Below are 48,605 nucleotides of genomic sequence, written 5' to 3' on the forward strand. Positions count from 1 at the left end.
ATATGGAGGGGCCACCCGTAGAGGGTGGCCCTTCTGTGTTTACGGGGTCGTGTCATCACCACGCCGTAACCGGCATCGACGGGGAACGAAAGCTCCGGTCGAGGCTCGGGCGGTGGTGATGGCGCGCTAGGCTGGCAGTGCCGGGCCACCCCACGGGTGGCCTTCGTCGCATCGGACGAGAAGCGAAGGCCGCGGTGGACGCGATTGCAGCGGACCTGCGGCGCAAACAACATGTCTTCCCTGGAACTCATCGGGCAGGGGCAGATCCCCAACAGTCAGGACAGCGGGAAGACGGAGCCCTGCGGCCGGCGAACCGGACGCGGTGAGCAAGCAACAGAGGACAGAAGTGAACAGAGAAGACGGGCGCGACGGCGCGGGCCGTGGCGGAGACAACCGCGACGAGAGCAGAAACCGGGGCGAACGCTCCGGGGGATACCGCGGTAATGGAGGAAGCGGCGGCTTCGGCGGTCGTTATGGAGAGCGGCGAGAAGGCTTCCGGAGCGACCGCGGCGAGCGCGGCGAGCGCCCGTTCCAGTCCGACAGGCGCGGCTACCGCGATCAGGGCGGAGCGTCCGGGGGACGCTTCGGTTCGCGTGATCGTGACGACAGGCCGGGCGGCTCCTACGGGGATCGTGACAGGCGCGGCGGCTATGGCGGCAGGGATGACCGCGGTCGCCGTCCCTTCGGCACCGGGGACCGTGCCGGTGGCCGCACCGACGATCGCGGCGGATACCGTGACCGCGACGGGGGACGAAGCTTCGACCGCGGTGGTGACCGGCCGCGCGGCTCCGACGGGCGCAGGGACGCCGGAGGCGGCGAAGGACGCGGGGATCGCGTCTACCAGGACCGTGACTCCTTCCGCACCGATCGGCCGCGCCGCCCCTACGGTGACCGCGACGGCTTCCGGGGCGGACAGGGCCCCCGGGATCGCGACGACCGCGGCGGACGCCCGTTCCGCTCCGACGACCGCGGCAGCCGGCCGTACGGCGAGCGCCGCCCGGAGCGGCGGGAAGGCGGCGGCGGGTACGGAGACCGCCCGCAGCGTCAGGGCGGCGGTTTCGGCGGGCGCTACGGCTTCCGGGAACGCGACGCCCGCGATGGTCGCGAGGGCCGGGAGAACCGGGAGGGCCGGGACAGCCGCTCGTACACGCCCCGGAACGACCGTGACGACCGCGGTGGCTTCGGCAGCCGTCCGCCGCGGCGTACGGACCAGGAGCGCGGCTACGGCCGTGACGACAGAGGCGGCAGTGGGTTCGGGCAGCAGGATCGTCCCCGGCGTCCGTACGGCGATCGAGGCGGCGATCGGGGCTTTGGCGGCCAGGACCGGCCGCGGCGTCCGTTCGGTGACCGCGACAGCAGAGGCGGCGAGGACAGGCCCAGGCGCCCCTACGGCGACCGGCAGGACACCGGCGGCGACCGCTACCGCGATCGGGACTCGTTCCGGGACGGGCCGCGCCGTACGCCGGGGGACCGGCCTGGCGGGTCCTTCCGCGACCGCGACGACAGGCGTCCGGGCCGCGACCGTGAGGAAGGGCCTCGGACGTTCCGTGGGCGTGAGTCGGGCTCCGGCGACCGGCCGCGGCGGCAGTTCGGCGGCGATCGCGGTGCCCGCCCGTTCGGCAGGGACCGTGACGAGTCCAGGCCGTTCAGCGGCGACCGAGGTGCGGCGCGTCCCTTCAGCCGCGACGAGCGGGGCGGCAGCCGCACCCGGTACGGCAGGCCGGACGAGCAGAGCAGGCCGAGGGTTCGCGAGGAGATGCCTCCGCTCGACCCCGACATCACGCCGGACGAGCTGGACCGGGAGGCGCGTGCGGAGCTTCGCTCGCTGCCGAACGACCTGGCGGACCTCGTGGCCAGCCACCTCGTGGCGGCCGCCCGTGCGCTGAGTGCCGAGGATCCGGAGAAGGCGTATGAGCACGCCAAGGTGGCGCGCCGCTTCGCGGGCAGGATCGGCGTAGTGCGCGAGGCCACCGGGATCGCCGCCTATCACGCGGGGCAGTACGCCGAGGCGCTGGGCGACCTGCGGGCGGCCAGGCGGATCACCGGCTCCGACGAGTACCTGCCGATCATGGCGGACTGCGAGCGTGGGCTCGGGCGGCCCGAGCGGGCGCTCGACCTCGTCCGGTCGCGTGAGGCCGAGCGGCTGGACCGCGCGGGCCGGATCGAGCTGGCGATCGTGGAGTCCGGGGCCCGTCGTGACCTCGGGCAGCACGACGCTGCTGTGATCACGCTGCAGAAGGTGCCGGAGCTGCGCGATCCCCAGCCGAAGCCGTGGTCCGCACGCCTCGCCTTCGCGTACGCGGACGCCTTGGCCGACGCGGGACACGAAGAGGCGGCGACCGACTGGTTCGCCCGTGCCATGGGGTTCGACGAGGACGGCGAGACCGATGCGGCCGAACGCTATGCCGAGCTGACCGGCGGCCTGATCGAGGACCTGGAAGAGGATTACGACGAGTCCGGCGAAGAGCCCGGTGACCTCCCGGACGACATCCCGGACGACCTCGCCGACGACGAAGACGAGGTCGGCGACGAGGAAATCCAGGAAGCGGTCAAGGACGAGGACGAAGACGAGGAGGACCTCCCCGTCGGTTCCCGTGACGACGACCAGTCCGACGAGGACGAGCCGACCGGCGAACAGGCGGACGACGGCTCCTCGGGCGAGGTCGTCGCCGAGGTGGCCGCGGCCGACGAGGCACCGGCACCGGTGGCGTCGGTGGCTCCTGTTGCTCCCGCGGCGATGCCGGCACCGGTCGGCGAGGAGACGCGCGACGCTGACGAGGCGGCCGAGCGGCCTTCCGCCACGAGCGCGCCGTCCTACGGCCCCGCGTTCATAGAGCCGAACTTCGGCGACGTGCTCGACGACTCCGAGGACGCCGAGGACCCCGAGGATCGGACGAAGCGCCAGCCTTGATGTTCCGAACGGGCGCCGCCTTGGCGGCGCCCGTTCGTCTTTCCGGGGAAGCTCGCTCCGGGAGAGCCGGGCCGTGACTACGGGCTGACGGTCAGCGCGGGGTGCGATCCAGCCAGTGCATGATCCCCGCGACGTTCGACGGCGCGCCGCTCAACAGCTCGAACTGCTCGGCGGTGGCCTCGTCGGCGCGCAGCGCGGCGTACCGCTCCCGCGTGCGGTCGCGGACCATGGCGACGGCGTGATCGAGATCGAGCCCCTCGGCCCTGGCCCGTCTGGTGAGGTCCACCCAGATCCGGAGCTCCTCGGCCGAGCGTTCGAGGGTCGAGGGCACGTCCTCCACCGGTCCGTAATGACTGAACAGCAGCCGCTGCGGCTTCAGGGCCGTGAACAGCGCGATCGAGCCGAGGGCGACGTCGAGGTCGAAATCCGGCGGCGGTGTGGCGGGCCGCAGGTCCCCGGTCTCGGGCAGATACACACCGGCGGCGTCCCCCACGTACAGGTCACCGGTGAGCGAGTCGAGCAGGCCCACGTGGTGTTTGGCGTGGCCGGGGGAGTAGTGACTCGCCAGGGTGCGGCCGTTGCCCAGATCGATCGTCCCGGTGTCGCCCAGGGCCCTGATGCGGGCCGCGTCGGTCGGCGCCAGAGTGCCGAACAGTACGTCGAGCTTGTCGCCCCAGACCATCTTGGCGCTCGCCATGAGCCGGGAGGGATCGGCGAGATGGCGGGCGCCCTTCTCGTGTACGACGATCTCGGCGGACGGGTAGTAGTTCGCGATGTCGCCCACGCCGCCGGCGTGATCCAGATGGATGTGGGTGACAACGACGGTCGCGAGGTCGTCCGGTCCCACGCCGAGGGAGGACAGGGCGTCCCTGACCACGGGAGCCGAGGTCGAGGTGCCCGTCTCGACGAGGCAGGGGCGGTCGCCGAGGATCAGATAGCCCGCGGTGATGCCGGAGTAACCCGCCATCCGCGTGTCGATCTCGTAGACGTCGCCGCCGAGCGGAGTCACGTTGTCCACAGGCCACTCCCGAAACTAGAACCGGTATTCACAGAATGGCATTCAGGACCGCACCGGCCCAACCTGGTCACGCATAGTGATCTCCACGGTAGAGAGGAGTTCACATGCACCGCAACGAGGTGGTGCTGGCCGGGCGGCTGTCCATGGAGCCGGCACACAGGGAACTGCCGGGCGGAGCCCTGCTGACGCAGTGGCGCCTCGCGGTCCGCAGACCGGGAAGCCGCTCGGGGCGTCAGCGGTCGGACGCGATCGAGTGCGCGACGATCGACGACGGCGTGCGGGCCATGCTGGCCGGCTGGCAACGCGATGATCTGGTCGAGGTGGAGGGCGCGCTGCGCCGCCGCTGGTGGCGCGGCGGCAGTCGCTACGAGATCGAGGTCCGTACGGCACGCCGCGTCGAGACGGCCGCGCCCCGCATCAGGCCATGCAGAAGAACGCCCCAGGCCGACGACGAGAGGGCGGCCACCCGGAACGGGCGGGCCGCCGAGGTAGCCGAGGCGCCCGATCTTGTCATGCCTGAAGCGGCATCCTGCGGTGATGATGCCGGGGCCGGGATCGGGAGGGCCGGTGCCGCCCCAGACGCGCCCGATACGGTCACGCCCGAGGCGGGGCCCTGGGGCGACGGCCCTGCAGCGCGGGTTGGGCAGGCCGGTGATGGCCATGGTGTGCCCGATGCCGCCATGTCCCAGGCGGCACCCAGTGGCGATGTCTCCGGCGCCTCTCCGGCGGCGTCATCCTGCCATCACCAGGACGACGCCGTCTCGGCGGAGTTCGCCGGCGAGGTGGTCAGTCAGTCGCGAAGGTCCGCATGACCAGGCCCGTGCGGGGCTTGGGTCCGAACGAAGTCGACTTGCGCGGCACCCGCTCGCCCTGCGCCGCGACCGTGAGGACGTCCTCCGTGGACAGCGGATTCAGCAGCACCGCCGTCCCGCCGAGCCGGCGCGCCCTCTCCACCGCGTCGAGCGGGTCGTGGTGCACGACCATCACCGACTGTTCGCTGTCGGTGATCCCCCACACCTTCGGCAGGAGGAACGTCGTGAGGACCGAGGTGTCGAGCATCCGCCACCGCGGAGACTGCCCGGCCGGCATGGCGTGCTCGACCTGCAGCGGGTCAGGGTCTGTCAGCAGATGGGCGGGTCCGTCACCGGCGAGCACGAAGGCGGGGCCGGTCGCGGTGGCGAGCCCCGCGAGGGCGTCCTCGACCAGGGGGAACTCCTGCACCTGCCACGCGCCCTTGGCCCGGGCGGCGGCCTCCTGCAGGGGCAGTCCCGGAATGACCCGGTGGATGGCCCGGAGCTCGGGCGGGTATGCCGTGGAATCGACCAGGTAGGCCAGGCCGTAGTCCCAGGGCCCGGGCCCGATGTGGTCCTTCTGCAGCGCCTGATATGTGGCGTAGCGGTGGTGACCGTCGGCGATCAGCGCCTGGCGATCGTGCAGGTCCTCCGCGACGGCTTCGATCTCGTGGGGGTCGGTCACCGCCCAGAGCCGGTGGTGCACGCCCTCGCGCGTCCGGACGTCCATGAGGGGGAAACGCTGGGCGGCCACGTCGTCGACGAGCCGGGAGGCGGTGCCGCCGCCTTCGTACAGCAGGAAGATCGGCTCGAAGTTGGCCTGTGTCGCCCGCATCAGGGCGAGCCGGTCGGCGACGGGCTCCGGCAGGACGTTCTCATGCGGAAGGATCGCGGTCGACCCGACGCCGACGCCTCCGATCAGGCCCCGCTGCAGGAAACCGACCCCGCTCTGCTCGTACACGTAGAGGCCGGGCAGGGAGTCGACCGTCAGCACTCCAGTGGCGAGCCACTCGCTCAACGCCTCGCTCGCCTCACCGTAGTGGCTGATTCCGGGAAGGATCAGGCGCACTACGTTGTTCGGATGACGACTGAGCAAATCTCGCAGCTCTTCAGGGGAGATGAGATCGTACGGCGGTGAGGTGACAGCGGCCAGATCGTCCACCGCGTAACGCACGCCGCGGAACGGACGTAGCACCAGTCCCGCCCGTTCAGAACTCTCCATACCGGGCATGTTGCCATAAGTGCCCGGACTCCCCGACGCTGCGGTGCCCGGTTGCTTGTGAAATCGGAGTGCAGGAGGGCTTACCCCATGTTCGAAGGACGAAACGAGGCCTCTGCTTCTTCCAATGATCCGGGCGGTACGCCTTCCGGCGGTGTCTACGAGTGGTTCAAGCGTGGCATGAAGCTGCTCGAAGAGGGCAGCCCGGCCGCCGCGGCGGCGATCCTGGAGCACGCCGTGCGGGCCGAGCCCGATTCGCGCAGCATCCGCGAGGCCCTCGCCCGGGCCCAGTTCAACTCGAAGCGGTACGACGAGGCCGCCGGCAGTTTCCGGTGGATCGTCGACGCCAACCCCGCCGAGGATTACGCCTACTTCGGTCTCGGCTTGTCACTGTGGCGCAGCGGAGACATCGAGGCGGCTCAGGAGCCCCTCGCGGTGGCGGTGGCGATGCGCCCCGATCTTCGTCACTACGTGTCCGCGCTGAAGCAGGTCAGGGCCACGCTGCGGGCGAGGCAGGCGTGACCGTAGGCCATACTTCCGCCATGCAAGAAACCACCGGCGTGCTCGTGGACGCCTACGACACGTTGCTGCTCGACCTCGACGGCGTCGTCTACCTCGGCAGACAGGCGGTCCCCGGCGCGCCGGAGGCGCTGGTCAAGGCCCAGGACCGGGGCGTGCGGCTCGCGTTCGTGACGAACAACGCGTCCCGCACGCCGGGGGCGATCGCCCAGCACCTCACCAACCTGGGCATTCCGGCGGCCCCGCAGGACGTGGTGACCTCCGCGCAGGCGGCGGCCCGGCTGATCGCCGAGCACGTCCCGGCCGGCTCCGCCGTCCTGGTGGTGGGCGGCATGGGACTGCGGATGGCCCTGCGCGAGCACGGCCTGCGCCCGGTGACCACCGCCCTGGACGCGCCCGCCGCCGTCGTGCAGGGCATCGCCGACAACCTGTCCTACGGGCTGCTCTCCGAAGGGGCGCTCGCCGTACGTCAGGGAGCGTGGTTCGTCGCGGCCAACGGTGACACGACCATGCCGACGGGCCGGGGCAAGCAGCCCGGCAACGGTGCGATGAGCCGCGTGATCGCCACCGCGGCCGGCGTCGAGCCCGTGGTCGCGGGCAAGCCCGAGCCGCCGTTGCACCGCGAGTCGATGATCCGCACTCGCGCCGAGAGGCCGCTGATCGTCGGCGACCGGCTCGACACCGACATCGAGGGCGCGACCCGGGCCGGGGTCGACAGCCTGCTCGTGCTGACCGGTGTCGCCACTCCTCTGGATGTGCTCACCGCCGCGCCCCATCACCGTCCCACCCACATCGCCGCCGACCTGTCCGGTCTGCACACGCCCGTGGTCCCCGTACGGCATGGCTCGGGCGGCTGGACCTGCGGCGGGTGGACGGCCGTGTGGCAGGACGGCGAGCTCGCGCTCACGGGGGACGGCGACCCCGTCGAGGGGCTGCGTGCGGCGTGCGCCGCCACCTGGGAGGCGGTGGGGGACGGCCAGGCGGACGAGGGCGCGGTGAAGGCCGCCCTGACTGCACTCGGCCGCTGACCACGCGTCGGCGGCGTCGCCTCCCGCATCCCGCCGCCTCAGGCAGCCCGTCCCACGCCCCCTGAGTTCCTAGGCCTCATGCCCGCCGGTCTCAGGCACCCCGCCTCAGGCAGCACGTCTCATGCCATGCGCCTCGGTCGAGGGCCCGGCGTCGCGCGGGGCCAGGGCCCTTACCCGGCATGCGGCGTGAGGGTCCTGGTGGGTGTGTTGCGAGATCCGTGCGTGAGGCCCCCGCGTGGCTCGTGGTGAGACCGATGGGTCGCGTGTGGCGATGGCCCAGCCCGGCGCGTGGCACGGGTCCGCGCCGGGGTGCGTTGCCAGTGTGGCGGAAGCGGCCAGCCGGGAGCGGCCGGAATGGAGGAGCGGCCGACTGGACGGGTCAGAGGAGTTTGCGAAGGCGCAGCAGGTCGCCGAGGCTCGCGTCGATCTTGACCCGGCCGCCCAGCAGCGCGCGGCCCATGTCCAGCTCGCCGTTGACCATCGAGACCAGGTCCTCGCTCTTGAGCGTCAGCTTGACCTCGGCGGGCCGACCATCCTCCGGGGGCACTTCCTTGAAGGCGTCGAGCCCGCCCCGGTGAATGCGGCCGTAGAAGGTCACGCCGAGATCGGAGATCCGGCAGGCCAGCCGGCGTTCGACCACGTGCTTGGCACGGTCCTCCTCGCTTATGTCGTCGAACTGCTCGACGAGCTTGTCCAGCGCCGCCCGGCATTCCTCGACGGTCGCCATGCGCCTGCCTTTCTTCTCACGGACCGTGTCGTCTCGCGGACCGGGTCTCCTCGTGAACCGCGCACGGATCATCGGTCGGCGATGTGATTCCCCTCTACCTACCGACAGTAGCTTTCCACGGACCGCCTGCGCGAAATCCGCGTCGGGTCATGGAAACGCAACGGTGCGAGTGCGGTGGTCCGCGCGCCGTAGATTGCACGATCAAGGGGGGCTGAGCGCGCCGTTCGCAGGCCGCGTGCGGCGAGATCATGTGGTGGGAAGGCCCGCGCCCCTCCCGCGGCACCCTGTGGCCCCCTGCGGAACGGCCGGACGGCGCACGACCGTCGGTGGCGTCCGATAGCGTCGAGGCGACCAGTGCCGCAGGGGCTCATACGGGTGGAGCCGCGCGGCGTGGCCGCGTGCGCCCTCCTGCGACGTCCGGGGTTTGGTCCGGTGCGAGCCGGGCCGACGCCCGGACGCGGGCCGGGGGTGCACGGGAAAGCGTGACAGGAAAGCCTGACGGGGCAGCTGATCGGAGCGGGAAGGGACCATGACGGACAGCGGGATCGCGGCCGGGGAGCATCACGCCTCGGGCGCCGACGGCGTGCAGGCCGCGTTGTCGCCTCTCGGACGGTTGGCTCACGCGCCGGTGTCCGAGCACGTGGGCGTCTTCGAACAGGTCCTCGGCGGCCTCGAGGCGGTGCTCGCGTCCGTGGAGGACACCGGCGAGCGGCAGGCCGAAGCACACGGCGACCGGGGGAGCGATCAGTGAGCCCCACGGCGGTAGCGGTGGCCGCCGCGCGCCGGGCGCGGATCCGTAGCGCACAGGACGGCGTGGGCCGGACGTGGGTCCGTACGACAGGAGACGACGCCGCCGGGCGGGCCCGGTGAAGCGCGTCCGGCTGGACAGCGAGCTCGTACGCCGCGGGCTCGCCCGGTCCAGGGAGCAGGCGGTCCAGCTCATCGAGGCGGGCCGGGTCAGCGTCGGAGGCCGGGTGGCGGGCAAGGCGGCCACCCAGGTGGACACCGCCGCCCCCATCGTGGTCGCCGAGACCGCCGAGGGCCCCGATTACGTGTCCAGGGGCGCCCACAAGCTGCTCGGCGCGCTGAGCGCGTTCGAAGGGCTGCGCGTCGAGGGACGCCGGTGCCTCGACGCGGGCGCCTCGACCGGCGGCTTCACCGACGTCCTGCTCAGGCACGGCGCCGCCCATGTGCTCGCGGTCGACGTGGGGTATGGCCAGCTCGCCTGGTCGCTGCGTACGGACGAGCGGGTCACGGTGATGGAGCGGGTCAACGTCCGCGACCTGACCCCGGAGATGGTGGGCGAGCCGCCGACGCTGATCGTCGGGGACCTGTCGTTCATCTCCCTCCGGCTCGTCCTCCCGGCCCTGGTGCGCTGTGCGGCCGAGGTGGCGGAGTTCGCGATGCTGGTCAAACCGCAGTTCGAGGTGGGCAAGGAGCGCGTGGGCTCGGGAGGCGTCGTACGCGACCCGGCTCTGCGGGCGCAGGCGGTGCGGGACGTCGCGGCGGCGGCGGGATCGCTCGGCCTGACGGTGAAGGGCGTGACGGCGAGTCCGTTGCCGGGGCCGTCGGGAAACGTGGAATACGTTCTGTGGCTCGGGAAGGGGCCGGGGCACGATCCCGTTCCCGATGTGGACGCCGCCATCGACACGGCGGTGGCGGAGGGACCGCAGTGAGAGCGGGCGGCGAGGCGTGGAGACGATGAGCACGATGAGCACGGGCGGCGCGGCGGACCGGGCGGATGCCAAGAGGACCGTCCTGGTGACGGCGCACACGGGCCGGGAGGCGGCCGTGCGCAGCGCTCGCCTCGTCATGGAACGGCTGATCGAGGCGGGCATCAACGTGCGGGTGCTCGACGAGGAGGCCGAGGAGCTGGGCTGCGCCCACGTCGAGGTGGTCCCGGAGAACGACGCGGCCCTGGAAGGGGCCGAGCTGATCATCGTCCTGGGCGGTGACGGCACGCTGCTGCGCGCCGCCGAGCTGGCCCGCCCGGCCGCGGTGCCGCTGCTCGGCGTGAACCTGGGGCACGTGGGCTTCCTCGCCGAGGCCGAGGTGGAGGACCTGGCGTCCGTGGTGGACCTGGTGGTCGAGGGCCGCTACGAGGTCGAGGAGCGCATGACGATCGACGTCGTCGTGCGCCTGAACGGGTCGGTTCTCGCGCGGACCTGGGCGCTCAACGAGGCGTCGGTCGAGAAGAAGGACCGCATGCTGGAGGTCGTCGCCGAGATAGACGGCCGCCCGCTGTCGCGCTGGGGGTGCGACGGCGTGATCTGCGCGACCCCCACCGGGTCGACCGCGTACGCCTTCTCGGCCGGTGGGCCCGTCGTCTGGCCCGAGGTGGAGGCGCTGCTCCTGGTGCCCAACAGCGCCCACGCCCTGTTCGCCCGGCCGATGGTGGTGTCGCCGAAGTCCACGCTCGCGCTGGAGATCCTCCCCGACACCAGTGCCGGTGTGCTGTGGTGCGACGGCCGCCGCCGCTTCGACATCCCGCCCGGCGCCCGCGTGGAGGTACGCAGGGGCGAGGTGCCCGTGAGGCTGGCCCGCCTGCTCGGTGTGGAGACCACCGGGGCGCCGTTCACCGACCGCCTGGTCGCGAAGTTCGGCCTGCCGGTGCAGGGCTGGCGAGGCCGCGTACGCTCCGGCTGACCCCCGAGATCCCCCGAGACCCCGCGAGAAGCCGCGATCCACAGCGGGTTGTGGCAGTTGGTGGTGATATGCCGGATGAGCAGGACTTTCGTATCCACAGATTCTCGTTCGGGTCGCGGCCGGGTCACGCTGTCCTCGAAAATCTTGACGAGTTACGCGTAGGATCTCTGGCGAGTTCGGTCGGCAAAACGGGAGGGACCAGTGCGGCCACGGGTCGAGGAGGTCCGCATCCAGGGGCTCGGCGTGATCGACGAAGCCGTTCTGGAGCTGTCACCGGGATTCACCGTCGTCACGGGTGAGACCGGGGCCGGCAAGACGATGGTCGTCACCGGTCTCGGCCTGCTGTTCGGAGGGCGGGCCGACCCCGCCCGGGTCAGGCCGGGCGCCGACAAGGCGCTGATCGAGGGCACGCTCGTGATCGAGCCCGGGGGCCGCGTGGCGCAGCAGGTCGCCGACGTCGGCGGCGAGGTCGAAGACGGGCAGCTCATCATCGCCCGGTCGGTCTCCGCGGAGGGCCGCTCCCGCGCCTGGCTGGGTGGCCGTGCCGTGCCGGTGGGCACGTTGACGTACATCGCCGACGACCTCGTCGCCGTGCACGGGCAGATGGACCAGCAGCGGCTGCTCCAGCCCGGCAGGCAGCGCGCGGCGCTCGACCGCTACGCCGGCGACGAGCTGGTCAAACCCCTTCGGGCCTACGAGCAGGCATACAAGCGGCACAAGCAGGTGGGGGAGCTGCTCCACGAGCTGACCGTCAAGGCCAGGGAGCGGGCGCAGGAGGCCGACGTGCTGCGGTTCGGCCTGGAGGAGATCGAGAAGGTCGAGCCCAGGGCGGGGGAGGACGCCGAGCTGAAGGAGGAGGCCGAGCGGCTCTCCCACGCCGACGCGCTGCGCACCGCCGCCACGACCGCGCACACGGCGCTGCTCGGCGATCCGATGTCGGGCGCGCAGGACGTGCAGGACGCCGTGTCGCTGCTCGGTCACGCGAAGGCGGCCGTGGAGTCCGTACGCGACTTCGATCCCGCGCTCGCCGGGCTCGCCGACCGCCTGGCCGAGGCCGGTTATCTGGTCTCCGACGTGGCGACCGAGCTGGCCGCGTACGCCGAGTCGGTCGAGGCCGACCCGGCCCGGCTCGCCGCGGTGCAGGAGCGCAGGGCGGCGCTGAACGGGCTCATGCGCAAGTACGGCGAGGACGTCTCGGCCGTGCTCGCGTGGGCCCAGCGGGCCGCCGAGAGGCTGACGGAGCTCGATGGCGACGACGAGCGCATCGAGGAGCTGACGCGGGAGCACGGCGAGCTCACCGAGCGGCTGGGCGAGCTGGCCGCCGAGCTGACGGCCATCCGCACCGCCGCCGCCGAGCGGTTCGGCCAGGCGGTGACCGAGGAGCTGACCGCGCTCGCCATGCCGCACGCCCGGGTGAGCGTGGCGATCACCGCCACCGAGGGCTTCGGCCCGCACGGCGTGGACGAGGTGGAGCTCCGGCTGGCCTCCCATCCCGGCGCGCCGCCGCTGCCGCTGACCAAGGGCGCCTCCGGCGGTGAGCTGAGCCGGGTGATGCTCGCCATCGAAGTGGTCTTCGCCGGCGCCGACCCCGTTCCGACGTTCGTGTTCGACGAGGTCGACGCGGGCGTGGGCGGCAAGGCGGCCGTGGAGATCGGCAGGCGGCTGGCCAAGCTCGCCAGGACGGCGCAGGTCATCGTGGTCACCCACCTGCCGCAGGTCGCGGCCTTCGCCGACCAGCACCTCGTGGTCGAGAAGGCGAGCGACGGCCGGGTCGTCCGCAGCGGCGTCGTGACGCTCGACCAGGAGGGACGCGAGCGGGAGCTGTCGCGCATGCTCGCCGGGCTGGAGGACTCCGAGCTCGGCCGGGCGCACGCCGCGGAGCTGCTGTCCATCGCCGCCGCCGACAAGGCCGCCTGGGAGAAGGCGTCGTCGGGAACGGCCAAGCCCTCGGGCCGCCGCGCCGGCTGAGAGCTTCGGGTCCGCCGCGTCTCGGGCCCGCTCGGCCTTGTCCCGGGCGGGGATGCGGCTCTGCGGCGGGCTGAGGGGCTCGGGTCCGCCGCGTCTCGGTCCCGCTCGGCCCTGTCCCGGGCGGGGATGCGGCTCTGCGGCGGGCTGGGGGGCTCGGGCCCGCCCGTGCCGGTTCACGGCCGCGCACTGCGGCTGCAGACGCCGGGTGCCGGTCTTCTCTCGTGCCGCCGGCCGAGGGTTCCGCCGGCCGAGGGTTCCGCCGGCCGAGGGTTCCGCCGGCCGAGGGTTCCGCCGGCCGAGGTTCCGATGGCGGAGGGTTCCGCCATCGGGCCGGGGTTGCTGACTTTCGCGGTGTTCGCCTGGTCAGCGCGTACACTCGGCGGGGCGCGCACGGGGGTGACGTTTGGAGCGGGGCGCGCCGGGAAGCAGTCAAGCCCCGGAAACGAGGGGGCGGAGGAACAGGGGGCGACGGCGTCGCGGAAGCAGGGCGTTGACCTGGGGTGTCCCTGGTCGGCGCACCTCGGCAACATCCCTGACTTGCAGTGACAATTCAGACGAGCCGTAAGGTGTGGAAGCGTGGCGGTCGCCGCCTCTGGCAGGATGGTCATGATGAAGGTCCCGAGCTTGAATGTTCCGGGCCTCCGCCGCAGGAAGGCTGACGGCCTTCCCGGGGTGACGGCAGTGGCGAGAATCGACAGACGGACGAAGAGGCTGACCAAGCGCCTCAAGCCCGGAGAAATCGCGATTATCGATCACGTCGACATCGACCGGGTCAGCGGGGAGGCTCTCGTCGCGTGCGGTGTGGCGGCCGTGGTCAACGTCGCCGCGAGCATCAGCGGACGTTACCCCAACCTCGGGCCTCAGATCCTGATCGACGCGGGCATTCCCCTGATCGACAACGCGTCGCCGGAACTGTTCGAACGGATCGCCGACGGCGACGTGATCCGCGTCCACGACGGCATGGTCTACCTCGGCGAGGAACTCGTCGGAAAGGGACAGGCGCAGACCGCCGAGACCGTCGAGGCGGCCATGACCGAGGCCCGCGCGGGCCTCGCCGTCCAGATCGAGGCGTTCGCCGCCAACACGATGGAGTACGTCCGGCGCGAGCGCGACCTTCTGATCGACGGCGTCGGCGTGCCCGACATCCGCACCTCCCTGGAGAACCGCCACGCCCTCATCGTGGTGCGGGGTTACCACTACAAGGAGGACATCGCCACGCTCCGGCCGTACATCCGGGAGTACCGCCCGGTGCTGATCGGCGTGGACGGCGGGGCGGACGCGCTTCTCGACGCCGGGTATGTGCCCGACATCATCGTGGGCGACTTCGACTCCGTCTCGGAGAAGGCGCTGTGCTGCGGCGCCGAACTGGTCGTCCACGCCTACCGCGACGGCCGGGCGCCGGGGCTGGAGCGGGTGCGCAAGCTGGGCCAGGAGGCGGTCGTGTTCCCCGCGACCGGGACGAGCGAGGACATCGCCATGCTCCTGGCCGACGACAAGGGCGCCACGCTGATCGTCGCGGTCGGCACCCACTGGACGCTCGACGAGTTCCTCGACAAGGGCAGGTCGGGGGCGGCGAGCACGTTCCTCACCCGCCTGCGCGTCGGCAGCAAGCTCGTGGACGCCAAGGGCGTGAGCAGGCTCTACCGCAGCCGGATCTCCACGCCCTCCCTGCTGCTGCTCGTCGCCACCACGCTGGTCACGATCGGCGTGGTGCTCTCGGTATCGCCGATCGGCCAGGTGTGGCTGAACGGCCTGCGCGTGGCCTGGAACGGCTTCATCTTCTGGTTGGTCGGACTCTTCTCGTGATCGATTTCCGTTATCACCTCGTCTCGATCGTGGCGATCTTCCTCGCGCTCACGGTCGGCATCGTGCTGGGCAGCACCGTGCTGGAGCCCACGTTCTTCAAGTCGGCCGAGGAGATGACCGCGTCGCTGCGGCAGGCCAACGAGAAGTACCTGACGCAGATCTCGGAGCTGCAGACGCGTGAGGAGGGCGGCGACTCACTGGTCACGACCCACCTGCCCGACCTCGTGCGCGGCCAGCTCGCGGGAGAGCGCGTCGTGCTCGTCGAGGCCCCCGGCGCGTCGGCCGCGCTGCGCGACCCGATCGAGAAGCTCGTCACGAGCGCGGGCGCCTCCTACTCCGGCCGGGTCAGCCTGACCGACAAGTTCATCGACGCGGAGCAGGCGAGCGTGATCGACGGGCTCGCCACCAACCTGGCCCCGGCGGGCACGACCTTCCCCGACGGTGCCACGCCGTACGACAAGGCCGCCACGATGCTCGCCGGCGCCATCGTCACCAACGACCACACGCAGGCGGGCCGGGCCAACCCCGCGGCGACCGGCGTGCTGGAGGCGTTCCAGGCGGGCGACTTCCTCACCATGAACGGCAACCCCGAGCAGCGGGCGACGCTGGCCATCGTGCTCGCGCCGGCCCAGCCGTACGAAGGGGAGGACGCCGACCGGCAGACGAACGCGCTGGTCTCGGTCGCGGCCGGCCTCGACGGCGGCGCTCTCGGCACGGTCCTTGCGGGCACCGTCACCGCCTCCGCCAACGGCGGCGTCATCGCGGCGCTGCACGACACCGGCGGCGTGGCCTCGGCGGTCTCCACCGTCGACACCGTCGATTTCGCCGCGGGCCGTGTCGTGGTGGTCTACGCTCTGCGGGAGCAACTGGCCGGCCGTTCGGGCTCCTACGGAGTCGGCAGCGGCGCGACGGCGTTCGAGCCCGCGGTGACCGCGCCCAGCCAGACCCCCACCCCGGCGGCGAGCCGGGGGTGAGCCGCCGGTCGGCGCATCACGCCTGACGAACACGTAGAGAAGGGCAACAGCCGTGGCCAGACGTCCCCAGGCCGGCACCCGCGCCGCCGCGGTGCTCGGAGCTGCCGTCGGCGCCGCGCTCGGCGCGGTCGCCGCGCGCGCCGCCTTCGCCGCCTTCCGGCGCCGCCCGCCGATCGGCGACGAGAAGACCGCAGACGAATACTGGACCCGGGTCAACCACCGGGGCGAGCCGGTCACGCTGCTGGAGGGCCCCGCGTTCGCCGCGGGCGCCGTCGCCGCCTCGGCCCTCGCCCCCGGCCTGCCCGTACGGGCCCGTGCGGCCGCCGTGCTCGCCGGAGCGGGCAGCGGCGTCCTCGGCGCGTACGACGACCTGTTCGGCACGACCTCGTCGAAGGGGTTCAAGGGCCACCTGGCGGCGCTCGCGCGCGGCGAGGTGACCAGCGGAGCGGTCAAGATCCTCGGCATCGGCGCGACCGGGCTCGCCGCGGCGGCGCTCTCCCCGCGTGACGCCCGAAGCGGGGGCGTGCTGGCTCGGTCCCTCGACACGCTCGTCGACGGGGCGCTGATCGCCGGCAGCGCCAACCTGGCCAACCTGTTCGACCTGCGGCCCGGCCGTGCGATCAAGGTGGGGCTGCTCGCCGGGGCTCCGCTGCTGGCCGCCTCGATCGCCGCGCCGTACGGCCCGCGCTCCCGTCAGGCCGCCGCGCTGACCGCCGTCCCGCTGGGCGCGGCGGCGGCGCTGCTGCCCGAGGACCTGGGCGAGCGGGCGATGCTCGGCGACGCCGGGGCGAACGCCCTGGGCGCGCTGCTCGGCCTGGCGGCCACGGCCCGGCTGGGCAGGCCCGGCCGGATCGCCGCACTCGGCGTCGTCGCCGCCCTCACCGCCGCCTCGGAGAAGGTCAGCTTCACCAAGGTCATCGCCGGCAACCGGGTGCTCAACCGCCTGGACATGCTCGGCCGCCGCGCCCCGCAGACCACCTCCGGCACGCCGGGGTCGCGCGGGTGACCTGGACGACCAGAGCCGTCCGCGGAGCCGTACGGCACCGGCATGGCTGATCGCATGGTTGAGCGGCATGGTTGAGCGGCATGGTTGAGCGGCATGGCTAGACGGCTCGGGGCGGGGATCGCGGGGGCGGCGGTCCTCATCGGGATCATCACGGTCCTGGCGCGGGTGACCGGCTTCGCCAAGCAGCTGGCGTTCGCCCGCACCGTCGGCACGAACTGCCTGGCCACCGCCTACTACACGGCCAACAACGTGCCGAACATCGTGTTCGAGGTCGTGGTCGGCGGCGCGCTCGCCGGGATGGTCGTCCCGGTGCTCGCCGGCGCCGCCGCCAGATCGGACGGCGAGGCGCGCGCGGAGGTCGGCCGGATCGCCTCCGCGCTGCTGACCTGGGTGGTCGTGCTGCTGGTGCCGCTCGCGGCGCTGACCGCGCTGGTCGCGGCGCCGGTGGTGCGGCTGCTGGCGGGCTCCGAGATCGACCACTGCGACGCGGGCCAGGTCGCCGCCGTGGCCGCGCGCATGCTGGTCGTCTTCGCGCCGCAGATCCCGTTGTACGGCATGGCCGTGGTGCTCTACGGCGTGTTGCAGGCCCATCGCCGGTTCTCGGGCCCGGCGCTGGCGCCGCTGGTGTCGAGCGTCGTGGTCATCGTCGCCTACCTGGTCTTCGGGCCGCTCAGCGACGGCCACAAGGACCCCGCCACCGTGCCCGCGCCGGCCGAGATCGCGCTGTCGGCGGGGACGACGCTCGGCGTGCTGGCCCTGGTCGTCACGGTGATCGGGCCCACATGGCGGCTCGGCCTGCGGTGGCGGCCCACGCTCCGCTTTCCCGAGGGCGTCGCCGTACAGGTGCGGCGGCTCGCGCTGGCCGGGCTGAGCGCGCTGGTCGCCCAGCAGGCCGCCGCGGCGATCCTGATCCCCATCGCCAACCGCGTCGGCGGGGGCGCGCTGCCCGCCTACAACTACGCGTGGGCGATCTACCAGGTGCCGTACGCCGTGCTCGCGGTGCCCATCGCGACCAGTGCGTTCCCCGCGCTCGCCGCGCGGGCGCAGGCCACGGGTGCGGACGGGGGCGAGGGCTTCGCGGCGCTGGCGGCGCGGACGACCCGCGCGGTCGTGCTGGTCTGCGGCCTGGCGGCGGGGGCGCTCGCCGCGGTCGCGGCGCCGGTCGCGCACGTCTTCCTCGCCCAGGCCGACACCGAGGTCGCCGCGGCGGAGTTCGCCCGGGGGATCGCGCTGTTCGCGCCGGGGCTCGTCGGATATGGCCTGGTGGCCCACCTCAGCCGGGTGCTGTACGCCACGGGACAGGGCAGGGCGGCGGCCCGGGGACAGGTCGCCGGGTGGCTGGTCGTGGCCGTGGCCCAGGTGGCGTTCGTCCTCGTGCTGCCCGGTGGCTGGGGGCTGGGCGGGCTCGCGCTCGGCCAGGCGGCCGGCATGACGGTGGGGGCCGGGCTGCTGCTGGCCTCCGTCGTACGGGCGCGAGGGACGCGGGCCGCCCAGGGCGTCGCGCGGGCCGGTCTGGCCGCGCTGCTGGGCGGGGGAGCGGGTTTCCTCACGGGCGCGGCGGCCGCCCGGCTTCCCCTGTCGGGCGAGGGCCCGTGGGGTGGTCTCGTGACGGCCGCCATCGCCGGTGCGGCGGCCGTGGTCGCGGGGGTCATCGTCGCCGCGCTCGTGGACCGCCGGGACCTGACCGGCGCCCTGTCCGGGCTGCGACGCGGCAGAGGCGCGAGCCCCGCGGACCAGCCCGCGGAGAAGGCCGTATGAGAGCCGCCGGTGGTGAGGAGAGGGCATGAGTCGCGTAGTTCTCGTGCTGGGATCGAGCGTGGGCGGCGTGGCCCGGCACGTGCGGATGCTCGCCGGCGGGCTCGTCACGCGGGGGCACCGGGTGCTGGTCGCGGGCCCCGGCAGCACCCAGGAGGCGTTCTCCTTCACCACCACAGGCGCGGGCTTCGCCGAAGTCGACATCGCCGACAGGCCGCACCCCGCGCACGACCTGCGGACCGCCCTGCGCCTGCGCGGGCTCGCCCGCGGCGCGGACGTCGTCCACGCCCACGGCCTGCGGGCCGGCGCGCTTGCCGCGCTCGCCCTCGCCGGGGCGCGGGGATGGCCGCGCCTCGTGGTCACCCTGCACAACGCGGTCACGGCGGGCGGCGCGATCGGCGCGGTCTACCGGCTGCTGGAACGGATCGTCGCCCGGCGTGCGGACCGCGTCCTGGCGATCTCGCCGGACGTCGCGGAGCGCATGCGGGCCAGGGGCGCCCGGGGAGTGGACCTCGCGGTGGTGCCCGCGCCGCCGCTCGCCGAACCCGCCCGCCCGGCCGAGGACGTGCGTGCCGAGATCGCCGCCCGGCTGCCCGGCGCCGCGGACGCGCCGCAGGCCGTGGGGGAGCGGCCGATCCTGCTCACGGTCGCCCGGCTGGCCCAGCAGAAGGGCCTGGAGACGCTGCTCGACGCGGCGGCCGGGCCGTACAAGGGGGATCCGGTCTTCGTGATCGCGGGCGACGGGCCGCTGCGCGCGGAGCTTCAGGCCCGCGTCGACGCCGAGGAACTGCCCGTGGTCCTGTACGGCTGGGCCGAGCCGGCCGACCTGCTCCAGGTCGCGACGGCGGTGATCGTGCCCAGCAGGTGGGAGGGACAGCCGCTGAGCGTCCAGGAGGCGCTGAAGGCGGGCAAACCGATCATCGCGACCCGCGTGGGCGGCGTGCCCCGGATGGTGGGCGAGGCGGCCCTGCTGGTGCCGCCGCAGGATCCCGGCGCGCTGAGCCGGGAGATCGGCCGTCTGCTCGGCGATCCCGCCGTGGCCGCACGCCTCGCGGAGGCGTCCGTACGGCGTGGCCGGGAGCTGCCCGACGAGGACGCGGCGCTGCGCGCGGTGCTCGCGGCGTACGGGCTGGCGCTGTAGCCGGGCTCGCGGCTGTACGGGCCGGCGCAGTAAGGCTTGCGGCCTACGGGCCGGCGCAGGAGCGGTGACCACAGTGGCGGGAGGGTGCGACCACCCTCTCGTGCCGGTGACACACGACTGCAGGGCAAGTGAGCCGTCGCCTGTCCTCGCCGAGGAGCGCAGGGGTTCCGGCAAGGATTAGGTGAGGCTAAGTCTGATCCATATACTGGACGGGTTGGGGGGGAGTATCCCTTCGCGGCGGTCTCGTCATCACGGTGTCAGCACCCGGGGCCGTCGGTCCGCCGTGCGCGTTCGGACGGGAGAGACCTCCGGCAGTGTGTTCAGCGCGCGCCGGAGGTAGTCGTGGTACATGCGCCCCTGTGGTTGTGGGCCCTGGTCATCGTGGGTCTTGTCCTCGTGGTCGCCGTTGATCTGTGGATCGTCGATCGTGGTGAACCACGTGAGTTCTCGATGCGACAAGCGGGCATCTGGGTCGGCTTCTATGTCTGCCTGGCCGTTTTGTTCGGCATCGGGTTAACGCTGTGGGCCGGGGCCGGGACGGGTGGCGAGTTCTTCGCGGGCTATCTGACGGAATACAGCCTCAGCGTCGACAACCTGTTCATCTTCTACATCATCATGACCCGCTTCGGGGTGCCCCGGATCTACCAGCACAAGGTGTTGCTGGTGGGCATCGTCCTGGCGCTCGTCATGCGCGGGATCTTCATCGCCATCGGCGCCGCCGCGCTGAGCCGCTTCGGCTGGCTGCTGTACGCGTTCGGGGCCTTCCTCATCTACACGGCGTACACGCTGGTCCGGGACCACAACAAGGAGGAAGAGGAGTTCAACGAGAACATCCTCCTCCGCTGGGCCCGGCGGGTCTTCCCGACCACTCCCGATTACGTCGGCTCGCGGGTGACCGTGCGGGTGGACGGCAGGCGCATGGTCACGCCCATGCTGATCGTGATGATCGCCATCGGCACCACGGACCTGCTGTTCGCCCTCGACTCGATTCCGGCCATCTTCGGGCTCACGAAGGCGGCCTTCATCGTGTTCTCCGCGAACGCGTTCGCCCTGATGGGCCTGCGTCAGCTCTACTTCCTGCTCGGCGGACTGTTGCAGCGGCTGGTCTACATCAGCTATGGCTTGGCGTTCATTCTCGGTTTCATCGGGGTTAAGCTGATTCTCGAAGCACTTCACGAGAATGACGTCTCGTGGGCCCCGCAGATCCCTATTTGGGTGTCGCTGGCGGTCATCGGCGTGACCATGGCCGTGACGACCGTCGCCAGTCTCATCAAGGCCCGCCGCGACGACAGAGCCATCGCGGAAGCCTCGCAGGCTGAAGCTGCCCAGACGGAGGCATCTCAGGCGGAAGCCCCGCAGGGCTAGCAAAACGGGCACTGACCCTGTTTGCTTGTTCTGGTTGGGCCACGCATTGACTGCCGGATCGGTAATATCGATCGCCAGCTCGCATGCCGGTCCATAGTCGCCAGAAGAGTACAAAGGTCATCTGTGTCCAACGAATCGTTGCCCCACGGCCCTGAAGCCGGGACCGCGGGAACTGCCCGTGGCCGGGTCAGGCTCGCACGCGGGGTGTCCCCGTGGCTCGCTCCGACCGCCGCGGCGGCAGCCGTCACCGCCGTTCTCACCCGCAGGTCGCCCCGGTGGGCGCTGGCCGCGGCGCCGCTCGCCGCCCTCACCGGCGGGATGCTGTGGTTCTTCCGCGACCCCGAGCGCACGCTCGGCGAGGGCAGGCTCATCTCGCCCGCTGACGGCGTCGTGCAGAGCATCGACCCGTGGCCGGACGGCCGCACCCGGGTCGCGATCTTCATGAGCCCGCTCAACGTACACGTCAACCGCGCGCCCGCCGCCGGCACCGTCACCTCGGTCGAGCATGTGCCCGGCGGCTTCGTGCCCGCGTTCAACAAGGACAGCGACAAGAACGAGCGTGTCGTCTGGCATTTCGACACCGCGCTCGGGGACATCGAGATGGTGCAGATCGCCGGCGCCGTCGCGCGCCGCATCGTGCCGTACCTGTTCGCGGGGGCGAAGGTCGCCCAGGGCGAGCGGGTCGGGCTGATCCGTTTCGGCTCCCGGGTGGACCTCTACCTGCCCGAGGGCATCAGGCCGGCGGTCACCGTCGGCACCCGGACCGTCGCGGGGGTGACGCGCCTTGACCACGTCTGACCTCGGAGCCGAGGCCTCCTGGCCGGTCGAGGAGGTGGATGAGGAGCCGCGCGGGCCCGTTGGCAAGGCCTTCCGCCTGTCGGCCGCCGACTCCCTCTCGCTCGGCAACGCCCTGAGCGGATTCCTCGCCGTCTGCGTGCTCGCCTGGTCGGCGATCAGCAACCTGCAGGCCGGTGTCAAGTTCGTTCCCGACCCGCGCTTCTTCGGCATGGCCGTGGTGCTGCTGTTGATCGGCGCGACCTGTGACCTGTTCGACGGCCTGGTGGCCAGGAGGTTCCGTGCGTCCGCGATGGGCGCCGAGCTGGACAACCTCGCCGACGTGATCAGCTTCGGCTTCGCGCCCGCCTTCATGGTGATGATCTGGGCCGGCTTCTCCGGAAAGCTGCCGCTGTGGCTGGTGCTGTGCGCGGCCGGGTCCGTGCTGCTCGCCGGCGTCGTACGGCTGGCCCGCTTCGCCTGCGTGAAGACGAAGAGCGGCGACTTCATGGGCCTGCCGATCCCGATGGGCGCGATGACCGTGGTGTCGATCGTGCTGCTCTTCCAGCCGAACTACGTCACGCTCGCCGCCATCTTCGGCGTGGCCTGGCTCATGGTCAGCCGCATCGAGTACCCCAAGCCGAAGGGCAATCTGGCCGTCGTCGTGCTGGCCTGGATGCTGATCAACGTGGCCTGCCTGACGATCTGGGCGGCCGGTCTCGCGGGCGGCGACCACCTCATCAAGGTAGGCGCGACCATGCAGATCGCGATCGTGTCCGCCATTCCGCTTCGCGTTCTCATGTTCAAACAGCAGCAGCGCAGGGAACGACGCTCGGAGAACGCGGGCTGACGTCGTCGCACGGACAGGGCCCCGGTCGGCTGGGGCCCTCCATTTCGGGCCCGGGCCATCACGTGGAGAAAACGCCTAGTCCAGATGGAGCCCTGGTCGCCATGCCTCGTGAGCACACCCGGACGTACTTCCTCGGCAAACTGGCCCGGGAGCTCGAGCTGCGCGGGCTTGAGGCGTCCCTGCGCCCCGACCCGCCGTCGCTCAAGGTCCGCGACCCGGACGCGGCGCTGTTCACCGAGACGGTGGACTGCGTCGCGATGTCCGAGGGCTGGTTCTACCGCTGGTCCTGGGGCGACGTGGTGGAGAGCGCGGAAGAGCCCGCTCTCGCCGCCGACCGCATCGTGAAGGTCTTCACCACCGGCGAGCCCCGGCCGCATCCTGCACTCGGCGACGCCTGACGGGTCGCGCCCTGCCTTCGGCGACGCCGGACGGGTCGCGCCCTGCCTTCGGCGACGCCGGACGGCTCGTGTCCTGCCTTCGGCGACGCCGGACGCGTCGCGTCCTGCCCTTGGCCACGCCGGACGGGCCGCCCCCGCCCTCGGCATCGGCCGGTCTACCGTGTCCCCGGCGCCGCCTGGCCGGTTCGGAGCGTCACAGCCGGATCCACTCCGTCGCCGTGGTGACCTCGTCCAGGACGTCCGGAATCGGGTCCACGCCCAGCCCCGGGCCGTCCGGCACGTCGAGATGCCCGCCGTTCAGCTCGAACGGCGCGGTCACGTCCGTGTGGAAGTAGCGCCGCGAGGCGGAGGTGTCGCCCGGCAGCGTGAAGCCGGGCAGCGCGGCCAGCGCGACGTTGGCCGCCCGGCCGATCCCGGTCTCCAGCATGCCGCCGCACCAGACCGCGACGCCGTGGGCGCGGCACAGGTCGTGGATGCGCCGGGCCTCCAGATAACCGCCGACCCGCCCCGGCTTGATGTTGACCACCGAGCACGAGCCGAGGCTGATGGCCGCCGCGGCGTGGGCGGCCGACTCGATGGACTCGTCCAGGCAGATCGGGGTGCGGATCGACTGCGCGAGCCGCGCGTGCTGCACGAGGTCGTCGTCGGCCAGCGGCTGCTCGATCAGCAGGAGGTCGAAGTCGTCCAACCGGGCCAGATGCCGGGCGTCCGCGAGCGTGTAGGCCGCGTTGGCGTCCACCTGGAGCAGCAACTCCTCCCCGAACCGCTCCCGCACCGCGCGGACCGGCGCCACGTCCCAGCCCGGACCGATCTTCAGCTTGATCCGTACGTATCCCTCTTCGACGTACGCCTCGACGGTGTCGAGCAGCTCGGCCACCGACCCCATGATGCCGACGGAGACGCCGCAGGGGACGCGGTCGCGGGTGGCGCCCAGGTAGCGGGCGAACGACTCGCCGGTGATCCGGAGCGACGCGTCGAGCACCGCGGCCTCCAGCGCCGCCTTGGCCATGCGGTGGCCCTTGAACGGCGCGAGCGCGGGACCGACGGCCTGGGGGTCCAGCTCGCGGGGCAGCGCGGGGATCAGGAAACGCCGCAGCACGTCGGCCGCCGCGTCCACGTACTCCGAGGAGTACAGCGGCTCGGACATCGCCACGCACTCGCCCCAGCCCTCGGCCTCCGGCGTCACCACCCGCACCAGCAGGACGTCGCGGCTGGTCTCGGTGCCGAACGACGTCCGGAACGGCGCGACGAGCGGCATCGCGATCCGGCGCAGTTCGATTCCAGTGATCTCCATGAGGTGCTCGGGCTCCAGGGGGTGGGACGGTGTGCGCCGACCACTATACGGACGCCCTCATACGGTTCTGAGATCACCGGCCGGGCGGGAGCACCCATCGGCACGACCGGCGGCAGGATCGCGGCCGGGGTGGTCTCCGTTTCCGGGCTCCGTCTCCCCGGCCGCCCTGATCCGCTCAAGTGCCGGGTCTGTTCGCGTACTGGTCTGTTCGCGTACTGGTCTGCTCGTGTACGGGTCTGCTCGTGTACGGGTCTGCTTACATACGAGGCGCTCGGGCGGCGCTGTGCTGGGACGAGCCGGCGCCCCCGCGCTGGGACACCGGCCGTCCGGGTGCGCGTCAGGCGTACGTCACCAGCCGCGGGCCTTCCACTCGGGCAGGTGCGGCCGCTCCGCGCCGAGCGTGGTGTCCCTGCCGTGGCCGGGGTAGACCCAGGTCTCGTCGGGGAGGCGGTCGAAGATCCGTTCCACGACGTCCGTGAACAGCTGCTCGAACCGCGCCGGGTCCTTCTGCGTGTTGCCGACGCCGCCGGGGAACAGGGAGTCGCCGGTGAACAGGTGGCGGTCCTGGTAGAGCAGCGCGATCGAGCCGGGGGTGTGGCCGCGCAGGTGGATGACGTCCAGCGTCACCACGCCGACCGTCACCCGGTCGCCGTGCTCGACCTCCCTGGTGACCTTCACCGGCAGTTCGGGGGCGTCGAGAGGGTGGGCGATCGTCTGCGCGCCGGTGGCGCGGGCGACCTCCTTCAGGGCTCCCCAGTGGTCGGGGTGCCGATGGGTGGTCACGATCGAGCTGATCGGCATGTCGCCGATCAGCTCGAGCAGCCGGTCGGGCTCGGCCGCCGCGTCGATCAGCAGCCCGTCGCCGGTCTCGGTGCACCGGAGCAGGTAGGCGTTGTTGCCGAAGTCGCCGACCTCGATCTTCGAGATCGTCAGCCCGGGCACCTCGCGTACGTCGGCGGGTCCGCCTTTGGTGACGTTTCCGGTATAGGTCATGATCGTTCCTCTCTAGTTCCCGGCGGGCGGCCAGGACGACGGTGGTTCGGCGGGCAGTCCCGCCGGGGACGGCTCCGGCCAGCGAGGCGGGGACGGCGGTTTCCCCGCGGGGTCGTGCCGGAGGCGCGCGTTCGAGGCGTCGTGCCGGAGGCGCGCGTTGGAGGCGTCGTGCCGGAGGCGCGCGTTGGAGGCGTCGTGCCGGAGGCGCGCGTTGGAGGCGTCGTGCCGGAGGCGCGCGTTCGAGGTGTCGTGCCGGAGGCGTGCATCGGCTGCGTCGAGCGGAAGGCGCGCATCGGCGTCATCGGGCCGGGTGGGGCGCCGCGGCGGGGCGAGTCGCAGGCCCGTGCCGTCGGTCCTGCCCGCGAGCCAGGCGAGCAGCTCGCGCGGAGTGCCCTCCACGGCCGGGCCGTCGCCGAGGCCGGTCCACGTCCTCAACACCTCACCGGTGCCCGGGGCGAGGGCGACCACTTCGCTCACCGGGCTCTCGTCGCCGAGCCAGAGCATCGTGTCGTACAGCTCTCGTCTCACGAACGTCTCGGGCCAGTCGGCCCATCCGTAGCCTGCCCCGAGGTCGGCGTGGTGCACCTCGATCTCCCTGAGCCGGCGGATCGGGACGTACCAGGCGGGGTGGTCGGGCGGGAACATCCCCGAGACCGGCGTGGTCCACGCCTCGGCGGGCATCCGCGCGACCGCCGTGGCGAACCGCTCCGCGCTGTCGCGCAGGTCGGCTTGCTGCTCGGCGGCCGGGCGGCCGGCGCCTGCCGCGATGCCGGCCTCGCGGGCCCGCAGCGAGGCGTACTGGGGGGTGCGCACCCCCGTCCGTGCCCAGGTCAGCAGGTTGACGCAGCCGTCGGCGTTGCGGGCGACGTGGGTGAGCACGTGTCCCCTCGTCCAGCCGGGCAGCAGGGACGGCGCACGGAGATCCTCGTCGGTGAGGCGGGCGGCGGTCGCCAGCAGGCGCTCGGTCGCCTCGGCCAGCTCCCGCTCGATCTCGTGGATGACGGACATGAGAAGAATCATGGACCCTGGAGTCCCGGTCCGCCGTGCCCATGACCGCAGGGGAAGAGGACGGCGCGGCGGGCGGTTGTATGAGCAGGGGTTTCGCGCGGATGCCGGGCGCGGGTTTGACGAAGCTCATACCCTGGTTCGCGGAGCGTGTCCCACGGAAGCACGCGGGGCCGCCCCCTCCGGCCGCCGGACGATGCCCCCCGAAATTGTCGGTGGCTCTGGATAGCCTGCCCGTGCACCTCCATTCACCTCATCGACCTATCGGGACCACCGTGGCTGACCGCCTGATCGTGCGTGGCGCACGCGAACACAACCTCAAGGACGTCTCGCTCGACCTCCCGCGAGACGCTCTGATCGTCTTCACGGGGCTTTCGGGCTCCGGCAAGTCCAGCCTGGCCTTCGACACGATCTTCGCCGAGGGACAGCGCCGGTACGTGGAGTCCCTGTCCGCGTACGCCCGGCAGTTCCTGGGTCAGATGGACAAGCCCGACGTGGACTTCATCGAGGGCCTTTCCCCGGCCGTCTCCATCGACCAGAAGTCCACCAGCCGCAACCCTCGCTCGACCGTCGGCACGATCACCGAGGTCTACGACTACCTGCGGCTGCTCTGGGCGCGCATCGGCAAGCCCCACTGCCCGCAGTGCGGGCGCCCGATCGCCCGGCAGACGCCGCAGCAGATCGTCGACCGTGTGCTCGAACTGGAGGAGGGCACCCGCTTCCAGGTCCTCGCCCCGATCATCCGCGGCCGCAAGGGCGAGTACGCCGAGCTGTTCCGCGAGCTGCAGACCAAGGGCTACGCCCGTGCCCGCGTGGACGGCACGATCGTGCGCCTGGAGGAGCCGCCCACCCTCAAGAAGTACGAGAAGCACGACATCGAAGTGATCGTCGACCGGCTGTCGGTCAAGGAGAGCGCGCGGCGCAGGCTCACCGACTCGGTGGAGACCGCGCTGCAGCTGTCCGGCGGCACGATCACGCTCGACTTCGTCGACCTTCCCGACGACGACCCCAACCGTGAGCGCTTCTACTCCGAGCACCTCTACTGCCCGTACGACGACCTGTCGTTCGAGGAGCTGGAGCCCCGGTCGTTCTCGTTCAACTCGCCCTTCGGCGCCTGCCCCGAGTGCACCGGCCTCGGCACGCGCATGGAGGTCGATCCCGACCTCCTCGTGCCCGATCCCGAGCGCACGCTCGGCGACGGCGCGATCAGCCCGTGGGCGAACGGCCACACGAGCGACTACTTCGTGCGGCTGCTGGAGGCGCTGGGCAACGCGCTCGGCTTCGACCTCGACACCCCGTGGGAGCGGCTGTCGAAGAAGGCGCAGAAGGCGATCCTGCACGGCCACGACGAGCAGGTCCACATCCGCTACAGCAACCGTTATGGCAGGCAGCGGTCCTACTACACCGATTTCGAGGGCGTGATCCCCTGGGTCCAGCGCCGGCACGCCGAGTCGGAGAGCGACGCCAGCCGGGAGCGGTTCGAGGGCTTCATGCGCGAGGTGCCCTGCCCGGCGTGCAAGGGCCGCCGCCTCAAGCCGGTCTCGCTGGCCGTGACCGTGGGGGACGCCTCGATCGCCGAGGTCTCGGGCATGTCGATCGCCGACTGCTCGAAGTTCCTGTCCGGCCTGCGGCTGTCGGAGCGGGACATGCAGATCGCCGAGCGGGTGGTCAAGGAGATCAACGCACGGCTGGGCTTCCTGCTCGACGTCGGCCTCGACTACCTCACGCTCGACCGGGCCGCCGGCACGCTGGCGGGCGGCGAGGCGCAGCGGATCCGGCTGGCCACCCAGATCGGCTCCGGCCTGGTCGGCGTGCTGTACGTGCTCGACGAGCCGTCCATCGGCCTGCACCAGCGGGACAACCAGCGCCTGCTGGAGACGCTGATCCGGCTGCGCGACATGGGCAACACGCTGATCGTGGTCGAGCACGACGAGGACACGATCGCCGCCGCCGACTGGGTTGTCGACATCGGCCCCGGCGCGGGCGAGCACGGCGGCCAGGTCGTCGTGTCCGGCACCGTGCAGGACCTGCTCGCCAGCGAGGAGTCGCTGACCGGCGCCTACCTGTCGGGCCGCAAGGCGATCACCGTGCCGGAGATCCGGCGTCCGCGGGACAAGAAGCGGCAGCTCGTCGTGAAGGGCGCCCGTGAGCACAATCTGAAGGGCGTGGACGTCGAGTTCCCGCTCGGCGTCTTCACCGCGGTCACCGGCGTCTCGGGGTCCGGCAAGTCCACGCTGGTCAACGACATCCTGTACGCCGCGCTGGCCAAGGAGCTGAACGGCGCGAAGACCGTGCCCGGACGGCACTCCCGGGTCGTCGGCACCGACCTGGTCGACAAGGTCGTCCACGTCGACCAGTCGCCGATCGGCCGTACGCCGAGGTCCAACCCGGCGACGTACACCGGAGTGTTCGACCACGTGCGCAAGCTGTTCGCGGCCACGACCGAGGCGAAGGTCCGTGGTTATCTGCAGGGCCGGTTCAGCTTCAACGTCAAGGGCGGGCGCTGCGAGGCGTGCGCCGGCGACGGCACCATCAAGATCGAGATGAACTTCCTGCCGGACGTCTACGTCCCCTGTGAGGTCTGTCACGGCGCCCGGTACAACCGGGAGACGCTTGAGGTCCACTACAAGGGCAAGACGATCTCCGAGGTCCTCGACATGCCGATCGAGGAGGCGCTGGAGTTCTTCGAGGCGATCCCCGCCATCCGCCGTCACCTGCAGACGCTCAACGACGTCGGTCTCGGTTACGTACGGCTGGGCCAGCCCGCGACCACGCTGTCCGGCGGCGAGGCGCAGCGGGTGAAGCTCGCCTCCGAGCTGCAGCGGCGCTCGACCGGCCGCACGGTCTACGTGCTGGACGAGCCCACCACCGGCCTGCACTTCGAGGACATCAGGCGGCTGCTCGGCGTGCTCAACCGCCTCGTGGACGCCGGCAACACCGTGATCGTCATCGAGCACAACCTCGACGTCATCAAGACCGCCGACTGGATCATCGACATGGGACCCGAGGGCGGGTCGGGCGGTGGCAGGGTCATCGCCGCAGGCACGCCCGAGGACGTCGCCCGGGTCGAGGAGAGCCACACCGGCGCGTTCCTGCGCAAGATCTTGGGCGTATGAGTATTCGTCTCATTATTTCTCCCTACTCTTCTCCTTTCGACCGCGTCACTCTGAACCGGCCACGGGGTGATGGCCGTACCTGAGGACACACAGGGTGACGCGTCGCACAGGGGAAGGACCCGGGGCCGTGGGCGTCCCGGGCCGCCGCATCAGGGAAGGATGAGCATGACGGATACGACACGCCGGGCCGTGATCTTCGGTGCCGGAGGCGCCGGGCTGGCCGTGGCGCTGAGCGCGTGCGGCGCCTCCGGTGACACGACGGCGTCGGCGGACCAGGGCGGTGCGCAGGACGGCCAGGACCAGGCGGCGCAGGGCGGGGGCGAGCTCGCGAAGACCTCCGACATCCCCGAGGGGGGCGGCAAGGTCTTCAAGGACCAGGACGTCGTGGTCACGCAGCCTGCGGCCGGCGAGTTCAAGGCGTTCAGCGCGACCTGCACCCATCAGGGCTGCCCGGTCGCCAGCGTCTCGAACAACGAGATCGTCTGCCCGTGCCACGGCAGCAGGTTCAGCGCCAAGGACGGCTCCGTGACGAACGGCCCGGCGGCCAGGCCGCTCGCCGAGCGGAAGATCACGGTGAGCGGCGACAGCATCACCCTCGCCTGACAAGGGCTGCCGGACCCGCTCGTCCGGGTTCGCCTGTCTGGGCTCGGTGCTCACGCTCGATGTCCGGGCTCGATGTCCGGGCCTGCCGTTCGGGCCCGATGTCGGGACCGACTGGTCGGCCTCGTGCCTCGCGGCCGACGGCGAGAGCACTCGCTCGTCTGAGGGTGCCAAGGGACACCGCCGCCCGTCATCGCGCGGAAGCCGGTGCGATGGCGGGCGGCACGTCATGCAAGGCGTCAGGGGGCGATTGTGAACGGCTCGCCGACCGGTCGGGTGAGTTTGGCGGCCACGGCGTCGAGAACCCAGTCGAGGCCGGTCGCGAAGGACGCCTCGGGCTCCACCTCTGTGCCGTCGTGCACGAACTTGGTCAGCGCCGGGAAGCGGCCCGTGGCCAGCATCCGCGTCACGTGCGGGCCGGAGGCGTGCTGCCACTCCCGGTCGGACAGGCCCGTGGCACGCTCGGCCCGCAGGTTCGCGATCTCGCGCCTGATCGCGCCGATGACGTAGGCGTTGACGACTTCCACGGCGCGTATGACGGTGTCGAGGTCGGTGAGGCCGTCGAAGGCGGCCAGCGTGGCCTCGGTCACCGCGAGGGCGTTCGGGCCCAGGGACGGGCGCCCGCCGAGCAGGTCGGCCAGCCATTCGTGACGGAGGCCGGCCTGACGGGTGCGGTGGGCGAGGCCGTGCAGCGCCTCCCGCCAGTCGCCGGGCCGCTCCCCGGGGAGGATCTCGGCGTACACCTCGTCCACCATGAGGTCGAACAGCTCCTCCTTGGTGGAGATGTATCCGTACAGCCGCATCGGGCCGACGTCCAGCCGGGCGGCGACCTTGCGCAACGACACTGCCTCCAGCCCGCCCTCGTCGGCCAGCGCGATGGCGGCGGCGACGATCCGCCCCCGGTCGAGCGGCGCGGGCCGAGTCGGCGGCTCCGGCCGGTCCCACACAGTCATGCGTACATCGTACTATTGCGATACGCCGTCTCGTCAAAATGCAGTGTATCGACATGAGACAACGTATCGCCGTTATCGGCGCCGGTCCCGCCGGCCTCACCTTCGCCCGCGTCCTGCACCGTCATGATCACCCCGTCACCGTCTTCGAACGCGATCCCGCCCCCGACGCCCGCCCCCAGGGCGGCACGCTCGACCTGCACAGAAATCTCGGCCAGCTCGCGATGAGCAAGGCGGGACTGCTGGAGGAGTTCCAGGCGCTGTCCCGTCCCGAGGGGCAGGCCATGCGCATCCTGGACACGGACGGGACCGTCCTGCGTGACTGGCCGCACAATCCGGATGACGACGCCAATCCCGAGATCGACCGCGGGCGGCTCCGCGACCTGCTGCTCGGTTCCCTGGACGTCCAGTGGGGACGGGGCGTGACGGAGGTGGTGCCGGGCACCCCGGACGGCGTGCTGGTCCGTTTCGCGGACGGGCGGCAGGAGACGTTCGACCTCGTGGCCGGCGCGGACGGCGCCTGGTCTCGGGTCCGCCCGGCGGTCTCGTCAGTGACGCCGCACTACACCGGCGTCACCACCGTCGAGACCTCGATCGACGACGTCGACGTCCGCCACCCCGGCCTCGCGCGGCTGATCGGCGACGGTTCGGTCGCCGTGTACGGCGTGAACCGCGGCGTCGTCGCCCAGCGCAACAGCGGCGGCCACGTCAAGGTGTACGCCCAGTTCCGTGCGCCGCTGGACTGGCACGCGAACCCGGACGCGAACCCGGACGCGGGTTCGGACGCGGGTTCGGACGCGGGTTCGGACGCGGGGCCGGACCAGGCCGGCGCCGAGACCCTGCGTTCGCGCGTGCTGGCGCTGTTCGACGGCTGGTCCGCTCCCGTCCTCGACCTTCTCCGTCACGGCACCGCGTTCGTCCACCGACCTCTGTACGTCCTGCCCGTGGGGCACACCTGGGCCCACGTCCGCGGGGTGACGCTGCTGGGCGATGCCGCCCATCTGATGCCCCCGCTGGGTGTGGGCGCGAACCTCGCGATGCTGGAGGGCGCCGAACTCGCCGAGGCCGTCGCCACCGCCTCCGGCCACGACGATCTCGACAGGGTCGTGCGCGCCTTCGAGGAGCAGATGTGGGCGCGGGCCGGCAGGTGGGCGAAGTTCGCGACGGCCGGTCTGGAACGCCTCGTGAGCCCGGATCCTGCCGACGCCATCGCCCTCTTCGACGAGGTCAACGCGTCCTGATCGCCGGCCGATCGCGGGCGGAGGCGCACCGGCACCGCGCACGGCTGCACAGGTGCCCCGCAGCCGGAGCCGGCTGACGTGACATCCGTGATCTACGGCGTAAAGGCCGTGGCCCGGCTCCGCCGGGGACGGCGGGATTGTCGGCGTGGACCAGTAGTCTTTGGGTGTGGCGGATCCGGCAACTTATCGACCGGCGCCCGGATCGATCCCTGAGTCGCCAGGCGTCTATCGCTTCCGCGACCCGGGCGGCCGGGTGATCTACGTAGGCAAGGCGAAGAGCCTGCGGCAACGGCTCAACTCCTACTTCGCGGACTTCGCCGGCCTGCACCCGCGGACGCAGACCATGCTGACGACCGCGGCGTCCGTGGACTGGACGGTGGTCGGCACCGAGGTCGAGGCGCTCCAGCTCGAATACTCCTGGATCAAGGAGTTCGACCCCCGGTTCAACGTCAAGTATCGCGACGACAAGTCGTACCCGTACCTGGCCGTGACGATGGGGGAGGACTTCCCCCGGGTGCAGGTGATGCGCGGGGCCAAGCGGAAGGGCACCCGATATTTCGGGCCCTACTCGCACGCCTGGGCCATCCGGGAGACCGTCGACCTGCTGCTGCGCGTCTTCCCCGTACGGACCTGCTCGGCGGGAGTCTTCAAGCGGGCGGGGCAGATCGGGCGACCCTGCCTGCTGGGATACATCGACAAGTGCTCCGCGCCCTGCGTCGGCCGGGTCACCCCCGAGGAGCATCGGGCCCTCGCCGAGGACTTCTGCGACTTCATGGCCGGCAACACCGGCCGCTTCATCAAGCGGCTGGAGCGCGAGATGCGCGAGGCGGCGGCCGTGGAGGAGTACGAGCGGGCCGCGCGGCTGCGCGACGACATCCAGGCGCTGCAACGGGCCCTGGAGAAGCAGACCGTCGTGCTCGGCGACGACACCGACTGCGACGTGATCGCCCTGGCCGAGGACCCGCTTGAGGCGGCGGTCCAGGTCTTCTACGTGCGTGGCGGCCGGATCCGCGGGCAGCGCGGCTGGGTGGTCGACAAGGTCGAGGAGGCCACCCCCGGCGAGCTGGTGGAGCAGTTCCTGCTGCAGATGTACGGCGAGGCGACGATTCCCCGCGAGATCCTCGTGCCCGCGCGGCCCCCGGACGAGGCCGCGCTGATCGAGCTGCTGAGCGAGCAGCGGGGCTCCCGCGTCGACCTGCGAGTTCCCCAGCGCGGCGACAAGAAGAGCCTCATGGAGACGGTGGAGCGCAACGCCAAGGAGTCACTCGCCCAGCACAAGCTGCGCCGCGCGAGCGACCTGACCACGCGCAGCCGGGCCCTGCAGGAGATCGCCGACGCCCTCGACCTCGACCAGGCGCCGCTGCGCATCGAGTGTTACGACGTGTCGCACATCCAAGGCGAGAACGTCGTGGCCTCGATGGTGGTCTTCGAGGACGGCCTGGCCCGCAAGAGCGAATACCGCCGCTTCTCCATCAGGAGCACGGAAGGCGATGTGGCCTCGATCTACGAGGTCATCTGCCGGCGCTTCAAGCGCTACCTGGAGGAGCGGGCGGCGACCGGCGAGCTGGACGCCGAGACGGACGACGAGGCAGGGCGCGACGTGGCACGGCCCGGCGCGGCGGTGAACGGCGTGGCCGCGAATGGCGCGGCGCGCGATGGAGCAGGGCCCGCCGCGGCGGCGCGCGATGAAGCAGGGGGCGGCGAGGACGAGGACGACGCGGGCGAGCCCGACGCGGGCGAGCCCGACGCGAACGGATACGGATCGGCCGGGCGCGGTGGCGCGGCGACGCCGATCGACCCGGAGACCGGCCGGCCCCGCAAGTTCGCCTACCCGCCCAACCTCGTTGTGGTGGACGGCGGCCCCGCGCAGGCGGCGGCGGCCCAGCGTGCTCTGGACGAGCTCGGGATCGACGACATCGCCGTGTGCGGGCTGGCCAAGCGGCTGGAGGAGGTCTGGCTGCCCGGTGACGACCAGCCGGTGATCCTTCCGCGCAGCAGCGAGGGTCTTTACCTGTTACAACGCGTCCGTGACGAAGCACACAGGTTCGCTATCACCTACCATCGGACGAAGAGGTCGAAATCGCTCAAGGAGAGCGCGCTCGACCACGTGCCGGGTCTCGGCCCGGCACGCCGTCAGGCACTGTTGCGGCACTTCGGCTCGGTGAAGCGGCTGCGGGAGGCGAGCGCGGAGGAGATTCGCGAGGTCCCCGGCATCGGCCGTGCGACCGCCGAGGCCATCGTCGCGGCGCTGCGCGGTGAGAGCCCGTCCCCCGCGGGGCAGGGGTCCTGAGGTGCTCGCGCGAGCACCCCGGCGTGTCCCGCGCAAGCCTGAGCAGAAGGCCACGGCGGAAAGCCGGGGCGGAATGCAGGAGGCGCGGCAGGCCGGGCCAGGCCGGGGCAGACGGCAGGGCCGGCAGGCCCGGGAAGATGGCAGGGCGCAGCGGGCCAGGCCGGGCAGAGGGCGGGATGCGGCAGGCAGGGCGCGTCGGAGTCGCCCGGCGTGGCGGTGGCGCGATCAGGTGAAGAGGTGTCATGCTCCGGCACCAGAGGTCCCTCCCCCGGGGAGCGGGCCCGGTCCCCGGCGTACGGGCCGGCCATTCCGGCGTGGGCGGCGGACGACGGACGGGGCCGGCCGGGCGGCGGACGGGGCTGACGTTGGGCGGGCTGACATGAGTGGGCTGACATGGGCGGCAAGGCGGTGAGCGGGCGATGAGCACGACTGAGCCGGCATTCGTGGTGATCACCGGAATGTCGGGGGCGGGGCGCAGCACCGCTGCGAAGGCCCTGGAGGACCTCGGCTGGTTCGTGATCGACAACCTGCCGCCGGGGCTGCTGTCCTCGCTCGCCGAGGAGGCGGGCCGGGTGAACATGGCGACCGACCGCGTCGCCGCCGTGGTCGACGTGCGCAGCCTCGCCTTCACCACCGACCTGAACGCGGCGATCGAGGAGCTCGACGGGCGCGGTGTCGGCGTCCGCGTGGTGTTCCTCGAGGCCAGCGACGAGGAGCTGGTCCGCAGGTTCGAGAACGTGCGGCGTCCTCACCCCCTCCAGGGCGACGGGCGGCTGGTCGACGGCATCGACCGCGAGCGCGGCATCCTGCGCGAGGTCCGCGCCAACGCCGACCTCGTCATCGACACGTCCCTGCTGAACGTCCACGAGCTCCGCAAGAAGATCGTGTCGTTCTTCGGCGGCGAGGACCGCCCGGGGCTGAAGGTGAACGTGGTGTCCTTCGGCTACAAGTACGGCCTGCCGGTCGACGCCGATCTCGTCGTGGACTGCCGGTTCCTGCCCAATCCCCACTGGGTGCCGGAACTGCGGCACATGACCGGGCTCGACGCCCCCGTGCGCGATTATGTGCTCGGTCAGCCCGGGGCCAAGGAGTTCCTCGACGGATACGAGGAGGTCTTCGGCATCGTCGCCGCCGGGTATGCGCGTGAGGGCAAGGGGTACGCCACTCTCGCGGTGGGCTGCACCGGAGGCAAGCACCGCAGCGTCGCGATGGCCGAGCAGCTCGGCGCCCGTCTGCGTGAGCGCGGCATGGACGTCCAGGTCAGCCACCGGGACACGGGCCGCGAGTGACGGCCCCCGCCCGGGCCGCCGGCCGGGCCTTCCGCCGGTCCGGGGGCGCGACCGCGTACGGCAAGCTCCGGCCGGCGCCGGGGCCGGGCCGATCAGCACGACATGAGCGCCACGGCTCCGCAGGGCGGTGCTCGTGGCGAGGCGAGGAGGACGATGAAGGATTCCGCCCCGGAAGAACCCGCGGACCCCTCCGTCCCCGATCAGCCAGGGAAATCCCCCACCTCCATCCCCACCCCCGGCAGGCCGATGTTTCCCCCGAACCCCGCAACCGCCGTGAGGGGCCCCAAAGTCGTCGCGCTCGGCGGCGGCCACGGCCTGTACGCCTCCCTGTCGGCCCTCAGGACCGTCACGGACGACCTGACGGCGGTGGTGACGGTCGCCGACGACGGCGGCTCCAGCGGCCGTCTCCGGCGCGAGCTGGGGGTCCTGCCGCCCGGTGACCTGCGGATGGCGCTCGCGGCCCTGTGCGGCGACGACGAGTGGGGCCAGACCTGGAGCGAGGTCGTCCAGCACCGTTTCAGGAGCGAGGGGGAGCTGCACGGGCACGCCGTCGGCAACCTCCTCATCGTCGCGCTCTGGGAGCTGCTCGAAGACCCTGTCGTGGGCCTGGAATGGGTGGGCCGGCTGCTCGGCGCGCACGGCCGGGTGCTGCCCATGGCGTCCGTGCCGCTCGACATCCAGGCGGAGGTCGAGCTGGACGGCACGATCACGACGGTGCGCGGGCAGGTCGCCTGCGCGCTGACGCCCGGGCGGGTGCGCTCGATCTCGCTGCTGCCGTCCGACCCGCCCGCCTGCCCCCAGGCGATCGAGGCGATCGAGGCGGCCGACTGGGTGGTGTTCGGGCCGGGCTCATGGTTCACCAGCGTGCTGCCGCACCTGAAGGTGCCCGAGCTCGCCCGGGCGCTGCACGAGACGAGCGCCAGGCGGCTGGTGATCCTCAACCTCGCGCCGCAGGCGGGGGAGACCGACGGCTTCTCTCCGGAACGGCACCTGGAGGTGCTCAGGGAGCACGCCCCCGCACTGGTGGTCGACGCGGTGATCGCCGACGACGATGTGGTCGCCGACCCGGGCGCGCTGGAGAAGGCGGCGGGGTCGATGGGCGGGCGTGTCGTTTTGGCCGATGTGGCCGCCCATGACGGATCTGCGCGGCACGACGGACCACGTCTTGCCGCTGTCCTGGATGAGATTTTCCGTGAGAAGCGGTGATTGCGTGCTCGTCAGGTGCGAGAGACTGACGGGCAGAGTCTGTCTGGGGGAGGACACGAGCTGATGGCCATGACGGGTGTGGTGAAAGACGAGCTGAGCCGCCTTCCGGTGCTCAAGCCCTGCTGCCGCAAGGCGGAGGTTTCGACCCTGCTGCGGTTCGCCAGCGGGCTGCACCTGGTGGGCGGGCGCATCGTGATCGAGGCCGAGCTCGACACCAACGCCACCGCCCGCAGGCTGATCAAGGACATCGGCGAGGTCTTCGGGCACAAGGCCGAGGTGCTGGTCCTGGCCCCCGCCGGTCTCCGCAAGGGCTCGCGCTACGTCGTGCGCGTCTACAAGGACGGCGAGGCGCTGGCCCGGCAGACCGGCCTCATCGACAACCACGGCCGGCCCGTACGCGGTCTGCCCCGGCAGGTCGTGTCCGGGGCCACCTGCGACGCGGAGGCGGCGTGGCGGGGCGCGTTCCTCGCGCACGGCTCGCTGACCGAGCCCGGCCGGTCGATGTCGCTGGAGGTGACCTGCCCCGGGCCGGAGGCGGCGCTGGCCCTGGTCGGCTCGGCCCGGCGGCTGAAGATCCACGCCAAGGCCCGCGAGGTGCGCGGCGTCGACCGCGTGGTCGTGCGCGACGGCGACGCGATCAGCGCGCTGCTGACCCGGCTCGGCGCCCACGACAGCGTGCTGGCCTGGGAGGAGCGGCGGATGCGCCGCGAGGTGCGGGCCACCGCCAACCGCCTGGCCAACTTCGACGACGCCAACCTGCGCAGGTCGGCCAGGGCGGCCGTCGCCGCCGGCGCGAGGGTGCAGCGGGCGCTGGAGATCCTCGGCGACGACGCCCCCGAGCACCTGGTGATCGCCGGGCGGCTGCGGGTGGAGCACAAGCAGGCGTCGCTGGAGGAGCTCGGCCAGATCGCCGACCCGCCGCTGACCAAGGACGCCATCGCCGGGCGCATCCGGCGGCTGCTCGCGATGGCCGACAAGCGAGCCCAGGACCTCGGCATCGCCAACACCGAGGCGAACCTCACCGCCGACATGCTGGCGCAGTAGCCCGCGGAGGGCGTGAGCAGGCCCGGGCGGCCGGGTCGGTGCGCCGTCCCGCCCTTCCCGTCGCACCGCCCCACGCCTGGTTGTGAGCCCTGTTCGCGTGCCCTGTTCGTGTGCCCTGTTCGTGTGCCCGCTCATGGGCCCCGGGGAGGGGGCGCCGAGGGGGTGTGGCGGGGCCGCCGCGGCGCGGGAAGGGCCCGTTCACCGGCTCGTCCTGCCTGACACGCCGTCAAAGAGCGGCCCGGTGGTCTACACCAATTTGGGTCCGATAAGGTCTGTCATTGAGGTTTAACACAGCCCTGGCGCCGGTACGCCGGCGCACGACGTACGAGGAGATCGGATCCGTGAGCATCCGCGTAGGCGTCAACGGCTTCGGCCGTATCGGCCGTAACTTCTGGCGCGCTGTGGCGGCCAGCGGCAAGGACATCGAGGTCGTCGCCGTCAACGACCTCACCGACAACGCCACGCTGGCCCACCTGCTGAAGTACGACAGCATCCTGGGCCGCCTGCCGTACGAGGTGAAGGCCTCGGCGGACGAGATCACCGTTGACGGCAAGGCGATCAAGGCGTTCGCCGAGCGCGACCCTGCCAAGCTGCCCTGGGGCGACCTGGGCGTGGACGTCGTCGTCGAGTCGACCGGTCTGTTCACCGACGCCACCAAGGCCAAGGTGCACGCCGACAACGGCGCGAAGAAGGTCATCATCTCCGCTCCGGCGAAGAACGAAGACGTGACGATCGTCATGGGCGTCAACCACGAGAAGTACGACGCGGCCGCTCACACGATCATCTCCAACGCCTCCTGCACCACCAACTGCCTGGCCCCGATGGCCAAGGTCATCAACGACACCTTCGGCATCGAGAAGGGTCTGATGACCACCATCCACGCCTACACGCAGGACCAGAACCTGCAGGACGGCCCGCACAAGGACCTGCGCCGCGCCCGCGCCGCCGCGCTGAACATCGTCCCGACCTCCACCGGCGCCGCCAAGGCCATCGGCCTGGTCCTGCCGGAGCTGAAGGGCAAGCTCGACGGTTACGCGCTGCGCGTGCCGATCCCGACGGGCTCGGCCACCGACCTCACGGTCGAGGTCGGCCGCGAGACCACCGTCGAGGAGGTCAACGCCGCGCTCAAGGCCGCCGCCGAGGGCTCGCTCAAGGGCTACCTCAGCTACACCGAGGACGAGATCGTCTCCAGCGACATCGTCACCGACCCGTCGTCCTGCATCTTCGACGCCGGCCTCACCAAGGTCATCGGCAACCAGGTCAAGGTCGTCGGCTGGTACGACAACGAGTGGGGCTACTCCAACCGCCTCGTGGACCTCATCGAGTACGTGGGCGCCTCCCTCTGATGATCGGAATCGACGAGCTCGACGTGAAGGGCCGGCGCGTGTTCGTGCGCGCCGACCTCAACGTCCCCCTCGACGGGGAGACGATCACCGACGACGGTCGCATCCGGGCGTCGGTGCCGACGATCAAGAAGCTGGTCGAGCGCGGCGCGAAGGTCATCGTCGCCGCCCACCTCGGCCGCCCCAAGGGCTCCGTCACGCCGAAGTACTCGCTCGCCCCGGTCTCCCGGCGGCTGGCCGAGCTGCTCGGCCAGGACGTGGCGTTCGCCACCGACGTGGTCGGCGAGTCCGCGCAGAGCGTGGTGGCGGGTCTGCAGGACGGGCAGGTCGCCCTCCTGGAGAACCTGCGCTTCGAGCCGGGTGAGGAGTCCAAGGACGACGCGGTCAGGGGCGAGTTCGCCGACAAGCTGGCCGCCCTCGCCGAGCTGTACGTCGGCGACGGCTTCGGCGCGGTGCACCGCAAGCACGCCAGCGTCTACGACCTGCCCAAGCGGCTGCCGCACGCGGCGGGCGACCTGATCCTCGCCGAGGTCGAGGTGCTGCGCAAGCTCACCGAGGACCCGGCCAGGCCGTACGTCGTCGTGCTGGGCGGCGCGAAGGTCTCCGACAAGCTCGGCGTCATCGCGAACCTGCTGTCCAAGGTCGACCGCCTGCTCATCGGCGGCGGCATGGCCTACACGTTCCTGAAGTCCCAGGGACACGAGGTGGGCAAGTCGCTGCTGCAGGAGGACCAGATCGACCAGGTCAAGGGCTTCCTCGAAGAGGCGGCCTCGCGCGGGGTCGAGCTGGTGCTGCCGGTGGACGTGCTGGCCGCCACGGAGTTCGGCCCCGACGCGCCGTACGAGGTCGTGGACGCCACCGCGATCCCGGCCGACCGCGAGGGCCTGGACATCGGCCCCCGCACCCGTGAGCTGTTCGCCTCCAAACTGGCCGACGCGCAGACCGTGTTCTGGAACGGCCCGATGGGCGTGTTCGAGTTCGACGCGTTCTCCGGCGGCACCCGCGCGGTGGCCGAGGCGCTGGTGAACTCCAAGGCGTTCACCGTGGTCGGCGGCGGCGACTCGGCGGCGGCCGTGCGCAGGCTCGGCCTGCCCGAGGACGGCTTCTCGCACATTTCCACCGGTGGCGGCGCGAGCCTCGAGTATCTCGAAGGCAAGACGCTGCCCGGACTCGCGGCGCTGGAGGAGTAGATGGCCCGCAAGCCGCTGTTCGCCGGCAACTGGAAGATGAACCTCAACCACCTTGAGGCCATCAACCTGGTGCAGAAGCTGGCGTTCACGCTCACCGACCGCGACTACGACAAGGCGGACGTCGCGGTCATCCCGCCGTTCACCGCCCTGCGCAGCGTGCAGACGCTCGTGGACGCCGACAAGCTCCGCATCGCCTACGGCGCCCAGGACCTGTCGGCGCACGACTCCGGCGCGTACACCGGGGAGATCTCCGGGGCCATGCTGGCCAAGCTCGGCTGCACGTACGTGCTTGTGGGGCACTCGGAGCGGCGGCAGTACCACGGCGAGGACGAGGCGCTGTGCAACGCCAAGGTCAAGGCCGCCTACCGGCACTCGCTGACGCCCATCCTGTGTGTGGGCGAGGGGCTGCCGGTGCGCCAGGAGGGCCGGCACGTCGAGCACACGCTGGCGCAGCTCGACGGTGCGCTGGAGGGCGTGCCCGCCGAGCAGGTGAAGTCCATCGTGATCGCCTATGAGCCGGTCTGGGCGATCGGCACCGGCGAGGTCGCCACGCCGAAGGACGCCCAGGAGGTGTGCGGCGCCATCAGGACGCGACTCGCCGAGCTTTACGGTGACGATGTGGCCTCTGTTGTCCGTATCCTTTACGGTGGCTCGGTGAAGTCGGACAACGTCGCCGGCATCATGGCGGAGACCGACATCGACGGCGCCCTCGTGGGAGGGGCCAGCCTCGACGCGGGAGAATTCGCCAAGATCTGCCGATTTGGCGAGTCCGCCGGTTAGCTGAGCCGTTTGGGGGGTGCGACTTGACATCAGGACGTACCCTCGAAGAACACAATTGAATCGTCACGCCGATGGCACATCGTGCATCCGCACGTCGGTGACATCGTGCACACGCGTCGTGCACGCCCGGACATAGGAACAGGTCTACGGTGACAATCGGAATCTCCATCGCCCTCATCCTGTCGAGCGCTCTGATGGTGCTGCTCGTCCTGCTCCACAAGGGCAAGGGCGGCGGCCTGTCCGACCTGTTCGGAGGCGGGTTCTCGTCCTCCTTCGGCGGTTCGTCGGTGGTGGAGCGTAACCTGGACCGTCTCACCATCATCACCGGCATCGTCTGGTTCGTCTGCATCATCGCGCTGGGCCTGCTGCTCAAGCCGTAGCGGACGGCCTCCGGCCACGCGTGACAGAGATTCACCTCCCCCCGTCCGCGGGGCGATCGAGCAAGGAGTTCATCGGTGGGTAGTGGCAACGCGATCCGTGGCAGCCGAGTCGGCGCCGGCCCCATGGGAGAGGCCGAACGCGGCGAGGCCGCCCCCCGTGTGCGGGTCTCGTTCTGGTGCGCGAACATGCACGAGACGCGCCCGAGCTTCGCCAGCGACGCGGCCGTTCCCGAGTTCTGGGACTGCCCGCGGTGCGGCCTGCCGGCCGGGCAGGACCAGTCGAACCCGCCTGCTCCGCCGAAGAACGAGCCGTACAAGACGCACCTCGCGTACGTGAAGGAGCGCCGCAGCGACAAGGACGGCGCGCAGATCCTCGCCGAGGCGCTGGAGCGGCTGCGCTCCTCCTCCCGCCCGATCTACTGATCCGGACACCCGTGTAGGCCCTTTCCGCTCAGGCGGGGAGGGCCTTTCACATGTCCGCGGGCTCCCGCTCGGCGGCGCGGTAAGCGGCCGTGGCGATGTGGGCGGATGTGGGCGGATGTGGGCGAACGAGTGGTCGAGCGGGCCGGCGTCGCCGGTGGTCCAGGCCGGCCCGCTCGTTCCGGTCATCCGCCGTGCACGGGCTCGCCGTCGAGGAACGTCATGACGACCTTGGTGGTCCAGATGTCCTTCGGGTCGAGGGCGAACGGGTCGCGGTCGAGCACGACGAGGTCGGCCGGGCGGCCCTCCTCGATCACCCCGGCGGGCGAGCGGTTGATCCAGGCCGATCCCTCGGTATAGGCCGTCATGATGGTCCGCAGGTCGAGGCTCTGCTCGGGGAGGAACGGGGTCTGGGCGGTGGGGTAGGTCGCGTGGACGGAACCGCCCGGCTCGGTGCGGTTGACCGCCACGTGCATGGCCTCCAGGGGGTTCGCCGAGGAGACCGGCCAGTCCGAGCCCCCGGCGAACCGGGTGCCGTGCCGTACGAGGTCGGCGAAGGGATACTGCCAGGAGGACCGCTCCTCGCCGAGGAAGGGGATGCACAGCTCGTCCATCTGCAGGTGGTGGGTGGCCCACAGCGCCTGGAGGTTGGCCGTCACCCCGAGCTCGGCGAAGCGCGGCACGTCCTGCGGCGTGATGATCTGCACGTGTGCGACGTGGTGCCGGTTGGCGGGGTCGGTGCCGGTCAGCGCGTCGAGCGCCTCGCGCACGGCCCGCTCACCGATGGCGTGGAAGTGCACCTGGAAGCCCAGGGAGTCGAGCTCCTTGACGTACCCGCCGAGCAGCGCCGGGTCGATGTACGACAGGCCGGTGCCGCCGCAGCGGCAGTAGGGCTCGATGACGGCGGCGGTGAAGTTCTCCGGGATGCCGTCCTGCATGATCTTGACCGAGGTCGCGCGGAACCGGTCCAGGCCCGCGGCGGACGCGCGCCGCTCCACCAGGCTCGGGATCTGCTCGGCGCCCTGCGCGCGGTCCCACCACAGGGCGCCGACCACGCGCGCCTTCAGCCGCCCGGAGGAGGCCGCGGAGATGTAGGTGGGCAGCTGGTCGTCCGACCCGGCGTACGACCCGACGATGGCGTCCTGCCAGCCGGTGATGCCCAGCGAGAACAGGTGGGCCTGCGCGTCCATCAGGGCGGCGTCGACGTCGGCCGGGGTGGGGCGGGGTGTGAGCAGGCCGACGAGGTCCATGGCGCCCTCGTGCAGCACGCCGCTCGGCGTGCCGTCCGGGTCGCGCTCGATGCGGCCGTCCGCGGGATCGGGGGTGTCCTTCGTGATGCCGGCGAGCTCCAGGGCCCGCGTGTTGACCCAGGCGGCGTGGTGGTCGCGCTGCACGAAGTATGCCGGGCGGTCGAGGAAGTCGAGCTGCGACCGGTGGGGGAGGCCGCCGGGGAAGGCCGACATGTCCCAGCCGCCGCCGTCAATCCACGCCTTCTCCGGATTTCTCGTGGCATAGTCGGCGATCTTCGCGGTGTAGGCGTCGAGTCCGTACACCTCGGCCAGGTCGCACTTGGCCCGCTCGAGCCCGGCCTGCACGGGGTGGATGTGAGCGTCGGTGAACCCCGGCGTCAGCAGGCCGCCGCCGAGGTCCACCGGCTCGGCGTCCGGCGCGAGCCGTACGAGGTCGGACTCGGCGCCGACGGCGGCGATGACGCCGTCGCGGACGAGGACCGCCTCGGCGAAACCGCCGGGGACGAAGACACGGCCGCCGCGGAACAGGAGGGAGGAGCTCACAAATCAGCCTTTCAGTGCCCGGTGATCTTGTCGGCGATCCTGGCCAGTACGGACGTCCTGGTCATGCCCCTGCGTTCGCGGGCGTCGGCCAGGCGGTAGAGACGGTACATCGAATGGACACCGAGCCAGCGCAGGGGCTCGGGCTCCCAGGCGCGCACCCGCCGGTCCACCCACGGCATCCGGGTCAGGTCGGTGTCGCGGCGCAGCACCAGGTCGCACAGCGTGCGCCCGGCGAGGTTGGTGGTGGTCACGCCGTGACCCGTGTAGCCGCCCGCCCAGCCGAGGCCGGTGGCCGGGTCCACGTGCACGGCCGAGCACCAGTCACGCGGCACGCCGAGCACGCCCGACCAGGCGTGCTCCACCCGCGACCCGGCGACGGCCGGGAAGAAGGAGACCAGCAGGTCCCACAGGGCGTCCACGGTCCAGTCGTGCGTGTGCCCCCGCTCGTCGACCCTCGATCCGTACAGGTAGGGCCTGCCGCGCCCGCCGAAGGCGATGCGGCCGTCGGCCGTCCGCTGGGCGTACATGTAGTAGTGCGCCATGTCGCCGAGCAGCTCGCGGCCCTGCCAGCCGAGCTCCGCCCAGACCTCCTCGGGCAGCGGCTCGGTGACGATCATGGAGCTGTTCATGGGCAGCCAGTCGCGGCGATGACCGGCGATGGTGGCGGTGAACCCCTCGGTGCAGCGCAGCACGTGGTCCGCCCGCACCGTGCCGTACGGCGTGACCGCCCGGCCCGGCGCGATCTCGGTGACGGCGGTTCGTTCGTAGATCTCGACGCCCAGGTCGCGTACGGCCCGCGCCAGGCCGCGGACGAGCTTGGCCGGCTGGATCCTGGCGCAGTGCGGGCTCCAGGTGGCCCCGGTGGCTCCCGCGATGCGCAGCCGGTCGTTCATCTCGTCGCTGGTCAGCAGCCGGACGTCGCCGGCGTCCCAGCCCCAGGCGCGCTGGCTCGTCAGCTCCTCGCGCAGCCGCAGGTCCTGCGCCGGGCCGCGCGCGACGGTGAGCAGGCCGCCCTTGACGATGTCGGCGTCGATGCCCTCCTCGCGGGCGACACGGATGACCTCGTCGATGGCCTCGAACATCGCGCGCTGCAGCCGCCGGGCGCCGTCCCGTCCGTGGGTCTTCGCGTACCGCTCGGGGGAGCCGGCCAGCGCGCCGGTCAGCCAGCCGCCGTTGCGTCCCGACGCGCCGAACCCGGCGAACTCCTTCTCGAGCACGACGATCCGCAGCGACGGGTCGGCCTTCTTCAGGTAGTAGGCGGTCCACAGCCCCGTGTAGCCCGCGCCGATCACGGCCACGTCGGCCTGCAGGTCGCCGCCCAGGGGCTCTCCGGGGGTGGGCACTCCCGGCGACCGATACCAGAAGGACACCTCGCCGTTGACGAAGCCGGGGGACAGGGGAGCTGTCATGGTGCACATCCTGCTATATCCGTGCTGATCTCGCTATTCGGCGACGGATGCCGTGGAGATCCAGCGGAACACATGCGGATAACCGTAGCTGTAACGTGGCACACCGACAGGAAACGACCGGCTCACCGCCGTGTAGCAAAGGTGTAACAGCGCTCCTGCACCCTGAAGACCAGCACAACGGAGGGGAGCGGGTAGCGATGGGGTTCTTCCGGATCCGTACGACCGTGGACGAGCGGCCCGGGCGGCTGGCGTCGCTGGCGACCGCCCTGGCCGACAAGGGCGGCAACATCCTCGGCCTTTCGGTGCAGCCCGACACGGACGGCACGGTCGACGAGTTCGTCACGGACATCCCCGCCTCCCCCGAGGCCGTACGCGAGGCGCTGGAGGCCGCGGGCGGGCGGCGGGTGCGGATCGTGCCCGCCACCGCGCACGAACTGACCGACGAGCCGACGCGCACACTGCTGCTCGCCGCCCGGCTGCGCACGGCCCCCTGGCGCCTGCCGGAGATCCTGGGCGAGCTGCTGCGCGCCGACGACGCCCGCTGGGTGTACGGCGCGAGCGCCGCGCTCGCGCGCAGCGAGGACGGCGACGGCGACGAGGGGGAGGCTGTCGAACTGCCCGACCCGGGCCTGCTCGTGGTGCCCGTGGCGCCCCGGCGGTCGATCCGGCTGCGCCGCTCCGGGCTCCCGTTCACCCTGACCGAGGCGGCCCGTGCCGCCGCGATGGTGAGGCTGGCGCAGCCGCCGGCCGAACCGTCCGCGGCCGAGGGGCCGGTGCGGCTCGCCGACGGCGCGGAGGTGCAGGTCAAGCCGCTGACCTCGCTCTACCGCGAGGCGCTGCGCGACCTGCACGAGCGCTGCTCGCCCGAGACGCGCAGGTTCCGCTACTTCACCGCCAACCCCACCCTTCCGCCCCGCACGTTCGACCGGCTGTGCGACCGGTCCCGCGGCCAGTCGCTCGTCGCGGGGCACGACGGCCAGGTCGTGGCGCTCGCGTCGCTGATGTTCACTGCGGACCCGGGCATCGCGGAGATCGCCTTCCTCGTGGAGGACCGCTGGCAGGGCCGCGGGCTCGGCGGCCGCCTGGCCCGCATGCTCCTCGCCCAGGCCAGGGACCTCGGCTTCGCCGAAGTTCGGGCGACCCTCCTGTACGACAACACGCGCATGCGCAGGCTCTTGAGCTCCCTCGGCGCGACGCTCACCCACACCGAGGACCCTGGTGTGATGGAGGCGCGGATCGCCGTGGGCGTGATGGCGACAGCGTCCCCGAGCTGACGCCCTCACGGGTGGTCCTCCTGGTCCGGCGTAGCTCAGGGCGCCGGACCAGGACGGATCGCCCCGGTCTACCGCCGCCCGCCGAACTCCCAGTCGTGCACCTCGATGGCGGCGTACCGGTCCCGGGTCAGGACGGCGCGTGCCGCGTCCGCGTCCGGTGCCCGGACCAGCGCCGCCGTACCCAGCCAGGCGGCGCCGTCGTCGGACAGCAGCGGCCCGTACGCGATCAGTTCGTCCCGATCGGTCGGCGGAACGAGGTCGGCGGCCTCCCCGGAGCCCAGACCCAGCACCAGATATCGGTTGCCGCCGTCCCGGCCGCCGGGAAAGTCCCACATGGTGCGTCCGAGCGCGTTGCGCCACCGCCGTATCATCACGTCCCGATACACCCCGGCCTGATAGTTGGGCTCGTCGAAGGCGAACGCACGCGCGGCGGCGGGATCGGGCAGGTCGACGATGTGCACGCTGCCGGTGGCGATGCCCGCGGCGCGGTCCAGAGTCGGGCCACGGGCGATCAACTCCGCGTCGAACCGGTCCATGTAGGACCAGTGGGCCTCCACCAGCTCCTCGCGCAGCGGGTCCGAGCCGGGCCGATCACGGTGATAACAGAAGAACTCCACGCGACGAGTGCCTATCACAGGGGAACGTCAGGGGGTACACGTGGTCTGTGGACTTCGACGAGGCGGCCGACCGGCTCTACGGCATGGTGCCCGAGGAGTTCACCTCGGCGCGTGACGCGCTGGCCAAGGAAGCGAAGGCGGCGGGGGACGCCGCGCTGGCCAAGCGGATCAAGGCGTTGCGCAAGCCCACCGTGGTCGCCTGGGCCGTCAACCGGACCGCCCGCGAACGGAGCCGGGAGCTCGGGCGGCTGCTCGACCTCGGACGGCGGCTGCGGGACGCCTGGCGCGCCCAGGACGCCGAGGCCCTGGCCGAGGCCGGTCGCGAACGGACCCCACTCGTCGCCCGTCTCGTCCGGTCCGTACGGGAGGAAGCAGAGGCGGCCGGGCATCCGCTGGCTCCGGCGGCCGACCTGGAGATCGAGCAGACCCTCGACGCCGCGGTGGTGGACGAGGACGCGGCCGAGCAGGTGCGCCTGGGCCGGCTGACCCGCCCTCTGAGCTACAGCGGCTTCACTCCCGCCCCTGTCGTGCGACCCGCCCCCGAACCGGCGGCGCGCAGGCAGGCCACGCCTAAGGCCGGAGGCGACGAAGCGGAGCGGGAACGGCGGGAAGCCGAGCACGAGCGCCGCGTGAAGGAGCTGGAAGACGCCCTCGCCGAGGCCGAGCGGGCCGCACGGGAGGCGGAGCGGGGCCGCGCCGACTGGGCGGCCGAACGGACGGAGGCCGAGCGCGAGCACGAGCGGCGTACGGCCAAGGTCGAGGCGCTCACGGACAAGCTGGCCAAGGCCAAGGAGAAGCTGAAGTCGGCCGAACACCGGCTGGAAGTCGTCCGCCGCGAGGAGACGAAGGCCGACCGCGCCGCCAGGTCCGCCCGCCAGCGCGCCGACCAGGCCCGCGCCGCCCTCGACGAGGCCCGATCAGGCCCCCGGTAGGGGGTTCTCCCTGCCCTCTTGTCGCCCATCTGTCCACACCTGCCCCTGCTTTGGTCCACAAGCGACACATCCGTCCCTGCCTCTCTTCTCCCGCTGGTGCGATGTGAGGTGCGGTTACTGATGCCTTCTTGTGCTGTGTCCTCAAGGCGAGGCTGCGCTCTCAGGGCGAGGCTGTTGAACGGGCCGGTGTCCGCCGGGCGGCGCCGCACCGCACCACCGCGCCCCGCCCGGCGCCGCGCCGCGCTCGCCCCGCCCGGCGCCGCGCCGCGCCGCGCCCGCCCCGCCCCGCGCCGCGCCGCGTCGACTAGGATCACCGGCACGCGACCGGCCACGCTCCCGAGTTTCGCCAAGCGCAACGCTACGTCTGGCGTCGGCAGACGGTGTGACCGGCCGCGCCGCCGCACCACCGCGCCGCCGCACCACCGCGCCGCCGCACCACCGCGCCGCCACACCACCGCGCCGCCACACCACCGGGCCCACGCCACAGCTCCGCCGCGTCCCAGTCGTTCGCGGCGCTCACCCCCGCACCTCCGGCCTCATTCA

Annotated in this window: 42 protein-coding genes; 31 read left to right on the forward strand and 11 right to left on the reverse strand. The window is 71.8% G+C overall.

Annotated features, from left to right (window positions below; genetic code table 11):
* The first annotated feature begins 346 nt into the window (after positions 1-346).
* On the forward strand, positions 347-2,911 hold the full coding sequence (locus HCK04_RS43125; protein ID WP_240972140.1) for a hypothetical protein: 2,565 nt from the start codon (positions 347-349) through the stop codon (positions 2,909-2,911).
* Positions 2,912-3,002: 91 nt separating this feature from the next.
* Here HCK04_RS43125 and HCK04_RS35830 read toward each other — a convergent pair whose 3' ends face one another.
* Positions 3,003-3,929, reverse strand: coding sequence for an MBL fold metallo-hydrolase (locus tag HCK04_RS35830; protein WP_260617527.1), 927 nt, complete (start codon positions 3,927-3,929; stop codon positions 3,003-3,005).
* Between the two features lie 104 nt (positions 3,930-4,033).
* Here HCK04_RS35830 and HCK04_RS35835 point away from each other — a divergent pair, with 104 nt between their 5' ends.
* Positions 4,034-4,741 carry a single-stranded DNA-binding protein gene (locus HCK04_RS35835; RefSeq protein WP_142651789.1) on the forward strand — a complete coding sequence of 236 codons (708 nt, stop codon included), beginning with the start codon at positions 4,034-4,036 and terminating at the stop codon, positions 4,739-4,741.
* On the opposite strand, the gene HCK04_RS35840 is transcribed toward HCK04_RS35835, so the two are convergent.
* Positions 4,716-5,942 (reverse strand): DUF1015 domain-containing protein, encoded by a 1,227-nt coding sequence (locus HCK04_RS35840; RefSeq protein ID WP_240972141.1) that lies wholly within the window; start codon positions 5,940-5,942, stop codon positions 4,716-4,718. The genes HCK04_RS35835 and HCK04_RS35840 overlap by 26 nt on opposite strands.
* An 87-nt stretch (positions 5,943-6,029) precedes the next feature.
* Between HCK04_RS35840 and HCK04_RS35845 the strand changes: the two genes are divergently transcribed.
* Both HCK04_RS35845 and HCK04_RS35850 read left to right on the forward strand, forming a co-directional pair.
* On the forward strand, positions 6,030-6,461 hold the full coding sequence (locus HCK04_RS35845) for a tetratricopeptide repeat protein (protein WP_142651791.1): 432 nt from the start codon (positions 6,030-6,032) through the stop codon (positions 6,459-6,461).
* Positions 6,462-6,481: 20 nt separating this feature from the next.
* A complete protein-coding gene (locus HCK04_RS35850) occupies positions 6,482-7,486 on the forward strand; it encodes an HAD-IIA family hydrolase (protein WP_142651792.1) in 1,005 nt (334 codons plus the stop codon).
* 379 nt (positions 7,487-7,865) lie between these two features.
* On the opposite strand, the gene HCK04_RS35855 is transcribed toward HCK04_RS35850, so the two are convergent.
* On the reverse strand, positions 7,866-8,213 hold the full coding sequence (locus HCK04_RS35855) for an SCP2 sterol-binding domain-containing protein (protein WP_142651793.1): 348 nt from the start codon (positions 8,211-8,213) through the stop codon (positions 7,866-7,868).
* Positions 8,214-8,742: 529 nt separating this feature from the next.
* Between HCK04_RS35855 and HCK04_RS35860 the strand changes: the two genes are divergently transcribed.
* The 13 genes from HCK04_RS35860 (at position 8,743) to HCK04_RS35920 (ending at position 22,896) form a co-directional block, all read left to right on the forward strand.
* Positions 8,743-8,964, forward strand: coding sequence for a hypothetical protein (locus tag HCK04_RS35860; RefSeq protein WP_142651794.1), 222 nt, complete (start codon positions 8,743-8,745; stop codon positions 8,962-8,964).
* A gap of 115 nt (positions 8,965-9,079) precedes the next feature.
* On the forward strand, positions 9,080-9,889 hold the full coding sequence (locus HCK04_RS35865) for a TlyA family RNA methyltransferase (protein ID WP_142651795.1): 810 nt from the start codon (positions 9,080-9,082) through the stop codon (positions 9,887-9,889).
* A gap of 25 nt (positions 9,890-9,914) precedes the next feature.
* Complete coding sequence (locus HCK04_RS35870; RefSeq protein WP_142651796.1) at positions 9,915-10,859, forward strand: NAD kinase; 945 nt, start codon at positions 9,915-9,917, stop codon at positions 10,857-10,859.
* Positions 10,860-11,060: 201 nt separating this feature from the next.
* Complete coding sequence (recN, locus tag HCK04_RS35875) at positions 11,061-12,827, forward strand: DNA repair protein RecN (protein ID WP_142651797.1); 1,767 nt, start codon at positions 11,061-11,063, stop codon at positions 12,825-12,827.
* A gap of 609 nt (positions 12,828-13,436) precedes the next feature.
* On the forward strand, positions 13,437-14,633 hold the full coding sequence (gene steA, locus HCK04_RS35880; protein WP_168066539.1) for a putative cytokinetic ring protein SteA: 1,197 nt from the start codon (positions 13,437-13,439) through the stop codon (positions 14,631-14,633).
* Entirely contained in the window at positions 14,630-15,607 is a 978-nt protein-coding gene (locus HCK04_RS35885; RefSeq protein ID WP_142651798.1) for a copper transporter, read from the forward strand. Before steA ends, HCK04_RS35885 begins: the two co-directional genes overlap by 4 nt.
* A 52-nt stretch (positions 15,608-15,659) precedes the next feature.
* Complete coding sequence (locus tag HCK04_RS35890; protein WP_260617528.1) at positions 15,660-16,613, forward strand: hypothetical protein; 954 nt, start codon at positions 15,660-15,662, stop codon at positions 16,611-16,613.
* 93 nt (positions 16,614-16,706) lie between these two features.
* Positions 16,707-18,371 carry a lipid II flippase MurJ gene (locus HCK04_RS35895; RefSeq protein WP_142651799.1) on the forward strand — a complete coding sequence of 555 codons (1,665 nt, stop codon included), beginning with the start codon at positions 16,707-16,709 and terminating at the stop codon, positions 18,369-18,371.
* A gap of 25 nt (positions 18,372-18,396) precedes the next feature.
* The gene (locus HCK04_RS35900; protein WP_142651800.1) at positions 18,397-19,509 is read left to right on the forward strand and encodes a glycosyltransferase family 4 protein; all 1,113 of its coding nucleotides are present in this window, start codon (positions 18,397-18,399) and stop codon (positions 19,507-19,509) included.
* A gap of 357 nt (positions 19,510-19,866) precedes the next feature.
* Positions 19,867-20,874, forward strand: a complete 1,008-nt coding sequence (locus HCK04_RS35905; RefSeq protein WP_205831140.1) for a TerC/Alx family metal homeostasis membrane protein — start codon at positions 19,867-19,869, stop codon at positions 20,872-20,874.
* Between the two features lie 138 nt (positions 20,875-21,012).
* Positions 21,013-21,672 carry a phosphatidylserine decarboxylase gene (locus tag HCK04_RS35910; RefSeq protein WP_142651824.1) on the forward strand — a complete coding sequence of 220 codons (660 nt, stop codon included), beginning with the start codon at positions 21,013-21,015 and terminating at the stop codon, positions 21,670-21,672.
* Positions 21,659-22,498 carry a CDP-diacylglycerol--serine O-phosphatidyltransferase gene (gene pssA, locus HCK04_RS35915; protein WP_142651801.1) on the forward strand — a complete coding sequence of 280 codons (840 nt, stop codon included), beginning with the start codon at positions 21,659-21,661 and terminating at the stop codon, positions 22,496-22,498. The genes HCK04_RS35910 and pssA overlap by 14 nt, the downstream gene beginning before the upstream one ends.
* Before the next feature lie 101 nt (positions 22,499-22,599).
* Entirely contained in the window at positions 22,600-22,896 is a 297-nt protein-coding gene (locus HCK04_RS35920; protein ID WP_142621711.1) for a hypothetical protein, read from the forward strand.
* Between the two features lie 193 nt (positions 22,897-23,089).
* On the opposite strand, the gene menC is transcribed toward HCK04_RS35920, so the two are convergent.
* The 3 genes from menC to HCK04_RS35935 form a co-directional block, all read right to left on the reverse strand.
* Positions 23,090-24,190, reverse strand: a complete 1,101-nt coding sequence (gene menC / locus HCK04_RS35925; protein ID WP_142651802.1) for an o-succinylbenzoate synthase — start codon at positions 24,188-24,190, stop codon at positions 23,090-23,092.
* A 348-nt stretch (positions 24,191-24,538) separates the two neighbouring features.
* Complete coding sequence (locus HCK04_RS35930; protein ID WP_142651803.1) at positions 24,539-25,183, reverse strand: MBL fold metallo-hydrolase; 645 nt, start codon at positions 25,181-25,183, stop codon at positions 24,539-24,541.
* Positions 25,184-25,195: 12 nt separating this feature from the next.
* The gene (locus HCK04_RS35935) at positions 25,196-26,191 is read right to left on the reverse strand and encodes a maleylpyruvate isomerase family mycothiol-dependent enzyme (RefSeq protein WP_142651804.1); all 996 of its coding nucleotides are present in this window, start codon (positions 26,189-26,191) and stop codon (positions 25,196-25,198) included.
* Positions 26,192-26,463: 272 nt separating this feature from the next.
* Here HCK04_RS35935 and uvrA point away from each other — a divergent pair, with 272 nt between their 5' ends.
* Together uvrA and HCK04_RS35945 are read left to right on the forward strand one after the other, a co-directional pair.
* Positions 26,464-29,304, forward strand: a complete 2,841-nt coding sequence (gene uvrA / locus HCK04_RS35940; protein ID WP_142651805.1) for an excinuclease ABC subunit UvrA — start codon at positions 26,464-26,466, stop codon at positions 29,302-29,304.
* A 165-nt stretch (positions 29,305-29,469) separates the two neighbouring features.
* Positions 29,470-29,907: a Rieske (2Fe-2S) protein gene (locus tag HCK04_RS35945; RefSeq protein WP_142651806.1), complete on the forward strand. Its 438-nt coding sequence runs from the start codon at positions 29,470-29,472 to the stop codon at positions 29,905-29,907.
* Between the two features lie 236 nt (positions 29,908-30,143).
* On the opposite strand, the gene HCK04_RS35950 is transcribed toward HCK04_RS35945, so the two are convergent.
* Complete coding sequence (locus HCK04_RS35950) at positions 30,144-30,857, reverse strand: TetR/AcrR family transcriptional regulator C-terminal domain-containing protein (RefSeq protein WP_142651807.1); 714 nt, start codon at positions 30,855-30,857, stop codon at positions 30,144-30,146.
* Between the two features lie 53 nt (positions 30,858-30,910).
* Between HCK04_RS35950 and HCK04_RS35955 the strand changes: the two genes are divergently transcribed.
* From HCK04_RS35955 to HCK04_RS36000, 10 genes are all read left to right on the forward strand, one after another.
* Entirely contained in the window at positions 30,911-32,095 is a 1,185-nt protein-coding gene (locus HCK04_RS35955; RefSeq protein ID WP_142651808.1) for an NAD(P)/FAD-dependent oxidoreductase, read from the forward strand.
* A 166-nt stretch (positions 32,096-32,261) separates the two neighbouring features.
* A complete protein-coding gene (uvrC, locus tag HCK04_RS35960; protein WP_142651809.1) occupies positions 32,262-34,385 on the forward strand; it encodes an excinuclease ABC subunit UvrC in 2,124 nt (707 codons plus the stop codon).
* A gap of 419 nt (positions 34,386-34,804) precedes the next feature.
* Positions 34,805-35,674 carry an RNase adapter RapZ gene (gene rapZ / locus HCK04_RS35965; protein ID WP_142651810.1) on the forward strand — a complete coding sequence of 290 codons (870 nt, stop codon included), beginning with the start codon at positions 34,805-34,807 and terminating at the stop codon, positions 35,672-35,674.
* A gap of 273 nt (positions 35,675-35,947) precedes the next feature.
* Complete coding sequence (yvcK, locus tag HCK04_RS35970; protein WP_260617529.1) at positions 35,948-36,880, forward strand: uridine diphosphate-N-acetylglucosamine-binding protein YvcK; 933 nt, start codon at positions 35,948-35,950, stop codon at positions 36,878-36,880.
* A 63-nt stretch (positions 36,881-36,943) separates the two neighbouring features.
* Positions 36,944-37,924, forward strand: coding sequence for a DNA-binding protein WhiA (whiA, locus tag HCK04_RS35975; protein ID WP_079319876.1), 981 nt, complete (start codon positions 36,944-36,946; stop codon positions 37,922-37,924).
* Positions 37,925-38,265: 341 nt separating this feature from the next.
* Complete coding sequence (gap, locus tag HCK04_RS35980) at positions 38,266-39,270, forward strand: type I glyceraldehyde-3-phosphate dehydrogenase (protein ID WP_142651811.1); 1,005 nt, start codon at positions 38,266-38,268, stop codon at positions 39,268-39,270.
* Positions 39,270-40,457 carry a phosphoglycerate kinase gene (locus HCK04_RS35985; protein ID WP_142651812.1) on the forward strand — a complete coding sequence of 396 codons (1,188 nt, stop codon included), beginning with the start codon at positions 39,270-39,272 and terminating at the stop codon, positions 40,455-40,457. Before gap ends, HCK04_RS35985 begins: the two co-directional genes overlap by 1 nt.
* On the forward strand, positions 40,458-41,237 hold the full coding sequence (gene tpiA / locus HCK04_RS35990; RefSeq protein WP_142651813.1) for a triose-phosphate isomerase: 780 nt from the start codon (positions 40,458-40,460) through the stop codon (positions 41,235-41,237).
* A gap of 149 nt (positions 41,238-41,386) precedes the next feature.
* Positions 41,387-41,617: a preprotein translocase subunit SecG gene (secG, locus tag HCK04_RS35995; protein WP_076441471.1), complete on the forward strand. Its 231-nt coding sequence runs from the start codon at positions 41,387-41,389 to the stop codon at positions 41,615-41,617.
* 75 nt (positions 41,618-41,692) lie between these two features.
* Complete coding sequence (locus HCK04_RS36000; protein WP_079319880.1) at positions 41,693-42,040, forward strand: RNA polymerase-binding protein RbpA; 348 nt, start codon at positions 41,693-41,695, stop codon at positions 42,038-42,040.
* A gap of 182 nt (positions 42,041-42,222) precedes the next feature.
* Here the strand turns inward: HCK04_RS36000 and HCK04_RS36005 are convergent, their stop codons facing one another.
* Complete coding sequence (locus HCK04_RS36005; RefSeq protein WP_142651814.1) at positions 42,223-43,830, reverse strand: amidohydrolase; 1,608 nt, start codon at positions 43,828-43,830, stop codon at positions 42,223-42,225.
* Between the two features lie 11 nt (positions 43,831-43,841).
* Positions 43,842-45,239, reverse strand: a complete 1,398-nt coding sequence (locus HCK04_RS36010; protein WP_142651815.1) for an FAD-binding oxidoreductase — start codon at positions 45,237-45,239, stop codon at positions 43,842-43,844.
* 197 nt (positions 45,240-45,436) lie between these two features.
* Between HCK04_RS36010 and HCK04_RS36015 the strand changes: the two genes are divergently transcribed.
* Positions 45,437-46,513 (forward strand): GNAT family N-acetyltransferase, encoded by a 1,077-nt coding sequence (locus HCK04_RS36015; RefSeq protein WP_142651816.1) that lies wholly within the window; start codon positions 45,437-45,439, stop codon positions 46,511-46,513.
* Between the two features lie 68 nt (positions 46,514-46,581).
* On the opposite strand, the gene HCK04_RS36020 is transcribed toward HCK04_RS36015, so the two are convergent.
* Positions 46,582-47,130 carry a YciI family protein gene (locus tag HCK04_RS36020; RefSeq protein ID WP_142651817.1) on the reverse strand — a complete coding sequence of 183 codons (549 nt, stop codon included), beginning with the start codon at positions 47,128-47,130 and terminating at the stop codon, positions 46,582-46,584.
* A gap of 47 nt (positions 47,131-47,177) precedes the next feature.
* Between HCK04_RS36020 and HCK04_RS36025 the strand changes: the two genes are divergently transcribed.
* On the forward strand, positions 47,178-48,062 hold the full coding sequence (locus HCK04_RS36025) for a hypothetical protein (RefSeq protein ID WP_142651818.1): 885 nt from the start codon (positions 47,178-47,180) through the stop codon (positions 48,060-48,062).
* A gap of 358 nt (positions 48,063-48,420) precedes the next feature.
* Here the strand turns inward: HCK04_RS36025 and HCK04_RS36030 are convergent.
* Positions 48,421-48,605 (reverse strand): hypothetical protein (locus tag HCK04_RS36030; RefSeq protein ID WP_205831136.1); only part of this gene is annotated, 185 nt, incomplete at its 5' end.

Origin of the sequence: Microbispora sp. CL1-1, assembly GCF_012034195.1 — a bacterium.
In the GTDB taxonomy this organism is placed as follows: Bacteria; Actinomycetota; Actinomycetes; order Streptosporangiales; family Streptosporangiaceae; genus Microbispora.

Bases quoted from the DNA above. Each gene is read 5' to 3' on its own strand.
- HCK04_RS35835 (WP_142651789.1), top strand. From the start codon at position 4,034: ATGCACCGCAACGAGGTGGTGCTGGCCGGGCGGCTGTCCATGGAGCCG.
- HCK04_RS35840 (WP_240972141.1), bottom strand. From the start codon at position 5,942: ATGGAGAGTTCTGAACGGGCGGGACTGGTGCTACGTCCGTTCCGCGGC.
- HCK04_RS35845 (WP_142651791.1), top strand. From the start codon at position 6,030: ATGTTCGAAGGACGAAACGAGGCCTCTGCTTCTTCCAATGATCCGGGC.
- HCK04_RS35850 (WP_142651792.1), top strand. From the start codon at position 6,482: ATGCAAGAAACCACCGGCGTGCTCGTGGACGCCTACGACACGTTGCTG.
- HCK04_RS35855 (WP_142651793.1), bottom strand. From the start codon at position 8,213: ATGGCGACCGTCGAGGAATGCCGGGCGGCGCTGGACAAGCTCGTCGAG.
- HCK04_RS35860 (WP_142651794.1), top strand. From the start codon at position 8,743: ATGACGGACAGCGGGATCGCGGCCGGGGAGCATCACGCCTCGGGCGCC.
- HCK04_RS35870 (WP_142651796.1), top strand. From the start codon at position 9,915: ATGAGCACGATGAGCACGGGCGGCGCGGCGGACCGGGCGGATGCCAAG.
- steA (WP_168066539.1), top strand. From the start codon at position 13,437: ATGAAGGTCCCGAGCTTGAATGTTCCGGGCCTCCGCCGCAGGAAGGCT.
- HCK04_RS35895 (WP_142651799.1), top strand. From the start codon at position 16,707: ATGGCTAGACGGCTCGGGGCGGGGATCGCGGGGGCGGCGGTCCTCATC.
- HCK04_RS35900 (WP_142651800.1), top strand. From the start codon at position 18,397: ATGAGTCGCGTAGTTCTCGTGCTGGGATCGAGCGTGGGCGGCGTGGCC.
- HCK04_RS35920 (WP_142621711.1), top strand. From the start codon at position 22,600: ATGCCTCGTGAGCACACCCGGACGTACTTCCTCGGCAAACTGGCCCGG.
- menC (WP_142651802.1), bottom strand. From the start codon at position 24,190: ATGGAGATCACTGGAATCGAACTGCGCCGGATCGCGATGCCGCTCGTC.
- HCK04_RS35930 (WP_142651803.1), bottom strand. From the start codon at position 25,183: ATGACCTATACCGGAAACGTCACCAAAGGCGGACCCGCCGACGTACGC.
- HCK04_RS35935 (WP_142651804.1), bottom strand. From the start codon at position 26,191: ATGTCCGTCATCCACGAGATCGAGCGGGAGCTGGCCGAGGCGACCGAG.
- HCK04_RS35945 (WP_142651806.1), top strand. From the start codon at position 29,470: ATGACGGATACGACACGCCGGGCCGTGATCTTCGGTGCCGGAGGCGCC.
- HCK04_RS35950 (WP_142651807.1), bottom strand. From the start codon at position 30,857: ATGACTGTGTGGGACCGGCCGGAGCCGCCGACTCGGCCCGCGCCGCTC.
- HCK04_RS35955 (WP_142651808.1), top strand. From the start codon at position 30,911: ATGAGACAACGTATCGCCGTTATCGGCGCCGGTCCCGCCGGCCTCACC.
- rapZ (WP_142651810.1), top strand. From the start codon at position 34,805: ATGAGCACGACTGAGCCGGCATTCGTGGTGATCACCGGAATGTCGGGG.
- whiA (WP_079319876.1), top strand. From the start codon at position 36,944: ATGGCCATGACGGGTGTGGTGAAAGACGAGCTGAGCCGCCTTCCGGTG.
- HCK04_RS35985 (WP_142651812.1), top strand. From the start codon at position 39,270: ATGATCGGAATCGACGAGCTCGACGTGAAGGGCCGGCGCGTGTTCGTG.
- tpiA (WP_142651813.1), top strand. From the start codon at position 40,458: ATGGCCCGCAAGCCGCTGTTCGCCGGCAACTGGAAGATGAACCTCAAC.
- HCK04_RS36010 (WP_142651815.1), bottom strand. From the start codon at position 45,239: ATGACAGCTCCCCTGTCCCCCGGCTTCGTCAACGGCGAGGTGTCCTTC.
- HCK04_RS36015 (WP_142651816.1), top strand. From the start codon at position 45,437: ATGGGGTTCTTCCGGATCCGTACGACCGTGGACGAGCGGCCCGGGCGG.